Below are 44,421 nucleotides of genomic sequence, written 5' to 3'. Positions count from 1 at the left end.
AGAACAGCAGCTTCACCTTGTCGCGCTGGCGGTTGCCGAACACGAACACGGCCTCCTCGAAGGGGTTGAGCTCCATGGCCTCTTGAACCAGCAAGGCCAGCCCGTCGATCTGCTTGCGCATGTCGACCGGCTCGCGGCACAGATAGACCCGCAGCCCGGTTGCCGGCCGGATCATGACGCCACCTCCACGGCAATGAAGCGTGCCGGCCGATAACGCGGCGGCACCGGCACGCTCTGCACCATCAGGCGTTGCTCCCAGGCCAGCAGCGCTGCCAGCTCCAGCCCTTGCTCCTCGGCATACTCGCTCAGCGCCAATTGTCGGGATGACGCATGAAACAGGTGGCCCAACCAATAAGCCTGCGTCGAGGTCAGATCGGTCATGGTGTCCTCCTTGCTATCGGATGACACCAGTCTGACGGACACTATTCAGCGGCAGAAGATGGGGTTGGTGGACCGGTTACGTACACCAGCGGTACACACACCAGCTTCCTGTGCTATCCTCAACTTTCGCTAACCTACTGATTCCAAAGAACTGTACCTTTCGCTCGATTACGGTTGCTTTTCCTTGCGTGTCAGTAACTTATTGTTTTAAAAGCGAACTCATAATCCCTTGGTCGCTGGTTCGAGTCCAGCTGGGCCCACCATCTTGCGGTATTGTCTCCTTCTGTCCACTGCTGCTGAGCAAGCTTACTGCTCCTGGCCGGTTAGCGCCTGCAACGCAGCCTCGCTGGAAATGGGCTCTCCGGGTTCTTCCCCCCACAGCATGCCGATGGGCACGGCGTAGCAGCCCGGTACCTTCAGCTTCAGGCAGTGGCGGCCGGTGTAGATCAGCATGCCACCCTGGAAATGCTTGCCGGCCTGGTCAGCGAGGCGAGCGAGACCGGCGGCGTCCTTGGCTTGCACGCTCGCGGCACGCTTGATCTCCACTCCCCACAGATCCTGGCCCCGTTCGATGACGAGATCGACCTCCACCTGATCCTTGTCCCGATAGTGGGAGAAGCGCAGCTCCGGATCGACCCAGGAGGCCTGGGCCATCAGCTGCTCGACTACGTGGCTCTCCAGCAGGGCGCCGAAGCGCTCGGCCTGGGTCAACCACTGGTCTGGTGCCAGCCGAGCCAGGGCGGCGGCAAGTCCGGTGTCGACGAGGTGCACCTTGGCGCTCTTGATCAGCCGTTTTGCCTGATTGCGATGCCAGGCGGGCAGCTGCCGCACCAGAAACAGCCGCTCCAGGATGCCGAGGTACTTGACCACTGTGCCGCGCTCCATCCCCAGCTCCTTGCCCAGCGTGCTGACGTTGAGCAGGCTGGCTGTTCGATAGGCCAGCAGCTCCATCAGGCGCTGCATGCCGTCCTCGTCCTGGATGGCGGCGATGTCCCGCACGTCACGCTGGATGATGGCGTTGAGATACTGGCGGTACCACTGTCGTGCCCGGTGGGGAGGGCGGCTGTTGGGTTCTGGGTAGCCGCCCTGGCAGATGATCTCCGGCGTGGGGGGAAGCGGAGCGGTGTCGGCCACCATCCTGGGTGTGAGTCGCCCCTCCAGGAGGCTGGCCAGCAGGGTGGACTGACTGATGTGTTTCTCCTGCTCGGCAAGCGGGTGCAGATAGATGACCTCCATGCGGCCGGCCAGGGAGTCCTGCGCCTTGGGCAGCAGCAGGAGGTTGGCGGAGCCAGTGAGGAGGAAGCGACCCGGCGAGCGGTCTCGATCCACCACCGACTTGATGGCCAGCAGCAGCTCGGGTGCCCGCTGGACCTCATCCAGGATGACGCGCTCCGGCAGGCTCTCGATGAACCCGAGGGGGTCCTGCCGGGCGGCCTCCAGCAGGGTAGGGTCATCCAGGTTCAGGTAGGTGCGCCCGGGCTCGATGCGCTGGGCGAGGGTCGTCTTGCCGACTTGTCGGGGGCCCAGCAGGCAGACCACCGGGGTATCGGCGAGCGACTCCACCACGCGGTCGCGAATCAGGCGTGGCAGATAGGGCGTGGCCATGTCTCGTCTCCGGCATCGTCCAATTGTTGGTTATTATAGCGTCCAATTGCTGGTTTATGAATCGTCCATTTGCTGGGTGAGAGACCGTCCAATTGCGTGTTTATGGCTTAACCGAGAACCGTCACCACCGCCCCATAGGCCGCCACGCCGGCGGCGATCGGCCAGCCGAGCGAGCGTAACCGCCACCACACGGCCAGGGTGGCGAGCACGCCAATGGCCGTGGCGAGCCAGGAGGTGGCATCGACGGTGGTCGGCACCAGGGAGGTGCCCAGCACGGCGGCGATCATCAGCGGGCCGAGGATGCCGAGCCACTGGGGCATGGCATCGAGGCCGTCGTCGCTGTCGGATCTGCCCAGGCGGCGCTGCATCCACAGCAGCGGCAGCATTCGCATCAGCAGGGTACCTAGCGCCGAGGCGAGCACGGCGAGCCAGAGAGCGGTACTCATGTCAGCGTCCTCGCGTTGTCGAGTCGAGCTTCACCAGGTAGAAGCACAGCGCCCCGCAGGCGGCGCCAAGGGGAATGGCGGCGTTGCTCAGGCCGTTCACGGTGAGCAGCAGGGCAATGGCGATGCTGCTGCCCAGCGCCACCGACCAGCGCCGATCGGTGAAGCGCGGGGCCAGCAGTACCAGGAACAGGGCCGGCAGGGCGAAGGGCATGATCTCGCCGAGCAGCGGCCAGCGTCGGGTCAGCTCCTCGCCGGCCACGGCGCCCAGCGCAGTGCCCCCGATCCAGCTGAACCAGGCGAGTAGTGCGGCGCCGGTGAACCAGCCGAGGCGCTGCGACGCCGGCAACTGCGGCAGGCGGGTATGGGCCAGGGCGAAGACCTGATCGGTCAGCCCGTGCATCAGCCAGGGCCAGGCGCGGCTCGCGCTCAGCCAGGGGGCGATGTTGGGGGCGTAGACTACGTGGCGCACGTTGATCAGCAGGGTCATGACGACCACCAGCCATAGCGGCGACCCTGCGGCGATCATGCCCACGAACAGGAACTGCGAGGCCCCGGCATAGACGAGCGTCGAGATGGCCAGCGCTTCCCAGGTGCTGAAGCCGGCCTGGACGGCGATCAGCCCGAAGGAGATGGCCACCGGCACGTAGCCGCCCAACAGCGGAATGGCCTCGCGCAGCCCGGCAAGCCAGGGGCGGGGCAGAGAACGAGTCGCTTGTTGGCTCATGGTGCGTCTCCTTCGTCGGTGTAGACGATGGTGAGCAGCAGGGTGGCCCAGGCGTCATCGGTGCGATAGCGGTGCGGGCGGTCGGCGGCGAAGGTCAGGCTGTCGCCGGGCCGCAGTTCGTGCAGGTCGCCCTCGGGGCCGGCCTCCAGGCGCCCGCTGATCAGGGTGAGCGACTCGCGGGCGCCGGGGGTATGCGGTTCGGCGTGGCGCAGGGTGTGGGGCGCGCAGCGCATCCAGTAGGCGTCGACCTGGGGAGATTCCTTGCCCTGGTCGATCAGCCGAACTTCCACGCCGTGCTCGCCCAGCGGCACGCTGATCGGCGCTACCAGGGTGCCGAAGGGCACGCCCAGCTGCACCGCCAGCCGCCAGATGGTATCCAGGGTGGGGTTGCCGTTGCCCTGTTCCAGCCGCGACAGGTTCGACTTGGCGATGCCGGCGGCGGCGGCCAGCTGCGAGAGCGACCAGCCGCGTTCGAGCCGCAGGGCCTGCAGGTGCTGGCCGAGGGTGCCGAGCGAGAGCGTATCCATGGGGTGCCTCGAAGTGTTCCTTTTAACGAACGTTCTATTAAAGGAACGGAGGCGCGTCAAGGGTGTGGTGAAAAGTGAGTGCCTCCGCGGCGAAGGACTGAGCGGGGCTCGGCGTGGTACTCATCGATCTCTGGAACCCGGGCTGAGTGGCCGGTCCGTCGTTTCCTCCGCTAGGGCATTGCGCGTCTGGTGAATCAGCCACAGCCCGATCAGCGAGACCCCGGCAAGCAGTGCGAAGAGTATGGTGTAGCGGCCGACGAGGCCGTGCAGCGCGGTGATCGCGGGCAGGCCAAGCAGTACGCCACCGTAGGTGAACACCAGGCAGCCGCCGGCGGCGTCGGCGATGCGGCCCGACGGGGCGAGCTGGGTGATCTCGGCCATGAAGACGCCGTTCCAGCCCAGCGAAGAGAGGCTCAGAAGGCACAGCAGGGTGGCGACGAGAAGATCGGGCCAGGCCGGCGTCATGAAGGCCACCAGCAAAGCGCCGGCCGAGGTGGTGAAGGCGATGATGGCGAGCGCCGTGAGGCGGTCGCCGAGTCGATCGCCTACCCAGCCCCAACCGATGCGCCCCACCACCCCGCTGACCTGCACGGCGGACATCACCAGCCCCGCCTCCACCAGGCCGAAGGACAGATCCTCCACCAGCAGGGCCACGGTGAAGGCCGAAACCGAGAGCTGGATCGCCGAGAAGCACAGGCTGAGCAGCGCCACGTTGCGCAGCGAACCCTGGCGCCACACTACGGCCAGCCCGGTGAAGGGCGTGGCCAGCCAGGGCGTGCGCGGGTCGCGCCGGTCGTCCCAGCCGGGGCGGGCGCGTTGCAGGGTGGCGATGCCGAGTGCCGCCAGCGCGGTGAGCGTGAGCAGCCCGGCCTGCCAGCCCACTGCCAGGGCAAGGGCCGGGGCGCTGGCGCCGGCGATCACTCCGCCTAGCGGTACGCCGGCCTGCTTGAGCGAGAAGATCAACCCGCGCCGCTCGGCGGGCGTGAAGCGCACCAGCAGCACCGAAGCGGCGGGGTTGGTCATGCCGTAGCCGAGCCCGGCGATCAGCGAGGCCAGCGCGAAGAGCGGCAGCGAGGGGATGGTCAGCAGCGCGGCGCCGCCGCCCAGCAGGGCGAGGGAGAGTTGGCTGGTACGGCACGGCCCGAGCCGTCGGGTGAGCGGCCCACCCACCAGTGCGGAGAGCATGGCGCCGGCGAAGATCAGACTGACCTGCAGGCCCACCGTGGCCGAGGAGACACCCAGCGCCGCGGCGAGAGCCGGAGCGATGGCCGCCGGGAACAGCGCCACCAGCGAGGAGAAGGCCAGCACCAGGGTGGTGGCCAGCAGAACGATCAGTGGCACCGGCTCAGCTCACTCGGTCGCGGGGCACCTGGCGCAGGTGGCTGGCGGTCTGGCCGCCGGGAAGGGCGGCGATCCGGTCGGCGGCTTCGAGCAGTGTCGGCAGGTCGATGCCGGTTTCCACCCCGCCGCCGTGCAGGGCATAGATGAGGTCCTCGGTGGCGGTGTTGCCGGTGGCGCCGGGCGCGAAGGGGCAGCCACCCAGGCCCGCGCAGGCGCTGTCCACCGCCGTGGCGCCGTGGTGGATGGCGAACAGCGCGTTGGCCACGCCCATGCCGAAGGTGTCGTGGCCGTGGAAGGCCCAGTCGAGCCCCGAGCGGACGTGGCGCTCGCGCAGTCGGGTGAAGTGGTCGGCCACCTGGTAGGGGCTGGCCCGCCCGGTGGTGTCGCACAGGGCCACTTCCAGCGGCAGATCGCCGGCCAGTTCGAGCGCCTTGCCGAGCACGCGGTCGACCGACTGCCAGGCGACGGTGCCCTCGAAGGGGCAGTCGAAGCTGGTACCCAGGTCGAGGCGCAACCGGGTGCCGTCGGTCTGGCGCAGGCGGTCGATCACCCGGCCCAGATCCTCTAGCGATTCGTCAGGGCTGCGCCGCACGTTGCTGCGGTTGTGTGATTCCGACACCGAGACCACGTAGACCACCTCGCGGATGCCGTGGGCGAGTGCCAGTTCGGCGCCCTTGAGGTTGGGTACCAGCGCCGAGAGGCGTACCCCGGGGCGGTCGGCGAAGGCCGCCACCAGATCGCCGGTGTCGGCCATCTGCGGAATCGCCTTGGGGCTGACGAAGGAGCCGATCTCCAGGCGCGTCACGCCGGCATCGAGCAGCGCCTCGATGCAGCGTCGTTTGTCGGCGGTGGGCAGCGGGTCGCGGATGGACTGGAAGCCGTCGCGAGGGGCGACCTCCACGATGGCCACCCGTTCGGGTGGCGTCAGCAGGGTCATCGGTTCATCTCCTCATCGGTGGTGCCTGCCAGTCTCGGGACGGCCGCCAGGGCGTCGATCAGGAACTGCAGGCCGAGCGCGGCGAAGCCGATCGGCAGCAGCGCATAGGGGTAGACCATGGGCGTGCCCAGCGAGCTCGATACGCGCTCGCCATATTCGAACGCTTGCAGGGCCATGATGCCGCCCCGCCACACCAGGATGGTGCAGAACACCACGCCGAGCACACCGGTGGCGAGATCGATGCCGGCGCGCACGCGCGGCGGGAGCCGGTCCTTGAAGTAGGTGATGCGGATATGAGCGTCGTGGCGCTGGGCTTCGGCGGCGCCGATCACGGCCAGGTAGACCAGCAGGAAGGAGTTGATCTCCAGGCTCCAGCTGGTCGGGGCCGAGAAGGCGTAGCGCATGATGGCGTCGTAGCAGATCGACGCCATCATGAACGCCAGCACCGCCATCGACGTCCAGCGCAGGACGGCCAGCAGGCCGTCCCAGCTGCGCATGGCAGTTGCCGTCATGTCGCTCTCCTCATGCCTTGCCCAGGGCCAGGTCGATGGCGCGATTGCCGACCTCTTCGCCGACTTCGCCGAGCCATTCGTTCCAGATGTCCTGAACGCCGGCGTTGAAGGTCTCGACATCCTCCTCGGTGGGTTCGATGATCTCGACGCCTTCCTCTTCCACCTGCGGCCAGTACTCGTTGGGGTAGATGTCGTTGTTGCAGTGGCTGATGAAGTTCTCGTCGTACCAGTCGGCGGCCTGCTGCAGCACGCCACGGACGTCGTCGTCGAGGTTGTCCCAGGTGTCGCGCAGCATGAAGGGCGCCACCGAGAAGCCGGTCAGAGGCAGCTTGTAGCAGTACTTCAGCTGCTCCTGCAGGCTGCGGCCGATGATCGTGGAGATGTTGAAGACCCCGGCATCCACGGTGCCGCGCTGCAGCGCCATGTAGGTCTCCGAGGAGGGAATGCGCGTGGCGCCCACGTCGTAGGCTTCCATGGCCTGGGTGGCTTCGTAGCTGACGATGCGAATCTTCTTGCCGCGCACCTCGTCGAGGCTGCGGATGGGGCTCTCCTCGGTGCTCCAGATGTACTCCGGCTCGAGAATGCCACCGCCGGAGGTGAGCAGGTAGAGGTTCTCCTCGGCCAGCACCTCGTTGATCAGCTCCATCAGCGGGCTGCCCTGACGCAGCCGCTCGGGGTGGCGGTAGAGCTCGCCCACTACGCCGGGCAGGCCGGTGACCCCGAGGATGGGCACCGAGCGGGTGATGTAGGAGAAGGTGTGGAACATGAAGTCGATGCTGCGCGCGCGCAGTGCCGGCAGCTGCTCGTCGGCCTTGAGCAACTGGCCGGAGTCGTGGAAGTCCACTGACAGCACGTCGCCGCCGTTCTCCTGGAGCATCTCGACGAAGCGGCTGGAGCCGTAGGTGAGCGCCTTGTAGGAGGGCGGCAGGTAGGTGACGCCGGTCATGGTGGTGGCGGCGCGGGCGTGTGGCATCAGCAGGCTCTGGGTGCCGAACAGGGTGGCGCCGGCGGTGGCGAAGGTGCCGTACTTGAGAACTTGGCGGCGTGAGAGGGTCATGGTGAATCTCCGTTTGTTGTTGTGACGAATCACGTCATCGACGTTGCAATACCGGGGTCACATCTGCCCCGGCAACCACAGGCTGAGGCTGGGCATGAACACGAACAGCATCAGCACGAGGAACTGCACGGCCACGAAGGGCAGCGCGCTCTTGATGATCTCTTCCACCGAAAGCTCGGGGCACACGCCGCGCAGTGCATAGAGGTTGAGCCCCACCGGTGGGGTGACCACGGCGATCTCCAGGTTGAGCACCATGACGATGCCGAACCACAGCGGGTCGTAGCCCAGGGCCTCGATCAGCGGCAGCAGCACGGGAGTGGTCACCACGATCAGCGACACCGCATCGACGATCATGCCGAGCAGGATCAGCAGCAGCATCACCGCCAGCAGAATCGCCCAGGCGGGCAGGCCGGTGGCGGTCAGCGCCTCGGTGAGCAGCTGCGGCACGCGCACCATGTTGAGGTAGTCGCCGAAGATCTTGGCGCAGCCGATGATCAGCAGAATGGCGCCGCTGATGCGCGCCGTGGTGGCGAGTATCTCGAGGAACTTGCGCCAGCTGAGACTGCGAAACACCAGGGTGGCGATCAGCAGGGCACCGGCGGCGCCGATGCCGGCGGCTTCGCTGGGCGTGGCCAGGCCCGAATAGATCGAGCCCAGCACGGCCACGACCAGCAGGGCGGCATGCCAGATGTTGGCCAGGCTCGCCCAGCGCTGCTTCCAGGTGAAGCGCTCCTCGCTGGCTGGCGCCTCGGCCGGGTTCAGGCTCACGCGAACATAGATGAACAGCGACAGTGCCAGGGCCAGCACGATGCCGGGCACGATGCCGCCGATGAACAGATCGGCCACCGAGACGCTTGAGACCGCGCCATAGATGATGAAGGGCACGCTGGGCGGGATCAGCATGGCCAGCGCACCGGCGCTGACCACGGCACCGGCGGCCAGCGAGCGGCTGTAGCCACGCTGGAGCATCTGCGGCACGGCGATGGAGCCCACGGCGGCGACGCCGGCCAGGCTCACGCCCGAGACGGCGCCGAACATCGCCGAGGCGCCCACCGAGGAGATCGCCAGACTGCCGCGCAGCCAGTTGAGCCAGCGAACCGCGGCGGTGAACAGGCTCGAGCCCACCGGCGTGGCGCCCAGGAAGTTGCCCATCAGGATGAACAGCGGCAGGGCGATCAGCTCGAAGGCGTTGAGCTGACCGAACAGCGAGGAGGGCGCGAAGAAAAAGGCCAGCGAGCCGCGGGCCATGTACAGGCCGAGCAGGCCGGAAAGTCCCAGCGCCAGGAAGATCGGGAAGCCGATGGCGATCAAAGCGATCAGCATGATCAAAACGATGACGGGATCCATGGCAGCCTCCTCAGATCACGCCGTCGGCGCGCAGGGCGTCGATGGCATCGTCGTTGAGGCCGACCCAGCCGGTGAGCACGCTTTCGGTGTGCTCGCCCAGCCGCGGACCCACGTGGCGCACCCGCCCGGGCGTGTCGGAAAGCCGCGGGAAGACGTTCTGCATGGGCAGCGGCCGCCCCTCATGGTCGGGCACCGCGACGATCGATTCGCGAGCCTGGAAGTGCGGGTCGTCGAGCATGTCGGGGGCGCGGTAGACCAGCCCCGCGGGCACCCCGGCCTCGGCGAGGATGTCGACGACGTGCTGAGCGTCGTGCTGGCGCGTCCAGGCGGCGACCAGATCGTCGATGGCCTGCTGGTTCTCGCCGCGGGCGCGGTGGGTGGCATAGTCGGGGTGGTCGGCCAGGCGCGGCTGACCCATCGCTTCGCACAGGCGCCGGAATACGGTGTCCTGGTTGGCACCGATGATCACGTCACGGCCGTCGCGGGCCGGATAGGCGTTGGAGGGGGCGATCTTGGGCAGAAAGCTGCCGCTGCGCTCGCGGATCTTGCCGGCCCGCGCATATTCGGGAATCAGGTTTTCCATCATCGCCAGCACCGACTCGAAGATCGTGCTGTCGACCACCTGGCCGCGACCGCTGCGGTCGCGCTGATGCAGCGCCATCATGGTGCCGAGGGCGGCATGCAGGCCGGCCAGGGTATCGCCGATGGAGATGCCCACCCGCACCGGTGGGCGGTCCGGATAGCCGCTCAGGTAGCGTAGCCCGCCCATGGCCTCGCACACCGAGGCGAAGCCGGCGCGCGAGGCGTAGGGGCCGTCCTGGCCGAAGCCGGTGACGCGTACCATCACCAGACCGGGGTTGTGACGCGACAGCCTGTCGTAGTCCAGCCCCCAGCGCTCCAGGGTGCCGGGGCGGAAGTTCTCGATCACCACGTCGGCCTGGCTGGCCAGCTCGCAAAGCAGCTCCTGGCCGCGCGGCTGGCGCAGGTCGAGTGTGATGGACTGCTTGTTGCGGCCGATGACGTTCCACCACAGCGGCTCGCCGCTGTCGGGATCCGCCTCGCCCCATTGGCGCATGGCGTCGCCCTTGCCGGGCGGTTCGACCTTGATCACCTGGGCGCCGAAGTCGGCCAGCACTTGGCCGCAGTAGGGGCCGGCGATCAACTGGCCGAGCTCGAGGACCCGAATGTCGTCGAGGGGTGTCGGGGATGTGCTGTCGTACGGAGTCATTGTTGTTGTGCTGCCTCTTTTGGATTCGGTCTGGAATTATTCGGAAGACGCCCCCGGGCCGTCGGGGGAATCGGGAAAACGGACGTGCAGGGCCTGGGCGGCCAGCAGGTGGGCGCGCATCACGTTCGCGGCCCATTCGGGGCTGCCCGCGGCGATCGCCTCGAGCATCTCGCGGTGATGGCGCATGCTGCGGCGCAGGTTGGTGAGGTCGTAGTTGCCGAAGTTGCGGCGGATCACCGAGGTGCGCACCACGCTATCGAGCACGGCGACCAGGCGCTGGTTGTCGCTGGCTGTGATCAGTTCGCGGTGGAAGTCGTGATTGAGGAAGGCGATTTCGTTGCGCACGCCGGGCTCGCGCTCGATGCGTTCGACGAGCGCTTCCATGCGGCCGGCCAAGGCTTCGAGATGCGCCAGGCGTGCGTTGTCCATGCGCTCGCTGGCCAGTTTCACGGCCATGGGCTCGAGCACCAGGCGCAGCTCGAAGACCTCGCGGGCGTCCTTCTCCGTCCAGGCCACCACCCGTGCGCCGTGGTGCGGGATCGCCTCCAGCCAGCCCTCGGAGACCAGCTCGCGCAGCGCTTCGCGCACAGGAGTGCGACTCACGTCGAGCTCGCGGGCCACGCTGGCCTCGCGAACGTATTCGTGCGCTCGGTAGTGGCCGTCGAGAATCCGCTGCTTGATCACGTTGTGGACCTCGGCGGTGGCGGTTCTTGCGACGCGAGGCGTCTCGGCGAAGGTGGGGCGATTCATCGTTTCCTCTAGAATTGCATGCAATTTGGACTATAGACGCGGGAATGTGCCGATTATTAGTCGACTTTGGTCTAAAATTGCATGCAACTTTGATTAGGTGACGCTCCCGCCCTCGTCCTGGCGACAATCGGAACCGGCGGGTACGGCCGACATCGCCGCGACGGGCTGTCATGGATGAAACATCGTCGCCGCGCCCTTCCGGACGGAACCGGAAGCCGGCATGCTGAGCCTGATACCGTGAGTGGAAAAGGAGCTTCGTCGTGAGACTCTGGGTCTTGTCGGATCTGCATCTCGAATACTTCGAGGAAGGGCGCGAGCTACCCGAGGTGGCCGCGGATGCCGTGATTCTGGCGGGCGACATCCATCGCCATGCCGAGGGGTTTGCGTGGGCGGTCGAGCGCTTCGGAGGGATGCCGATCCTGTACGTGCCGGGCAATCACGAGTTCTACGGCGCCTCGATGCCGGCGATGCGTCGCGAAATGGCCGAGATGGCGCAGCGCTTGGGCATTCATCTGCTCGACAACCGCTCGCTGACGCTGAATGGCGTGCGCTTTCATGGCACCACGCTGTGGACCGACTTCGCCCTCTACGCCGACGAGCCCGATCATGACCCGCTGGCCACCGAGGCGCAGGCGCGCTGGCTGATGCCCGATTTCCAGATCGTCGAGCAGCCCGAAGGCGAGGTGTTCAGCCCGGCGGAAAGCCGGCGCCTGCATGCCGAGGCCAGGGCCTGGCTCGAAGCCGAGCTGGCCGAGCCGTTCGCGGGGCCCCGAGTGGTCATCAGCCATCATGCGCCCCTGGCGCTGTGCATTCCGCCGCGCTACCGGGGCGATTCGTTGTCGCCGGCCTTTGCCTCGCACCTGCCCGAGCTCATGGGGCGGATGGACCTGTGGATCCATGGTCACGTGCACGAGCCGGTGGACCGCGACGTCGCCGGCACCCGGGTACTGGCCAATCCCGGCGGTTACCCGGACGAGTTCGAACCGCCGCTGTTCGTCGCCGACCGGGTGATCGAGGTGTGAGCCCGGGTTCTGTTCAGCCGGCCGGGCTGAGCAGCCCTACCATACTCACCAGGATCAGCACGCCGCCGAGCACCCGGAAGTAGAGGTTCGTACGGCTGGCGATCATGTAGCGGTGGGCCCGTTCGCCGAGCAGGTGGCCCGCCAGGGCGCACGGCAGCAGCCACAGGTGGTGAACGAGCTGCAGGTCGACGCCGGCGATCAGGAACGACACCATCTTGATCAGCACCAGGATGAACCACAGCACGAACAGCGTGTCGCGCAGCTGGTGGGCGGCCACGTGGGTGGCGAACACGGCGACGATCAGCGGTGCGCCGATCAGCGAGGTACCGCTCACGTAGCCGCCGAGCGCCAGCAGGACGGCGTCCACGTAGCGGTTGTTGCTGCGAAACGGTTTGTCGAGCACGTAGCCGATGGCGTAGACGATCACGATGGCGAAGATGATGCTGGTCATCACGTGGCTGGGCAGCGTCAGCAGCCCGACCACGCCGATCAGCTTGGGCACGATCATCACCTTCATCGCCTTGAGCAGATAGCGCCAGTCGATATTGCTTTCCGTAGGAGCCTGGCCACCGTTGTCTTCCACCAGTTGGCGGTGGCCGCGCCAGGCGATCCAACTGGAGAAGATCAATAGATGCACGGCGATGAGCGGCAGGAACACCAGCGGCCGGTCATGCACCAGCAGCAGAAAGGGCAGCGACAGCACCGCGCCGCCGAAGCCGAGGCTGGTGCGCACGAACCCGCTCCACACGAAGACCAGTCCGATCAGCAGGTACTGCCATAGCTCGAGCCCGCCCATCAGCGCGCCTCCGCGTCGAGTCGGGTGGCCAGGGCGAAGACGTGGTCGTCCTCCACGCCGAGATCGTTCAGGGCAATGGCGAGATTGAGCAGGTAGTCGCGATTGGCGCCGCTGGGCCCGTGGGACGCGGCGATCTGCGCGGCGATGGCGTCGAGCGGCGCTTCACCGAGGAAGGCGGCGTTGTCGGGTCCGGCCAGGTAGACGAGCCCCTCGGCGCTGTCGTTTTCGGCGTCGTCGAAGTGCAGCCGGACGACCTCGCGCAGGTAACCGTTCTTCTCGCGGACGTCGAGGGGGGCAAGCACCTCCGGCGAGATGCGATAGGCCATGCCGTGGCAACGCTCACCCGGCTGGCGCACCAGGGTCACTACCCGGCCCGGCGACTCCGGTGTGCCGCGGTGGTCGTGCGAGCCCTGCCAGAAGCGGCGCACCCAGCCGTGGATATGGGCCGGGCGTCGCTCCCGATAGGGGAAATCGGCTTTCCAGATCAGCGAGCCATAGCCGAACAGCCAGATGGCGTCGTGGTCGGCGAAGGGATTGCGGTGTCGGGTGTCGCGGGTGGTATCGAGCGTCATCGTCGGGGAATCGTTTTACGAGTGTTGGGACTGCGATCTTGCCAGGCCCGCCCCCACGAATGCACCCGGCACGCGTGCGCATAGGGCTGGAACTTGGTGGCAGGTTGCCGGTCACACATGATGAGAGGCAAGAAAAGGCATTGGAAATTAATGCTTTGTCTATATTTCGAGGCAGTAAGCCAGCACGATGAGTATCTTCGTGTTGGTACAGGAGGTGTTCATGAAAGCGATCACTCGCGATGACCTCAAGATCATGAACGAAACCGAGCATGAGGATTTCGTGCTCATCAACGTGTTGCCACGCGAGGCGTTCAACAAGCAGCACATTCGCACGTCGATCAACCTTCCTGCGAAAGACGACAACTTCGTCGAGAAGGTCGAAGAGGTCGTCGGCAGCAAGGAGCGCAAGGTCGTCGTCTACTGCGCCAACTTCGATTGCGACGCTTCCCCCAAGGCGGCCAGGAAGCTGGAAGACGCCGGTTTCACGCAGGTCTACGACTACGAAGGCGGAACCCAGGACTGGTTCGAACAGCGCGAAGCAGCCTGACCGACACAGTGACGGCGACACCCCGACGGGCGGCTCGCATGAGCCGCCCGTTTTCTTGCCGTCGACGCTGCGGCAGGGTGGGGGTATCTTGACGTCGACAGTGTCTTTTCTCGCTAAGGAGGTGCCATGAACGCCAGCAGGATTCTCGATCAGTTGATGCAGCAGGCCGGTGGCAAAGGCAAAGGGGGCGCCGGCGGCGTGGACGTGAAAGGCATGCTCGATGGGCTATCCCGTCAGCTGGGCGGTGGTTCCGGCAGCGGAGATTCGGCCGGCCGGAGCGGGTCGGGCGTGGATGTGAAAAGCCTGCTCGGCGGTGGCGCCCTGGGCTTGCTGGTGGGTTCCAAGCGCGGGCGCAAACTGGGTGGCAAGGCGCTCAAGTACGGTGCCATTGCCGGGGTGGGCGTGCTGGCCTGGAAGGCCTGGCAGAACTACCAGGGCAACGCCGGCGGCGGCAGCCAGGCCCAGGAGGGCGAGCCGGTGGAGCAGCTGGGAGGCGAGGCCCGCGAGCGGCGCAGCCTCGAGCTGTTGCAGGCGATGATCATGGCGGCCCGCGCCGACGGCCACATCGACGCTCAGGAGCGCGAGCTGATCACCCAACAGATCGATGCCCTGGGCGCCGATCAGCAACTCCACGACTGGGTGGCGCAGCAGATGCAGGCTCCTCTCGATGCCCAGGCGCTGGCGCGCCAGGCCGATTCCTCGCAGGCAGCCCGCGAAATCTACCTGGTCAGCGTGGCGGTGATCGACGATCAGAATCCCATGGAGCGTGCCTGGCTCGACCAACTGGGCCAGGCCCTGGCGCTGCCCGAACGCGTGACCGCCGAGCTTGAGCGCCAGGCCGTCGAGGCCGGCTGATGGGCGACCCGCTATTGTGGCTGGCCAGTGGTTTGGGCCTGGGGGACTCGCCCTGGGCGGCCGGCACCGTCGGTTCCCTGCTCGGCGTGCCGCTGGCCTGGTGGCTGCTGGGGCGCTCGTGCCGCCGGCAGTTGGCGATCGTCGGCATCCTGCTGGTGGTGGCGGTGCCGGTTTGCCACCTGGCGGAGCAGCGGCTGGGCGGCAAGGACGATGGGCGTATCGTTCTCGACGAGATCGTTGCCTTTCCAGTGGCCGTACTCGGCCAGGGGGCGGCACGTCATCCGTGGGCCATGGCCGGTGCCTTCGTCGTCTACCGCGCCTTCGATGGCGCCAAGCCGCCGCCGGTCAACCTGACAGAGGCAGTGCCGGGCGGGGCCGGCATCGTGCTCGACGATACCGTGGCTGCGGCCATGACCTGGCTGGTACTGGCCGGCGGTCTGCGACTGTGGCGGCGTCAGGCTTCATTCTGACGGCTGGGCGGGAAGCGCACGTCGAAGCCACGGGCGTCGAGCTGGAGAATCGCGTGGGGGCGGCCCTGTTCGTCGAAATCCACCAGCCCGATGCCGCTGCCGTTCCACAGCCGCTCGCCGGCCTTGGCGCGGTCCGGATCCCGCGGTCGGATCGACATGCGCCGTCGCTTGGTGAACCAATTGAGCGGCGAGCGTGGCGAGTAGAGCCAGCGGTTGGCGCGATCGAACCAGTCCAGCAGGGTATCGGGAAAGGCGTTCTTGATCCCGCTGGAGGTGATCTGCCAAAGCCGTGGGCCCGCACGGCGCTGCCGCACCCGGATATCGTAAGCGAATGAGTAGTGAACGTCGCCGGAGAGGATGACGTAATTGCCCGGCGTGCGCGAGTGGCGAAGGATGTTGAGCATCACGTTGGCCGCGCCGCGATGGGCCATCCAGTTTTCGGCATCCACCAGTAGCGGCTTGCCGGCCACGGTGAAGAGTTTCTGGATACCTTCGATCAGCTTGACGCCGAACATCGGGGCCGGTGAGACGATGATCACCGATGGCATATCGAGCAGCGCCTGCTGGAAATCGCTCAGTGCCTCCCAGTCCATCAACCCGGAAGGACGCTTGGGGTTGCGCTCGCTGCGCCAGCGGCGGGTACGCGTGTCGAGGATGAGCAGCGGCGGGTCTCCCGGCACCTCGACTTCCCACCCCTGGAAGCGCAGCAGCCTGCGTATGACGGCGTCCTGGTCTTCGGATGGCAGCCAACCGTCATTGTCGGCGGCGGTGTCGAGCAAACGTCGGGCATCCGCCAGCAGCGTATGCAGCCGCCGTGGTTCGTTGCCCCATCCCTGACACAGCAGATAGGCCAGCAAGGCATTGCCGATGATGCGTCGTGAGAAGGGGTGGCCGTAGGCGGCTTGCTCCCAGTCGGCGGTGAGGTTCCAGTCATCGGTGACGTCGTGGTCGTCGAATATCATCAGCGTCGGCAGGTGAGCGAGCAGGCGGGCAGCGGCCGGCAAACCCGCGACGAAGCGCTCGATGATCGCTTCTTCATTGCCAAACAGGGCTGCCCGAGTGTCGTCCAGCTTGGGCGTGACAGGCGCGATGAGCTGCCAGGGCGTGGGCGACCAAACCAGCAGGTACATGGCGATGACCTCGGCGAAGGTCATCAGGTGGTTGTGCGCGTTGGCCGAGGTGAATACCGGCTTACGCACGCCGCCGAAGAAACGCTCGCGCAGGGCGGCGCTGCTTTCGATATCGGGTAGGAGCGCCTCGCGGCGATAGTAGGTGGCTTCGGCGACGTAGAGGGCCTGACTGTCGGCGACCGTGGCGCCTTCCAGGCTTTCGTCGAACAGCTCCAGCCGGTGAATCAGGGCGTGGATGGCGGTGAGCATCGGCCCCGCCACGTCGTCGGCGTAGACTTGGTCACCGGTCATCAGCAGCCAGGCGGGTCGCTCCGCCGGTTTGTCGTGGCGTTCGGCCAGCCAGGCGTCGGCGCGTACCAGGCCGTCCGGCCCGTCGTGGTGAGGTTTGCGGCAGGAGCCGTGGAGCAGGCGGTGATGGCGTGCGGCAAGCACGAAGTCGGGATGTGCCGCGCCTTCGTGTAGCAAGTGCGGTGCCCAGTCGGCGATGCCGGGTTCGCCCGGGGCATCGTTGATCTTGAGGTCGTAGGCGATGGGCACGCCGGTGGGCAGGGGCGTGGCAAGGCTGACATCGATCAGGTGCAGCCAGGCGTGGCGGCCCACCGGTAGGCACTGCAGGCGCTCTTCGCCCAGCGCCAGGCGGCGCGGCGGCGCTCCTTCCGGACGTACCATGAGAGTGAGCTCCAGCGATCTCGAACCCACCAGCCACAGCGTCAGGCGATCTGGAGCCAGACGCCGAAGGAGGGGGCCGCAGAGCACGTCGGGTAGGGGCGGTGGGGTCGAAGTCATCAGGCTCCTCGAAGTCAGTGGCTGGCTATCCGGGCTGGCGGCACGTCGATCAACGGACTAGGCTGGCAGCGTTTCGTTCTCGACTGTCCGATGGAGGCGTTGTCCATGCTGGTGATGATTCTGGGGTTGGTGATCTTCTTGGGGGCGCATTCGGTACGCATCGTGGCCGACGATTGGCGTAGCGCACAAATCGCACGACTGGGCGAACTGCCCTGGAAGGGGCTCTATTCGCTGGTGTCGATCGTGGGGCTGGCCATCGCCATCTGGGGCTACGGCCAGATGCGTCTCGACCCCGTTTGGGTGTGGCAGCCGCCGGTGGCGCTGCGCCATCTCGTGGCCCTGCTGATGATCCCGGCTTTCATCCTGCTGGTGGCTGCCTACTTGCCCGGCAATGCGCTCAAGGTCAGGCTTGGCCATCCCATGATCCTGGCCGTGAAGGTCTGGGCCTTCGCCCACCTGCTGGCCAATGGCCGGCTGGGCGACATCGTCTTCTTCGGTGCCTTCCTGCTGTGGGCAGTCTTCGATTTCCGCGCTGCGCGGCGTCGTGGCCGCCCAGAGCGGCCCGCTCCGCGGATGGCTGCGACCATCGCTACGCTGATCGTTGGCGTGCTCGCCTATTACCTCTTCGCCTTCCATCTTCATGTCTGGGTGACCGGCGTGCCAGTGATGTAGGGGGTCATCAGCTCAACGTGGCCTCCGGTCGCGTCGGCAGCCAGACATGGGCGGCCAGACCGCCGAGCGGCGAGACGTCGAGGCGCAGGCGGCCGCCGTAGAGATTCGCCAATTCGTTGACGATGGCCAGGCCAAGGCCGCTCCCGGGGTGCCGTTCGTCGAGACGGGCACCGCGTGCCAGGGCCTGTTGGCGCTCGCTGGCACTCATGCCAGGGCCGTCGTCCTCGATCATTAGCCACACTCCGTCAGCATCGCTGCCGCCGCTCAGCGAGACGCGACGGCGGGCCCAGCGCAGGGCATTCTCCAGCAGGTTGCCGGCCAGTTCCTGCAGATCCTGGGGGTCCATGGGCACGCTCAGGGTGCTGGGCAGTGCGGTGTCGAGGACGATGTTGCGACGTGTCGCCAGCCGGCCGAGCCCCTCGAGTACCGGGGCGAGTGTGTCGGCGACGGCAATGCGGCGATTCAGGCCGCTGGCGCCTGCTGCAGAGGCACGGGCCAGATGGTGGCGAACCGCCTCGTCGATGCGCGAGAGTTCGGCTTTCACGCGGTACCGGGAAGAGGCTTCGAATCCTTCGGCGAGGGTGTTGAGTACGCTTACCGGCGTTTTCAGAGCATGGGCCAGATTGCCGGCGGCGTGGCGGGCGCGCTCCATCAGTCGACGGTCGCGCTTCAACACGCCGTTGATGGCGCCGGCCAGGCGCGCTAGCTCGTCCGGCAGGTCAGTGTCGAGCGTTTCGCGGGTACCGGTTTCTACGGCCTCGAGGTCGCTCTGCAAGCGGCGCAGTGGCGCCAGCCCCCAGTGCACTTGCAGGGCCAGAGTCACGAGCAGCAACGCTCCCACGCCGACGAGGGACACCACCAGGCGTGTCATGAACCCGTCCAGAGTGGCATCCAATTCCTCACGGGAGACGGCCACGCTGATGTGCAGGGGTGTCTCGAGCGGTGCCAACTGGATGTCGCGCTCGATGATACGCAGTGGAATCCCGCGGGGGCCGGTCAGGTTGCGGAAGGCGATGTCGTCGTGAGTGCGGGTGGGTAGACGCTGGTCCCAGAGCGAGCGCGACGTGAGATGGTTATCGTTGCCGTCGCTGATCTGCCAGTACCAGCCTGAAAACACTTGCTCGAAACGCGAGTCGCCAAGCGCCGTGTCGTGTTCCAGACGTTGCGTGGTCTCGTCGTAGCGAAGGCCGGCAATCACGACGTTGAGCAGTGATTCAAGGCGCTCGTCGAAGGCTGCAGTGGCTGACGTGGAAAAGTGATGCGCCAGCCCGGCACCGGCCAGGGGGAGAGTGACGAGCGTGATCAACAGGGCCGCCGCCAGCAGACGGATGGCGATCGGCGCTGTGGCCAGGGATAGACGGCGATGGCTCATGAGGTCGCGTCGACCAGCCGGTAACCCAGGCCGCGCAGCGTTTCGATCCGCGTCGTGCCGAGCTTGCGGCGCAGGCGGCTGATCTGCACGTCGATGACGTTGGAGTCGGGCTCGTGGTCACGGTCGTAGACGTGCTCGGCGAGTTCGCTGCGACTGACCACCCGCGGTGCGGCATGGGCGAGGTAGGCGAGCAGCCGTGACTCCTGGGCGGTCAGGCTGACCGGGCGTCCGGCCAGCGTCACGCTGCCGGTATGGGTGTCGAAGGCCAGCTCGCCGATGCGTAGCACGGGGTGGGCATGACCGTGGCTGCGACGAACGAGTGCATGCAGGCGGAACAGTACTTCGGCCGTCTCGAAGGGCTTGGTAACGTAGTCGTCGGCGCCTGCCGAGAAGCCGGCGGCCTTGTCGTTCCAGCGGGTTCGGGCAGTGAGCACCAGCACCGGCAGCTCGATGGCGTCCTCGCGCCATTCGGCGAGCCAGCGGTTGCCGTCGCCGTCGGGCAGGCCCAGGTCGAGGATCACCGCGTCGTAGCGTTCGGTGCGCACCAGAAAGTCCGCCTCGCCGCCTGTGCCCGCCTGCTCGACCAGCATGCCGGCTTCGCCGAGGGCCGTGCCCAGGGCCTCGGCGAGAGCCGCATCGTCTTCCACCAGCAGCATCTTCATTCGTCGCCCCCTTCGCGCTGCATGGCGTTGATGTTGACGCCCTCCATGCCGATGAGCTCGCCGCTCTCGGCGTCGAACTCGAACTCAACGACCTGCCCCTGAGGGCCGAGCATTTCCACCTCGTAGCGCAACTCGCCATCGTCTCGTTCGAGCTCCACTTCCAGCACCTGCCCGCGGTAATGCGTTTCCAGCCAGTCGAGAATGTCGGGCAGGGCAACCAGGCGTCCTTGACGTACCTCTTCGTGGAGGTCATGCCAGTGTTCGTCGGCAAGCGTAGGCAGGGCCAACGCCAGTGCTGCGGCCAGCAAGGTCAGCGGCAGAGTGAGCGGGCGAAATAAGCGGGCATATCGAGAGTTCATGGTGGGTAGGATGCCAGTTCGAACATGAATACAGCATGAACGGCGCCGTCAGCTCAGGGCAAGGTGGCCGGTGATACAACGGAGCGGCACCCATCAACGGGGCACCAAAAGAACGGAGGTAGTACCCATGACACGCAAGACGATTCTGACCACTTCCCTGGCCACCCTGCTGCTTGCCGCCGGCGCGGCTCATGCTGACGATGACCGACGCCTGCTGGTGGAGCGGTTGGACGGCGTGCTGGAACAGGCCGCGGCTTTCGGCTTCACCCACTACCAGGAGATCGAGGTCAAGCGGGACGAGAGCGTGGAGGTCGAAGGCTGGCTCGACGACGAGTGGCAGGCGGAAGTGCGCCTCTCGCTGGCGAGCGGCGAGAGCCTCGAGGAAGAGCGCAAGCGCCGCGAGGGCGGTGCCTGGGGTATGAGTGAAGCGGACGTACGCCTGGCCATGGAGAGTGCCGTGGCCGAGGGCATGGCCGAGTTCGCGGAGCTCCAGGTCGACCGCGACGGGCGCATCGAGATCGAGGGCTACGATGCTGACGGCCGCGAGATCGAGGTGAAGAGTCGCCAGGGTGAGCGCGCCGTCATCGAGGTGGAGGTCGACTGACCCCCTTTCGCTGGGGCGCGGTCCCGTCGATTCCTTCATCCACGCGGCGGGCCCGGTGCGATAGACTCGTGTCGGGCCCGTTTCATGATGAAGAATTCCCATCAGGCTCGATACGGCTGCTAAGGCCGTCTCAGGCCATGAAATGAAAGCCTGCCAGGGTGATCAGGCTGGCCAGTATCAGGCTGTTGGCCTCCTCCAGCCTCTCCTCATCCCACCAGCATCCATGGTGCAACAGCGCGACCGCCGCGGCTCCGAGGCTGACCAGTCCAAGCGGTAGTTCTATTGGCTCCCAGCCAGCCCCCAGCACGCCCACGGCCAGCAACAGCACGCCGGTCGAGATCAGCAGGGCGACCCAGCCCAGGGGCCTCCTGGAGGATGAAGCCGAGTCGAAGGTGTCGATCGTTGCCATGTTCACAGGGGGGGCTCCTTGTACCGGTCGACGGCAGTATTGCCACTACCTGTGATGCTGGCGGCATTCTCTTAAGGCTTGCTTAAGTGGGGATGACCGCTTGGTGACATTGCCGCTTGGCATCAGCGCCAAGACGCCTTGCTCGCCGACAACCGTATCCACACCCTGCTCATCGAGCCGTACAAGCAGCGGCCTGAGTTCTGACTCCGTCCCTTGGGGCCGCCAGAAGATCTGGCACTGTTCGTGGGATCATCGCGTGGAGAACGAAGCGGGATTCGCCCGGCTGCGGGGCAATGTCGCCTCGACACGTAAGCCGCCGCCGGGTGCTTCGTCCAGGGTGAGCCGGCCGCCATGGCGGTCGATCAGGCGCTCGACGATGGAGAGTCCGAGGCCGGCACCGGCCCCTGGGCCGAGGCGATGGAAGCGTTCCAGGACGCGTTCGCGTTCCGCTGCGGGAATGCCGGGGCCCTGGTCGTCCACGCACAGGGTCAGGCGGATGTCGTCGGCCTTCAGGGTGACCATCACGGCGCCGCCGTCCGGGGTGTAGCGAAGGGCATTGCCGACCAGGTTCTGTATCAGGGTGCCGATGGCGCCTGGCTCGGCCTCGAGGTGCCAGTCGCTTGCTTCATCGGCCTTCAATTCCAGTGTCTGATGGCGTTCGATGGCCAGTGGTGAAAGCTCGACCAGCGCTTCGCGGACTTCGATCAGCAGGCTGGTTTCGGGGAGCTCGGTCGGGCCTTCTTCCTCTTCGGGGTCCAGGCGAGCCAGGGTCAGCAACTGGGAGACCAGCCGGATGGTGCGGGCCACGCCCGAGCGCAGTTCCTCCAGCGCCTCGCGGCGGTCATTGGGGGTTTCGGCGGACAGGGCGTTCTGAGCGTGCAGATCGAGTAACGTCAAAGGCGTACGCAGCTCATGGGCAGCGTCGGCAATGAAGCGCTTCTCGCGCACTCGCAGCCCACGGATGCGTTCCAGAAGGCGGTTCAGCGCGTCGACGATGATGGCCAGTTCGAGGGGCAGAGGGTGTACTTCCAGCGGCTGCAGGTTGTGCGGGGTGCGGTGGCGGATTGCCTCTGCAAGACGCGACAGCGGGCGAAGGCCCCAGCCGGTTGCCCACCACAGCACCATCACCAGCAGTGGCAGACCGATCAGGTCAGGCAGCAGGGTGCGCAGGGCCATGGCGCGGGTCAGCTCACCGCGCACGTCGCTGCGCTCGGCCACCATGACCCGGCGCGACGAGTCGGCGACATCGAGCACGTAGACCCGCCAGTCGCGATCCGCCACTCTGCTGTCGACGTAACCCGGGGGACGGTCAGTAAAGGGCTCCGGCGGGGCGCTGGCCGAGCGCAGCACCAGGCGCCCTTCCTCCCACAGCTGGAAGGCCAGCTTGCTCTCGTAGCGGTGGCCGGCGAAACGTTTGTCCGACTGCTCGGCGCGCAGCAAGGCGCTCTCCAAGCTGGCCAGTAAAGCTTTGCGCTGATCGTCCGGTAGCGGCGCCTGTACCAGGCCCTCCAGCAGGCGTGCGCTCTGGGCCAGGTTGGCGTCGTAGAGCTCCTCTATCTCATGGGCAGCATAGCGATAGCTGACCAGGCCGATGGCCAGCATGCTGACGGTGAAGGCCAGGATCACCCATCCCAGCGTACGGCGGCGGATGGAGCTCATGACGACACGCCTCGCGGTTCCTTGTCCATCACGTAGCCGATGCCCCGCAGGGTGCGGATGAGCTCGGGGAATAGCTTGCGCCGCAGGTGATGGACGTGGACCTCGATGGCGTTGCTCGCCACGTCCTCGTCCCAGCCGTAGACCAGTCGGACCAGGGTGTCGCGGGTCAAGACCCGCCCCGGATGGCTCATGAACTCTTGCAGCAGGGTGAACTCTCGCCGCGACAGCTCGACGGGCTCGTCGAGATAATGCACGTCGTGGGTAGCGGGATCCAGGCGAATGCCGCGGCATGCCAGCACGCTGCTGACTTGTCCCTGGCTACGCCGCAGCAGAGCGCGTAGACGGGCCTTGAGCTCGGCGACTTCGAAGGGTTTGACCATGTAGTCGTCGGCGCCGACATCCAGACCGGCGATGCGGTCGTCGACGGCGTCGCGGGCAGTGAGCACCAGCACGGGCACACGATTTCCACGCTGGCGGATCGCTTCCAGCACCTGCATGCCGTCCAGCCCCGGCAAGCCCAGGTCGAGGACGACCGCGTCGAAAGGCTCGTCCCCCTGCAAGGCGGCCAATGCCGTGTCGCCGTCAGCCAAGTGGTCCACGGTGTAGTGCTCGGGCTTGAGGGCCAGGCGGATGCCCGAGGCCAGGCTCGGATCATCTTCAACCAGCAGAATACGCATGGGGGGTGTCGTTACCTCCTGTCGGATGGGCCGACTCGACTCTTGTCAGGCTTGGCGTGAGGCGGCTGCCGTGGTCACGCACCGAAAGCGGTAGGCCTGGGCTCGGTACGGTGCTGGCCTGCTCGATGACCTCGGCTGGGGTAGGCCGAAAAAGTACCAGATCGTTGGGCCCTTGCGGGGCGAATTTGCGAGACCCCTTAACCTGGAGCAAGGCCAAGATAGGGATCTCCAAGGCGGCGGCCATGTGCATGGGGCCAGTATCCGGAGTGATCAGGCGGCTCAGGTTGGCCAACACAGCCAGAAAGTCTCGCAGCGGCATCCGAGGCAGTACGCGACCGAATTCGCCGCAGGCACTCTTCAGTGGCGTGTGCAGGGCCGCCTCTTCCGGACCCAGCAGCACGAGATGGGGCTGTCGGCGCTGCTCGAGACCTCGCAACAGTTCCAGCCAGAACTCGAGCGGCAGGCGCTTGTCGAGATGGCCACCGACGAAGATGCCGATGGGAGCTTGCTGCCCCGAAAAGCCGGCCAGCCTGGCGGCAGCGCAACGACGTTCCCGCTCGGACACCACCAACCAGGGACGAGAGGCACACGCCAGCCCCAGGCTGGCTGCCAGCGAGCTGGCCAGTTCGTGGGCATGCGGTGGTGACGCATCGCTGACCCAGTCATGGCTCGCTGCCAGGCGGCCGCGCTGCCCCAGGCTCTGCCGTGCGCCGCACAGCTGGATGAGCAGCCAACTCGTCAGTGAACCCTCGCCGATCTGGACAGCCAGGTCGTATTTCCGCCGCCTGAGCCGAATCAGCAGCTGCACCAGTTTCCAAGGACGAACCAGCATGCTTCGACTCAAGGCGTGATAGCGGGCCAGTGGCATGCCGTCGAATAGCTCACGAGTGGTGTCGGTTCCAAGATAGTCTATCTCGATCTCCGGCCGACCCTCGGCGAACGCTTGGATCAATCGGGCCCCGATGACGGCATTGCCGATACGGAAATTGGGGCGTACCAGCAGAACGTGCCTTACACCCGCCAGAGTATCGGGGCTTGCCGGCCGGGGTGGCCGGGAGCGCTTCGGCAACGCTCGGTAGATCCAGGTCTTGAAAGCTCTTTCGAGGCGCCGCCCCAAGCGGCGCATGGCAGTATGCCGGCGCAGGTAAGTGAATGGAAACATGCGAGCCCCCTGTGTGGACGGAGGCTGCACTGTCGCCGAGCTGACTTAAGGCATCCTTATGTCGTGCACTGTCCTGACGATATTGTCCTGGCGCCTGTCCACCGCCGGGTGCTGTACGACCCAGCCGGCGCCAGGACTCGCTCATGCCATACGCTTCAGCGTTCTGTCCGCCAGCAGGAACTGATGAGCGAAGGCGGCGAGTACATGCCCGCCGATTGCCAGCCACAGCAGGTTGGCGAGGACTTCGTGGGTTTCCTCGAAAGCCTCCTCGAGCCATTCGATCTCGGGGCCGGCAGGAACGAGTGATAGCCCGAAGACGTCGATGCCATGGCCGCTTCCCCAGGCGGCGAGCACTCCACTGACCGGAATGAACAGCAGCAGGGCGTAGAGAGCCAGGTGGCCGAGATGGGCGGCGAGGCGCCAGTGGGCCGGTGGCAGTGGGCGGCCGCGGTTGTACCAACGCCAGACCAGCCGGAACGCCAATAGGGCCAGCAGCAGCATGCCGATGCTCTTGTGCAGGTCCATCAGGCTGGCTTTGCCGAGGTGTTCAAGAGCCTCCATCCAGAGGTCGCTGGCCAGCATGACCAGAACTAGCACTGCCATGGACCAGTGCAGTGCGCGGGAGACGAGGCCGTAGCGGTGTTCGGTGTCGAGCCAGTTCATGGGATCACTCCTCGTTGGGTAGGAACGGACGTGATCCTTGTACGACACAGCGACTTGCCGGGGCCTTAACGTGGCGTTCATGCTGGGTTCATGTTGACTACACCAGCTTGCTCTCCCGCAGCCGGGCCACCGGCTCGGGCGGGGCGAAGCTGTCGGCGTTGGCGGCTTCCCAGAAATCGCGGAATACGGGGTGCTGGCCGGCGCCCACCTCGAGCAACTCCCCGGGGGCGAGGAAGTCGTGGAGCTCCGCGAAGCTCTTGATCTCGTGGCGCGACACCCGGTGCAGCACGTGCTCCGGGCCTAGCTGGGCGGGGTGCCCAAGGCCGGCGGCGCCCAGCATTTCGCCGAGTGCCGCGATGGTATTGGCGTGGAAGCGCGCCACGCGTTGCGATTTGTCCGCCACGTCGAGTCGGCTGCCGCGTAGGCGGTCCTGGGTGGCCACGCCGCTGGGGCAGCGGTCGGTGTGACAGGTGCGGGCCTGGATGCAGCCGAGAGCGAACATGAAGCCGCGTGCGGCGTTGCACCAGTCGGCACCCAGCGCCATGGCGCGGGCGATGTCGAAGGCGCTGATCAGCTTGCCGGCAGCCGCGACCTTCACGCGGTCGCGCAGCCCAGCGCCCACCAGGGTGTTGTGCACCAGCAGCAGCGCCTCGGTGAGCGGCATGCCCAGGCGATTGATGAACTCCAGCGGCGCGGCGCCGGTGCCGCCTTCGCCGCCGTCCACCACCACGAAGTCCGGGTGCTCGCCCGTTTCGCGCATCGCCTTGACGATGGCGAACCACTCCCAGGGGTGGCCGATGGCCAGCTTGATGCCCACCGGCTTGCCGCCGGAAAGTTCGCGCAGGCGCACGATGAAATCGATCAGCTCGCGCGGCGTGGTGAAGGCCGAGTGGGCCGCGGGTGAAATCACGTCTTCGTCCGGCGGCACGCCTCGAGTGCTGGCGATCTCGGCGGTGACCTTGGCGGCGGGCAGGATGCCGCCGTGCCCCGGCTTGGCACCCTGGGATAGCTTGATCTCCACCATCTTCACCGCGTCCTGCGTGGCATGGTCGCGGAAGCGATTGGGGTCGAAGCGACCGGCTTCGTCGCGGCAGCCGAAATAGGCGGAGCCGATCTCCCATACCAGGTCGCCGCCATGGCGGTGATAGGGGGAGATCGCCCCTTCGCCGGTATCGTGGTAGAAACCGCCGTCTCTGGCGCCCCGGTTGAGCGCGGCGATGGCATTGGGCGAGAGCGCGCCGAAGCTCATCGCCGAAATGTTGAAGACGCTCGCCGAGTAGGGGCGTTCGCGTTCCGCGCCAACGGTGACGCGAAAATCTTCGGAATCGTTGTGCACGGGCGCCAGCGACGGGCTCATCCACTCGTAGCCCGGTGCGGCCATGTCGTGCAGCGAGCCGAAGGGCTGCTTGTCGCTCACGCCCTTGGCGCGCTGGTAGACCAGGCGGCGCTGTTCGCGGGAGAAGGGCACCGCCTCGGTATCCGGCTGGATGAAGTACTGGCGGATCTCGGGGCCGAACGACTCGAGGTTGTAGCGTAGGTGGGCCAGGATGGGGTAGTTGCGGCTCACCGTGCGCCGCCGCTGGAGCAGATCGTAGCTGCCCAGGGCGGCAAGCAGGCCGAAGCCCAGCACGCCCCAACCCCAGAGGGAACTGGCGGCGAGCCCGGCCAGGCTAACGGCCAGCCCCAGCAGGCTGGCCGCGTAGGCGCTGTAACGCAGTGGCAGGGGATGACGAGGCATGGCGCGCTCCTTGCGATGAAACGAGTTGCCATTGCAGGGCTGCCGGGCGTCCCTGTCAATCGTCGTGGTGCCCCCACACGCTGGCCAGCACCTCCAGGGCTTCGGCGATGACGGGTTCTTCGCTGCGGCTGCGTTGCCATACGAAGCACATCGCACAGGGTAGGCGCACGCCTTCGGCGACGGTCAGGCCGCGCTCCTGGCGTTCGGCCATGGCGAGGGCGTCGCGCGCCAGGCTGAGCCCCACGCCGGCACGCACCAGGTCGAGCATGCAGGCTTCCTGGTCCACCTGGGCGACGCCGTGGGGCGTGAGGCCCAGCGGGTCGAGGGCGCCGTGCAGCAGTCGGTGGTGGGCGGAATCGGCAGGCGTGACGATCCACGGCAGGGCGGCGAGGCGGGGCCAATCGGCGCTACCCAGGCGATGGGTCCAACCCGGTGGGGCGATGACGTGGTAGTCGAAGTGGGTCAGCTCGCGATGCGCGATTTCCGTGCCCGCTTCGCCCGGCCCCTCGCCGGGCGGTGCCAGGTAGAAGCCTACATCGAGCTCATTGCGATGCAGACGTTCGAGAACGCTGCCACTCATGCCGTGGGAGAGCTCGGTCTCGAGCTGCGGTGCGCGAGCCACCAGGCCGCGCAGAAAGGCGCCCAGTCGGATGAATTCAGGATCGACGATGGTACCGATGCGCAGGCGCCCGCGCAGGGTACGGTGCAAGGCCCGGGCATTGGACTCGAATGCCGCCACAGCAGCCAGCGCCTTCTCGGCGGCGGGCAGCAGGGCCAGACCGTCGGAGGTGAGTGCGAGCCCCTGAGGACGGCGGCGAAACAGTGCCAACCCCAGGTTTCCCTGCAGCTGCTTGAGCTTGAGGCTGACCGCCGGCTGGGTCAGGTGCAGGCGTTCAGCGGCGCGGGAGACGCTACCTTCGTGGGCGACGGTGACGAAAGCGCGCAGGGTTTGCAGATCGTGCATGGGGATGACTGGTCGGTAAGGATGGGATAGCGCATGATGCCATGTGATATCAGTAAATTTTATATCGTGATTTTGGATTTCTCAATTGCTTCGACGTCCGAGCACGCTAGGCTAGGGCGATAACGTCAAGTCTTCCCATGACGAGCGATACAGGAAACCAACAGTGAACACGATTTCTCATTATATCAACGGCCAGCCCGCCGCCGGTGAATCCGGTCGCACACAAGACGTCTTCAACCCCGCCACCGGGAGCGTTTCCGGCCGGGTGGCGCTCGCCTCGCGCGGCGATGTCGATACCGCCGTGGCGGCAGCAAAGGCTGCCTTTCCGGCCTGGGCCAATACCCCGCCGATTCGCCGTGCCCGGGTGCTGTTCAAGTTCCTGGAGCTCCTCAATTCCCACAAGGACGAACTGGCCGAGGCGATTACCCGCGAGCACGGCAAGGTGTTCACCGACGCTCAGGGCGAGGTGGCACGCGGCATCGACATCGTCGAGTTCGCCTGCGGCGTGCCCCAACTGCTCAAGGGCGACTACACCGAGCAGGTGAGCAGCGGCATCGACAACTGGACGATGCGCCAGCCGCTCGGCGTGGTGGCCGGCATCACGCCCTTCAACTTCCCGGCCATGGTGCCGATGTGGATGTTCCCCGTGGCCATCGCCACCGGCAACACCTTCATCCTCAAGCCGAGCCCCATCGACCCCAGCGCCTCGCTGCTGATCGCCGAATTGCTCGAGCGAGCCGGGCTGCCGGAAGGCGTGTTCAACGTGGTGCAGGGCGACAAGGAGAGCGTCGAGGCACTGATAGAGCATCCCGACGTCCAGGCGCTCTCGTTCGTCGGTTCCACGCCCATCGCCAATCTCATCTATGAGCGCGGGGCGCATCACGGCAAGCGCGTTCAGGCCCTCGGCGGCGCCAAGAACCACATGGTGGTGATGCCCGATGCCAATCTCGACAAGGCCGTGGATGCCCTGGTCGGCGCCGCCTACGGCAGTGCCGGCGAGCGTTGCATGGCGATCAGCGTGGCGGTGCTGGTGGGCGACGTGGCCGACGAGCTCGTGCCGCGGCTGGCCGAGCGTGCCCGTACGCTGAAGGTCAAGAATGGCATGGAGCTCGACGCCGAGATGGGCCCCATCGTCACCGCCCAGGCGCACCAGCGTATCACCGGCTACATCGACAAGGGCGTGGCAGAGGGCGCCGAGCTGGTGGTCGACGGCCGCGACTTCGACGCCGCCACCACCGGCGAGGGCTGCGCCGAGGGCTTCTGGATGGGCGGCACCCTGTTCGACCACGTCACCCCGGAGATGACCGTCTATAAAGAGGAGATCTTCGGTCCAGTGCTGGTCTGCGTGCGGGTACCCGACGTGGTCACCGCCATCGAGCTGATCAACGATCACGAGTTCGGCAACGGCGTGAGCTGCTTCACCGAGAGCGGCAGCGTGGCTCGCGAGTTCGGGCGCCGCATTCAGGTGGGCATGGTGGGCATCAACGTGCCGATTCCGGTGCCCATGGCTTGGCACGGCTTCGGCGGCTGGAAGCGCTCGCTGTTCGGCGACACCCATGCCTACGGTGAGGAGGGCGTGCGCTTCTACACCAAGCAGAAGTCGATCATGCAGCGCTGGTCCGACTTGATCCACGCCGGCGCCGAGTTCGCCATGCCGACCCACAAGTAGGAAAAACCACTTTGCTGCGAGAGGCGCCGGGGACAGCTTGTAGAGGGGGCCGATGCCAGGGATGGCATCGGTAGCGCCCAGGGAAGGGTTCACAGCGCCCCCTCGGAAAGCTGTCGACGGAATCGCCTCGAGCGTAGCTGTCACCGAGAGCACGCCATGGCCGACAAGACACAAGAATTCGACTACATCATCGTGGGCGCCGGCACCGCCGGCTGCCTGCTGGCCAACCGCCTGAGCGCCGATCCCGCCAACCGGGTGCTGTTGATCGAGGCCGGCGGTCGCGACAACTACCACTGGATCCACATTCCGGTGGGCTATCTCTACTGCATCGACAACCCGCGCACCGACTGGCGCTTTCGCACCGAGCCGGATGTCGGCCTCAACGGCCGCTCGTTGATCTACCCCCGCGGCAAGACCCTGGGCGGCTGCTCGAGCATCAACGGCATGCTCTACATTCGCGGCCAGGCCCGCGACTACGACCACTGGGCCGAACTCACCGGCGAGCCCGCCTGGCGCTGGGAGAACTGTCTGCCCGACTTCATGAAGCACGAAGACCACCAGCGTCTGGACGACGGCGGCGATGCCGACGCTGCCCACCGCGACTATCACGGCCACGGCGGCGAGTGGCGAGTGGAGAAGCAGCGCCTCAAGTGGCAGGTGCTCGACGACTTCGCCACCGCCGCCGTGGAAGCGGGCATTCCGCGCACCCGCGACTTCAACCGCGGCGACAACGAGGGCGTCGACTACTTCGAGGTCAACCAGCGCGCGGGCTGGCGCTGGAACACCTCTAAGGCCTTTCTGCGCGGGGTCGAAGCGCGCGGCAATCTCTCCCTGTGGCATTCCACCCAGGTCGAGACGCTCACCTTCGAGACAGGACCGGGAGGCGAGCCGAGATGTACGGGCGTGAAGGTCACGCGCGCCGGCGAGAGCGGGGTGGCCGCCCGAGCCTCCCGTGAGGTGGTCCTTTCCGCCGGGGCCATCGGCTCGCCGCAGCTGTTGCAGCTCTCCGGCATCGGGCCGGCCGAGCTGCTGGCCGAGCACGACATCCCACTGGTCGCGGAGCTTGCCGGCGTCGGCGAGAATCTGCAGGACCACCTGCAGATCCGCTCGGTGTACAAGGTCAAGGGGGCCAAGACGCTCAACACCCTGGCCAACTCGCTGGTCGGCAAGGCCAAGATCGGCCTGGAATACGCGCTGAAGCGTTCAGGGCCGATGAGCATGGCGCCTTCCCAACTGTGCGCCTTCACCCGCAGCAGCGAGGCGTTCGAGCATCCCAACATCGAGTACCACGTCCAGCCGCTGAGCCTGCCGGCCTTCGGTCAGCCGCTGCACGACTTCCCGGCGATCACCGCCAGCGTGTGCAACCTCAACCCCACCAGCCGCGGCACGGTGCGCATCAAGAGTCGCGACCCGCGCCAGGCGCCGGCCATCGTGCCCAACTACCTGAGTACTCCCGAGGACCGCCAGGTGGCGGCGGATTCGCTGCGTGTCACCCGGCGCATTGCCGAGCAGCCCGCCTTCGCCAGGTACCAACCGGAGGAGTTCAAGCCGGGCCTCGAGTACCAGACGGACGACGAGCTGGTACGGCTGGCCGGCGACATCGGCACCACCATCTTTCATCCGGTGGGTACGACGAAGATGGGGCGCGACGACGATCCGCTGGCGGTGGTCGACCCGCACCTGCGGGTGCGGGGCGTGGCCGGGCTGCGTGTGGTGGACGCCGGCGTCATGCCCACCATCACCAGCGGCAACACCAATTCGCCGACGCTGATGATCGCCGAGAAGGCGGGGGGCTGGATCCTGGCCGGCGAATGAGTGCGCGCATCGGCCGGTGGCGTCATTATTTCGTCATCGGATGAAATTAGTGTTTGACCTGTGCCCGTCAAGGGCGCATGCTGCGCGCAGTTGGTTGGCAAGTGGAACATCGCAAGTGGTCATCGAAACGCTCATGGCGTCGATTTCCCGGTGAAAGTTTCTTGTTTTACCCACTGCAACTCGGGTATTTCCCGGCAAATCAAACGCTATTCGAGGAATTCGATCATGGCTACCGGTACCGTCAAGTGGTTCAACGACACTAAAGGCTTTGGCTTCATCTCTCCGGACGAGAGCGGCGACGACCTGTTCGCGCACTTCTCCGAGATTCAGGCCGAAGGCTTCAAGTCCCTGCAGGACGGCCAGAAGGTCTCCTTCGACGTCACCCAGGGCAAGAAAGGCCTGCAGGCGTCCAACATCAAGGTCATCGGCTGAACGCCCTTTGATCTGATGCGACTGCCTCGGCAGTCGGAAAAAGGCCCGCGTAAGCGGGCCTTTTTGCGTTTGGAGGGCGGAGCCACGCATGGCATGGTCGCCGCGTTCGGACGATTGCGGTAGGGTGACGGCTTTCCCGCGACTGCGAGACGTCATCATGAGCCAACCCGATGAGCTGATCATCGAACCCCGGAACGGCGAACCTGCCGACGCCTGCGTATTCATTCTTCACGGACTGGGCGCCGACGGCCACGACTTCGAACCGCTGGTACCGGCTCTCGAGCTGCCCCGCGACGCCAGCGTGCGCTTCATCCTGCCTCATGCACAGCGCCTGCCTGTGACCATCAACGGCGGCATGGTCATGCCGGCGTGGTACGACATTCTCGAAATGAGCCTCGACCGCCGCGTCGACGAGCCGCAGCTGCGCGAATCCGTCGCGCGTATCCAGGCGCTGGTGCGCGAGCAGATATCCCACGGCATCGACGGCCGGCGCATCATCCTGGCCGGCTTCTCCCAAGGTGGCGCGGTGGCCTACGAGGCGGCGCTCTCCTTCGAGGAGCCGCTGGGCGGCCTGCTGGCCATGTCCACCTACTTCGCTACCGCCGATTCCATCCAGCTCGCCGCAGCCAACCGTGGGCTGCCCATCGAGGTGCACCACGGCAGCTTCGACCCGGTGGTGCCCGAGGCCCTGGGCAAGGCCGGCTACGAGCAGGTGAAGGCGCTGGGGCATCCGGCTACCTATCGCCAGTATCCCATGGCCCATGCCGTCTGCCCGCAGCAGGTGGCCGACATCGGGCGGTGGCTCTCCGAACGCTTGGAACGCTAGGGCAGTGGCCCGTTGGTTGGCGGGGCGTCACCTGGTCGCCTGCTGGCGCTGCGCGCGTCCGCCTTTCCTGTTGCTGGCGCCGCTGTGCGTTGGCCTGGCGGTGACCGCGGCCTGGGTCGATGGGTACGCCCCGGCTGCCGTGGACATCGGCTGGGTGCTGCTGGCCGCCGTGCTGGCTCATGCGGCGGTGAATCTCTTCAACGAGCACCATGACTTCGCGAGCGGTCTGGACCGACAGACCCAGCGTACGCCCTTCTCCGGCGGCAGCGGTACGCTGATCGAGCGGCCCGAGGCCGCCAATGCCGTGCTTCTGGCGGCACGCCTCTGCCTGGCAGCGGTGGTGGCCATCGGTAGCTGGTTCGTATGGCACGCCGGGCCGGCACTGCTGCTGTATGGCCTGTTCGGGGTGGGGTTGGTGCTGGCCTATACTGGCTGGCTGACCCGCCGCCCCTGGCTCTGCCTGCTGGCGCCCGGCGTCGGTTTCGGTACCCTGATGGTGGTGGGCGCTTACCAGGCGCTGACCGGTGGCGTCTCGGCCACGGCGCTGGCCGCCTCCCAGGCGCCCACCCTGTTGGCCAGTGCCTTGCTGCTGGCCAATCAACTGCCGGACATCGAGGCGGACCGCAGCGTCGGGCGCTACCATCTGGCCATCGCCTTGGGTATCACTCGCGCGGCACGCTGGGTGGCGGTCCTGGTGCTGGCCGCCTTTTTGTCGATCCCGCCGTTCGTCGCCGCCGGATGGCTGCCGGTCGAAACCTGGCTGATGTGGCTCGTGCTGCCCGCCGCGCTGTGGCTGGCATGGCGGCTATGGCGGTTGCCGTCGCTCACCCGGACAAGCGACGTCTCGCGGCTCGCTCCGCTGCTGGGCCTCAATGTGGCCGTGTTGCTGACGAGTCTGGCGCTGCTCAATCTGGGACTCTGGCTCGCCTCCTGAACGCGTCCAAGGTCGTCTCGACAGCGACGCGGTGGCGGGGCAGGATATCGGAACCCATTTTTTCACCTATCGCCTGTCAGGATCGCCAACATGAGTGAGTCGCCCTTTGCCAACCTGCCCGATGCCCAGGGGTTCTTCGGTCGTTTCGGGGGCCAGCACATTCCGCCCGAGCTCAAGCGGATCATGGACGAGATCGATGCCGCCTACGAGGAGATCCGCGTCCGCGAGGATTTCCAGACCGAGCTGGCCGATCTGTTCGCCGATTACGTGGGCCGGCCCAGCCCGATCTTCCACGCCCGGCGGCTTTCCGAAAAGCTCGGCGGCGCGCAGATCCACCTCAAGCGCGAAGACCTCAATCACACCGGGGCGCACAAGATAAACCACTGCCTGGGCGAGGCGCTGCTCGCCAAGTTCATGGGCAAGACCAAGGTGATCGCCGAGACCGGAGCGGGCCAGCACGGCGTGGCGCTGGCCACCGCCTGCGCCCTGGTCGGCATTCCCTGCGAGATTCACATGGGGCAGGTGGACATCGAGAAAGAGCATCCCAACGTCACCAAGATGAAAATTCTGGGGGCGACGCTCATTCCGGTGACCCGCGGCACCGCCACCCTCAAGGACGCCGTGGACAGCGCCTTCGAGGAGTACCTGAAGGATCCGCAGCACTTCATCTACGCCATCGGCTCGGTGGTGGGCCCGCACCCCTTTCCCAAGATGGTGCGCGACTTCCAGTCGATCATCGGCCGCGAAGCGCGCAGTCAGTTCCTCGAACGCCACGGCCGGCTGCCCGACCACGTGACCGCCTGCGTGGGCGGCGGCTCCAATGCCATCGGTATGTTCACCGCCTTTCTCGACGATGCGGACGTGCACCTGGTCGGCGTGGAGCCGGCCGGCGAGGGGCTCGACACGCCGCGCCATTCGGCGACCCTGACGCTGGGCAAACCCGGCGAGATCCACGGCATGGCGTGCTACGTGCTGGAAGACGAGGCCGGCAACCCGATGGCGGTGCACTCCATCGCCTCGGGGCTCGATTACCCCGGCGTGGGGCCGCAGCACAGCTACCTCAAGGAGAGTGGGCGGGTCGACTACCAGACGGCCACCGACGACGAGTGTCTGGACGCCTTTCTGACGCTCTCCCGCGTGGAGGGCATCATTCCTGCCCTGGAAAGCGCCCACGCCGTGGCCTGGGCGATGCGCGTGGCGCCGAGCCTGCCGGCTGACCAGCACATTCTGGTCAATCTCTCCGGGCGCGGCGACAAGGATGCCGATTACGTCGCCGACAAGCTGGGACTTTGAGCCGAGGATGGGGGCGCGACGTCGTGGCCTTGAGTCCGTTGTCGGGCACCCCAAGGTCTAACCTTGTCGATTCATTCGCCGCACGAGGAGAGAGTGACCATGAACGATCTGTCCGAGGAGTTGCGTCTGCCGGTGGCATGCCCGAGCTGCGGCAGCCATCTGTTTCGCGCCTCGCAGGTGCACAACCCCGACGACAAGGTGTTCTGCGCCTCCTGCAAGCGCTATCTGTGCCTCTACTCCGAAGCCAAGGAACTGCTGCGGCTGGGGCCGGGTGACGAGCGCGAAGCGCTGATCGAGCACGTCGTCAACCGCCCGGCGAAGTGACGAGGCGCCTTCCCGGGCGACGGAGCCGCCCGGGAGCGGCTTTTACAGCAGTTCCTCGCCGGCCAGTGCCAGCCGCGAGCGCTCGACGCTTCTCAGCGTGACGTGGCCGGCGTGGGGCCAGTCGCGGAAGCGCTGGACCACCGCGGCCATGCCGCAGGTGTTGGCGGTGAGATAGGGCGTGTCGATCTGCCCCACGTTGCCTAGGCAGACGATCTTGGTGTTGCGGCCGGCGCGGGTCACCAGCGACTTGATCTGCTTGGGCGTGAAGTTCTGCACCTCGTCGATGATCAGGAAGGTGTCGTTGAGGGTGCGTCCGCGCATGAAGCCGGGGGCGCGGATCTGCACCCGCGAGCCGAGCAGCTGACGCGTGGCACCGTTGTCCCAGCTGGTTTCGCCGCTCTCGTCGCGCAGCAGGTTGTCCATGTTGTCGTGGAAGGCGCCCATCCACGGCGACATCTTCTCCTCCTCCGTGCCCGGCAGATAGCCGATGTCTTCGCCCATGGAGATCGGTGCCCGAGTGAAGACGATGCGCTCGAAGCGCTTGCTGTCGAGGGTCTGCTGGAAGGCCGCGGCCAGCGTCATGAAGGTCTTGCCGGTGCCGGCGCTGCCGGCGATGGTCACCAGGTCGATGTCGTCGTCCATCAGCAGGTTGAGGGCGAAGTTCTGGCGGCTGTCGTGAGCGTGCACGCCCCACACCCCGGCCTTGTGGCGATAGTTGGTGAGCAGCTCGAGGCGCGCTCGCTGCGGCTCCACCTCGCGCACGATGGCCTCGAAGCTTGCGCCGTTCTCGCTGTCCGACACCAGCATGCCCAGATGCCAGTCGGCGGGAATGGGGCCCTCCAACTGATAGAAGGTGTGATGCTCGACGCGCTCCACGGCGACGTCGACGTCGAGCTCGGCCCAGGGACCGTCGCCACCGGCCGACGATGGAGTGGCGATGTGCACGCCGTCGGGCATGGCGTCGCTGTCGCTGAAGGCGCGGTCAGTGAGGTAGTCCTCCACCGGCACGCGCAGCGCGGCGGCCTTGACGCGCAGGTTGATGTCCTTGGAGACCAGGATCACCGAGGCATCGGGGCGTTCCTCGCGCAGCCGGCAGGTCTCGGCGAGCAGGCGGTTGTCGGGGCTCTCCTCTAGGTGTTCCAGGGGCTTGAGTTCGGGATAGCAGAGAAAGCGCAGGCGGCCCTGGGTGGTGCCGCCGGCACGAGGAATGGGAATGCCTTGCTGGATCTCGTCGAAGGAGACCTCGTTGGTCAGGTCGGAGAGGGTACGGCTGACCTGGCGCGCGGTGCGGGCGATCTCGCGCAGGCCGTTCTTGTGCTTGTCGAGTTCCTCGAGAACGGTCATCGGAATGACCACCTCGTGTTCCTCGAACTGGTAGAGGGCAGCGGGGTCGTGGATCAGGACGTTGGTGTCCAGCACGTAGAGCCGCTTGGCTTTCTTGTCGAGTCGTACCATCGAATCGTGCTCCCAGGTTGACGGCACCTTCGACACTGGCACTGACACCTTACCGTCATATGACAGCCCGGCTTGCCGGCCAGTGTCACTTGCTTACGACGATTCCCTCCCATCGGCGTCGTGGTCACATTCGTTATGACAGCATCATGTCGCTTGCGCTGCGTTATTTCCGTCCAAGGCTTCAACGCTGGAGGGCGCTCAGTGCAGGTAGACGCTCTCCACGTCCAACGTCGAGCGGTTTTGCAGGTCATCGAAGTGCGCTTCGAGCCACGCCTCGGCCGACTCGCGGCCGCGGTCGCGCAGGTGGCACAGGAAGGGCCATTCGGCGTTGAGCTTGCTCGATACCGAGAGATCGGCCAGCGCTTCGTCGGCGCTGATGCGATGAAAGAGCGCATCGCGATAGCCGGGCAGAGGGATGTCGTGTTCCTCCGCCAGCTTCTGCAGCATGGCCACCAGCCGCACTTCCTTGATCAGCGAGGCATTGAAGGTGATCTCGTTCAAGCGGTTGAGGATGTCCGAGGCGGTGGTGGGCAGCTCGCGACGCATGAGCGGGTTGATCTGCACCAGCACGATGTCGCGGGCGCTGCACGCTTCCATGAGCGGGAGCAGTGCCGGGTTGCCCATGTAGCCGCCGTCCCAGTAGGGCTCGCCTTCGATCTCCACGGCCTGGAACACGAAGGGCAGGCAGGCCGAGGCCATCACGGCATCCACGCTCATCTCCTCGCGGGAGAAGACGCGCTGCTTGCCGCTGTGCACGTTGGTGGCGGTGACGAACAGCTTCAACGACCGGCAGGCGCGTACCCGTTCGAAATCGACATGGTCGGCCACCACCTGGCGCAGCGGATTCACGTTGAGCGGGTTGAACTGATAGGGCGACACCAGCCGGCTCATCAGATCCAGAGCGATATAGCCCGGCGAATGGTCGAGGCTCCAGTTGCCGAGCCACACGTCCAGCGGGCTGCGGCGAATGGGGCTGGCCATGCCGGCACGGCTCACTGCGGCCCAGAAATCGTGCAGTGCCGAGCGTGCCGTGGTCTCGTCGCCGCGCACCAGCGCATCGGCGATCACCACGGCGTTCATCGCCCCGGCGCTGGTGCCGCTGATGCCCTCGATCTCGATGCGCGGCTCTTCCAGCAGCCGGTCCAGCACGCCCCAGGTGAAGGCCCCATGGGCGCCGCCGCCCTGCAGGGCCAGGTCGATGCGCTTGGTGTCGGTCATCGTCGAGGCGTTCTCCCGGTGCTGTTGTGCGATGCAGTAGGCCCGAGCATAGCGCAGCTCAACGCGTTCTGGCCAAGAGGATGCGCTAGACGCCTAACGGCAAGCGCGTCTCGAACTTGTTGCGCTTGCGGGAGATCAGCGTGCGGAACTTGTGCACGGCGTCTCCGGCATAGAGCACGCTGTCGCAGAAGCGGTCATAGCTCTGCATGTCGGCTACGTTCACGATCAGCACGAAATCGACTTCCCCCGTGACCTGGTAGCATTGGGTGACTTCGGGCGCCGCTTCCACCCGCCGGATGAAATCGCGATAGAGGGGCTTGTCGTCTCGCACCATGGTGACTTCCACCACCATGTGCAGGCTCGCCCCCAACGCATCGGCCGCCACGAGCGCCACCTCGCGCTGAATGACGCCGCTTTCCTTCAAGCGGCGCACACGCTTGAGGCATGCCGACGGGGAGAGCCCGACCCGTGCTGCCAGATCCTGGTTGGTCAGGCTGGCATCGTTCTGTAGCTGGTCGAGGATCCTCAGGTCGAGTCTGTCCATGGTGCAGGAAATTTCCCCCAGGTCGTGCAAAAGAGCTCATTCTTCACGTTCAGCCTCGAGAACGCCATCGCCTTGTTCGGTACATGCGTAAAGTAAGGCTTTCTTTCCCCATCTTCGCACGAGGACCCGTCATGGCAGATTATCTTCGCGAGCGCATCATGTGGCCGGCAATGCGGCTGGGCCGCCAAGCCTGGGCCGTCTACCTGACCCTGCTCAAGGTGATGGTGCCGGCGCTGCTGGTCGTCAAGGCGCTCGAGATGTTGGGCATGACCGAGTTGCTGGGCCAGTGGCTGTCGCCATTGATGACCCCTTTGGGATTGCCCGAACCGCTGAGCGTGGTGTGGGCCGCCACGCTGATGACCAACATCTATACCGGCCTGGTGATCTTCTTCGACGTCACGCGGGAAACGCCGCTGACCGTGGCCCAGGTCACGGTGCTGGGAGCGCTGATGGCGGTGGGACATTCACTGCCGGTGGAGGGTGCGGTGGCGCGCCTAGCCGGCGTGCCCTGGTGGCTGACCGTGCTGCTGCGCGTCGGCGGGGCCTGGCTGCTTGGCTGGCTGCTGCATCTGAGCTACTCGCTGGGTGGCTGGTTTCAGCACGCCAATCATGTGGTTTGGAAGCCTTCGGCCCAGGAAGCGACGCTGGTAGCCTGGCTGCAGGGGCAGGCGGTGACGCTTGCGACCATCTTCGTGGTGATACTGGCGCTGATGACACTGCTCAAGCTGCTGCACTGGCTGGGCGTCGAACGGCTGATTCACAAGCTGCTCTATCCCTTGTTGCGCTTGCTGGGCATCGGTCCGGCAGGCGCCAACATCACCGTGATCGGCATGACTCTGGGGCTCACCTTCGGCGCCGGTTTGCTGCTCCGCGAGGCGCACTCGGGTCGCCTGACCCCGCGCGACATCGTGCTCACGCTCTGCTTTCTCGGCCTGTGCCACAGCCTGATCGAGGATACCCTGCTGATCCTGCTGATGGGGGCGGATCTCTCCGGCCTACTGTGGGCCCGGCTGGGCTTCGCGCTGGCCGTCATCGCCTTGCTGGCCAGGCTGCCTTGGCTGCGTCGTGCGCAGATGCCGGCGTGGATGTTCGCCTCGCGGGCGGTGACGGGCAGCCATTCGCGCAGCGAAGGGTAGGGGCAACGTCCCGCCGTCCATGAATCGGGTGCTGTCGGGTAGGTGAACGCTGACTGGGGCGGCGAACAGCGCGGTAACGGGCTGGGGAAGACCCAGCGCATCCACGCGCAATCACTAGCGTGATAACCTTTTCACCCATGCACTTGTCCTGGCTGCCTGATCCTCCGGACGGCACGAGCGGACACACCTTCCTGAGCCGAATGGAGCGGGCATGAAGCTGTTACGTGGTTTTCTGTGGCTGCTAGTCTTCCAACTGCTCGGTCACGTTGCGGTCGAACTGCTCGCACTGCCGGTTTCCCACTCCATGGCGGGGCTGCTGTTGCTGCTAGCCTGGCTGCTGGTAAAACGGCACTTGGACGAGAGCGTGGCCACGGCGAGCCAGGCGCTGATACCGCTGCTCGCCATGCTGATCATGCCCGGGGTGGTGGGCGTGTTCTTCGTGGCCGACGAGTTCGCCGGGCACTGGACGGCGATCGTGCTGGCCCTGGTGCTGGGCACCTTCCTCAGCGTGTTGACTACGTTATGGTTGATGCGGCGTTTCATGCCCAGCGACGCCGCTGCTGGGGCCGAGGAAGGGAATCGTCAGGCATGAACGAACTCCACGCTTCCTTGTTGAACACCCCGGTACTCGCCGTTGCGCTGACCCTGGCGGCCTACCTTGGCGGCATGCACCTGTTCGAACGGCTCGGCCGGCCAAGCTGGTGCCCGGCGGTGCTGATCGGCGCCGTGCTGACGGCGGCAAGCCTGTGGCTGCTGCGCTTCGATTATGCCGACTATCAGCGCAACGTGGCCTGGCTGACTTTCCTGCTGGGCCCCGCGACCGTGGCGCTGGCGGTACCGCTCTACCAGCAGCGTCAGCACATCTTCGCCCTGTGGAAGCCGATCCTGTGCTGCCTGCCGCTGGCCGCCATGCTGGCCGCGTTCTACGCCGTCTTGATCGCCTGGTTGCTGGGGGCGCCACCGGTGGTGTTTGCCTCGCTGGCGCCGAAATCGGTCACCGCGCCCCTGGCCATGGGCATTCAGGAGCAGATTGGCGGTTCCCTTTCGCTGATGCTGGGCGGGCTGCTCATGACCGGTGTGCTGACCACCATTTGCGTCTCGCTGCTGGCCCGCGTGCTCAAGGTCACCGATCCGCGCATTCTCGGTTTCGCACTGGGCGTGAACGGCCACGCCATCGGCATCATTCGTGCCTTCGAGCTTGGCCCCACCGCCGGCGCCTTCGCTTCGCTGGGCATGAGCCTGACCGGCGTGTTCAGCGCAGCGTTCCTGCCGTTGGCATGGCGGCTGATGGGTTTGTGAGCGCTCGCTGGTATCAGCGCGATGCATTGCTATCCGGGGGCGCTGAGCTTCCATCGCCATTGCCATCGGTCAGGAAGTGCTTTGCCACCTGGCCACACACCCAGAAAATTGCGGCCAGAATGATGAAGAACAGGCTGCCCGAGGCCAGATCCCAAGTGAAAGCCTCCTCTCGGGTCACGATCAGATAGACCAAGCCGGCCACCAGAGCAAAAATCATGACGATGGCCCCTCCGGAAAAGAGGAAGTACAGTGCTATAGCAAGCTTATTCCGCATAACCCTCTCCTTGACTGCTTGGAGGCATTCCTCAGCATAGCTCATGCCGCTAAACCACGCGGGGTATGAGCCCGATGGGCATCTTCAATGGCGTGTTTCTGTCGATGGACTGGCGGCTGCGGGGTTGGTGAGCACTTGCACTTCGGTATGTGTATCGAGCTCGAGTGCTACAGTGCCTTTGTCATCGGGTTGGGAGGCATGCTGGTCTTGCCCAACCGCTAGTGATGAGCGATTCGTCGTGGCGGACGGTACGGCGATCGCCGAAAGCGCCATGTAAGTCATGGCTTACATCGTGTCAGCCTGTGCCTACGCTGGCACGACCAAGGTCAAAATTCAGGCTCGTTACGTAGATTTACAGGAATTAAGGCGTTAGCGTTGGGCCAAGCGGGCTGAATCAATGGCCCTGCGCCCGACAAGAGCGAGATGCGCCTTGGAGTACACTTCGATCATTTTTGACGCCGTTCGCCCGCTGTGGTGGGTACTCCCCATCATCGTGCTTCTCGGCATCTTCAAGTCTCGCTGGTTCAAGGGCCTGTTCGGCGAAGCCTTCGTCAAGCTGATCGCCAGGCTGCGGCTGCCGGCGAATGAGTACCGTGCCATTCACAACGTCACGCTTGCCGTACCCGACGGCACCACCCAGATCGACCACGTGCTGGTCTCCCGCTACGGCATTTGAGAATGCCGGCAACCGACTCTGGGGATGCTCGGCCTATCCCAAGTGCCGGGAGGTGCAGGATGCGGCGTAGGGCTGGATATCGGGCTCAAGATGCCGCTGCACGTGCCGATGGTTTATTTGGCAAGCCTAATGTGAATCAGTGCTTTGGGTCGGATTTTAACATCGTTCGGTGAAGGCATGCCGGCGGCCTGTAACCGTCATGTAGGGGGCCGGTGAACGGCATCCCCTGGCGGTAGCGTGCCTGAACACCAAGGCGTTCCTTTTCCCGGAGGGCTACGCACGCCGGCAAAGCCCTTGCCCACACATGCTTATAGATCTGAGTGGTTTCCACGCTCTTGTGCCCCAGCAATTCCTGAACGGTGCGGATATCCGTTCCCTGGCTCAGCACACCCATCACTTCCTCGTGGGATAGCCCCACTGGCAACCGGCGTGGGCGCTTGGCGCGTGAGAATTCACCGATCTCTCCCAAGGGCTGCTCGAGAACATGGCGATAGAGGAAGGCGATAGCATTCAGCGCCTGGTTCTGCGTGGCGGCTGCCACTTGGCGTTCCACCGCAAGGTACTCCAGGAAGGCACGCACCTCGGAGCTTCCCATGCTGGCAGGATGGCGCACGCCATGGAAGCGAATGAAGTAGCGTATCCAGTAGCAGTAGGTTTTCTCGGTACGCGGGCTGTAGCGCTTCACCCGCATGGTAGCCTTCACACGGTCCATCAGCTTTGGCGGTCTGGTGCGCGTATCCATACGGCAGCTCCCTCTTGATATGGATATGCATACAGTATTATTGGTTCCGGCAAAACGCGCAAGCGCGCGAATTCTGCATAGGTGGCCGAGCTATAATTAGGTTCTAGAGAAATCAATGAGTTGGAGGAAATGAAGCGCGTCGGATAATATTGTTGAACGCGCAGGATGTTCATTCAATATCAGGACGCACAGTCCAATCACTGTTGAACTAAACCGCTTCGCGGTAGCTGTCGTCGAATCCTGTCTTTTGCGTCATCGAACCACACTGTTCATTGACCTACGTGGGTCAGAGACCAGGAGTGACGACGATGACTGCCTTACGACAGACGATGATCGAGGCCATGCGGCAGCATGGTTTCGCACCACGCACCCTCACTACGTACCTGGCGGTGATCACCGACCTGGCGCGCTATTTCCACCGCCCGCCGGATACCTTGAGCAGCGACGATCTGCAACGCTTCTTCCATCATCTGGTCCAGGAGCGCGGCTTGTCCGCCGCCAGCTGCCGCGTCTACTTGCACGGCGTGCGGTTTCTCTATTTGCAGGTGTTGCACTGGCCGTCGGTGGACGTATCGCCGGTGGTGCCGAAGACGCCGCAGCGGATTCCGGAACTGCTGACGCGCGACGAGGTGAGGCGGATTCTGGCGGCGTGCCACAACGCCAAGCATCGCATGATGCTCGAACTGTGCTATGGCTGCGGACTGCGCGTGAGCGAAGTCTGCCACCTGCGGGTCAGCGACATCGACAGCCAGCGCGGCCAGCTGCGTGTCGCGCAGGGCAAGGGTGCCAAAGACCGTATGGTGCTGTTAACGGCGACCCTGCTCGATCGCTTGCGCGATTACTGGCGCGCCTATCGACCGCGAACCTGGCTGTTTCCGAGCGCCCAATTCCCGGAGCGTGCGCTGCATCTGAGTGCGCCACAGAGGGCCTTTACCCGGGCCAAGCGCCTGGCCGGTGTCGAGCGGGTCGGTGGCATCCACAGCCTGCGCCATGCCTACGCCACGCATGCCCTGGAACAGGGCCTGCCCGTGCATCAGCTCCAGCGGCTGCTGGGCCATCGCAGCCTCCAGTCGACGATGCGTTATCTGCACTGGTTGCCGGGCCAGCAGGGGGCGCTTCAGGGCCCTATCGATCTGGTGGCCGGCTTGGAGGTGGGGCATGCCTGAGACCGCCACCCTCCAACAGGCCCTGGGGCGCTTTCTTGATCCGGCCGGCCTGGATCGCCAGCGCCGACGGGTATGCCACCACCTGCTGGCGTGTCGTACCGAGGCGATGGGCGGGATGCTCCTGCAGTGTACGGACTGCGACCACACCCAGCCGCACTACTTCGGCTGTCGTGATCGCCATTGCCCGCAGTGCCAGGGCCGCGCCATGCACCAGTGGGCCGAGCGGCAACAGGCGACCCTTCTGCCGGTGCGCTATTACCATGTCGTGTTCACGCTGCCCCACCGCCTCAACGGCTGGGTTCAGCTGCATCCCGAGGTGATCCACCGACTGCTGTTCCAGAGCGCCTGGCAGGCGCTGCGTGCCTTCGGTCGCGATCCCAAACGCCTCGGCGGCAACATGGGCATGAGTGCCGTGCTCCATACCTGGGGCCAGACTCTGAGCCAGCATGTGCACCTGCACTGTCTGGTTCCCGGTGGCGCGCTGGACGACGATGGTCGCTGGCATGGGGCGCGTGGCCACTACCTGTTCCCGGTGCGGGCCCTGTCGCGCCACTATCGTGGGTATATGGTCAGTGCTCTGCGCCAGGCCGCCACTGCGGGTGAACTCCACCGGGTCACTCGGCCCGGTGACGTCGATGACCAGC

Annotated in this window: 50 protein-coding genes; 19 read left to right on the top strand and 31 right to left on the bottom strand. The window is 65.8% G+C overall.

The genetic code is table 11. The features are described from left to right. From tnpB to GFD32_RS09260, 13 genes are all read right to left on the bottom strand, one after another. A partial coding sequence (tnpB, locus tag GFD32_RS20125) for an IS66 family insertion sequence element accessory protein TnpB (RefSeq protein WP_163576284.1) occupies positions 1-175 on the bottom strand: 175 nt, incomplete at its 3' end. Continuing rightward, positions 172-381, bottom strand: coding sequence for a hypothetical protein (locus GFD32_RS09315; protein WP_163576283.1), 210 nt, complete (start codon positions 379-381; stop codon positions 172-174). The genes GFD32_RS09315 and tnpB, both read right to left, overlap by 4 nt. 306 nt (positions 382-687) lie before the next feature. After that, positions 688-1,986: an ATP-binding protein gene (locus tag GFD32_RS09310; RefSeq protein WP_163576282.1), complete on the bottom strand. Its 1,299-nt coding sequence runs from the start codon at positions 1,984-1,986 to the stop codon at positions 688-690. Between the two features lie 107 nt (positions 1,987-2,093). Then, the gene (locus GFD32_RS09305; RefSeq protein WP_163576281.1) at positions 2,094-2,432 is read right to left on the bottom strand and encodes an AzlD domain-containing protein; all 339 of its coding nucleotides are present in this window, start codon (positions 2,430-2,432) and stop codon (positions 2,094-2,096) included. A 1-nt stretch (position 2,433) separates the two neighbouring features. Next, complete coding sequence (locus GFD32_RS09300) at positions 2,434-3,156, bottom strand: AzlC family ABC transporter permease (protein ID WP_163576280.1); 723 nt, start codon at positions 3,154-3,156, stop codon at positions 2,434-2,436. Next, the gene (locus tag GFD32_RS09295) at positions 3,153-3,683 is read right to left on the bottom strand and encodes a helix-turn-helix domain-containing protein (RefSeq protein WP_163576279.1); all 531 of its coding nucleotides are present in this window, start codon (positions 3,681-3,683) and stop codon (positions 3,153-3,155) included. Before GFD32_RS09295 ends, GFD32_RS09300 begins: the two co-directional genes overlap by 4 nt. Positions 3,684-3,803: 120 nt before the next feature. Then, positions 3,804-5,024 (bottom strand): MFS transporter, encoded by a 1,221-nt coding sequence (locus GFD32_RS09290; protein ID WP_163576278.1) that lies wholly within the window; start codon positions 5,022-5,024, stop codon positions 3,804-3,806. A gap of 4 nt (positions 5,025-5,028) precedes the next feature. Continuing rightward, on the bottom strand, positions 5,029-5,961 hold the full coding sequence (locus tag GFD32_RS09285; protein WP_163576277.1) for a hydroxymethylglutaryl-CoA lyase: 933 nt from the start codon (positions 5,959-5,961) through the stop codon (positions 5,029-5,031). Then, positions 5,958-6,473, bottom strand: coding sequence for a TRAP transporter small permease (locus GFD32_RS09280; RefSeq protein ID WP_163576276.1), 516 nt, complete (start codon positions 6,471-6,473; stop codon positions 5,958-5,960). Before GFD32_RS09280 ends, GFD32_RS09285 begins: the two co-directional genes overlap by 4 nt. A gap of 10 nt (positions 6,474-6,483) precedes the next feature. Further along, a complete protein-coding gene (locus GFD32_RS09275; RefSeq protein WP_089688980.1) occupies positions 6,484-7,530 on the bottom strand; it encodes a TRAP transporter substrate-binding protein in 1,047 nt (348 codons plus the stop codon). A gap of 57 nt (positions 7,531-7,587) precedes the next feature. Continuing rightward, positions 7,588-8,877 carry a TRAP transporter large permease gene (locus GFD32_RS09270; RefSeq protein ID WP_163576275.1) on the bottom strand — a complete coding sequence of 430 codons (1,290 nt, stop codon included), beginning with the start codon at positions 8,875-8,877 and terminating at the stop codon, positions 7,588-7,590. Positions 8,878-8,887: 10 nt separating this feature from the next. Next, a complete protein-coding gene (locus GFD32_RS09265) occupies positions 8,888-10,105 on the bottom strand; it encodes a CaiB/BaiF CoA transferase family protein (RefSeq protein WP_163576274.1) in 1,218 nt (405 codons plus the stop codon). A gap of 36 nt (positions 10,106-10,141) precedes the next feature. Further along, on the bottom strand, positions 10,142-10,855 hold the full coding sequence (locus GFD32_RS09260) for a GntR family transcriptional regulator (protein ID WP_163576273.1): 714 nt from the start codon (positions 10,853-10,855) through the stop codon (positions 10,142-10,144). 260 nt (positions 10,856-11,115) lie between these two features. Here GFD32_RS09260 and GFD32_RS09255 point away from each other — a divergent pair, with 260 nt between their 5' ends. After that, the gene (locus GFD32_RS09255) at positions 11,116-11,877 is read left to right on the top strand and encodes a metallophosphoesterase (RefSeq protein WP_163576272.1); all 762 of its coding nucleotides are present in this window, start codon (positions 11,116-11,118) and stop codon (positions 11,875-11,877) included. A gap of 13 nt (positions 11,878-11,890) precedes the next feature. Here the strand turns inward: GFD32_RS09255 and GFD32_RS09250 are convergent, their stop codons facing one another. Both GFD32_RS09250 and GFD32_RS09245 read right to left on the bottom strand, forming a co-directional pair. Further along, a complete protein-coding gene (locus tag GFD32_RS09250) occupies positions 11,891-12,673 on the bottom strand; it encodes a sulfite exporter TauE/SafE family protein (RefSeq protein ID WP_163576271.1) in 783 nt (260 codons plus the stop codon). Continuing rightward, on the bottom strand, positions 12,673-13,245 hold the full coding sequence (locus GFD32_RS09245) for a gamma-glutamylcyclotransferase (RefSeq protein WP_163576270.1): 573 nt from the start codon (positions 13,243-13,245) through the stop codon (positions 12,673-12,675). The genes GFD32_RS09250 and GFD32_RS09245 overlap by 1 nt, the downstream gene beginning before the upstream one ends. A 220-nt stretch (positions 13,246-13,465) precedes the next feature. On the opposite strand from GFD32_RS09245, the gene GFD32_RS09240 reads away from it, so the two are divergent. From GFD32_RS09240 to GFD32_RS09230, 3 genes are all read left to right on the top strand, one after another. After that, the gene (locus tag GFD32_RS09240; protein WP_163576269.1) at positions 13,466-13,792 is read left to right on the top strand and encodes a rhodanese-like domain-containing protein; all 327 of its coding nucleotides are present in this window, start codon (positions 13,466-13,468) and stop codon (positions 13,790-13,792) included. Between the two features lie 126 nt (positions 13,793-13,918). After that, positions 13,919-14,647: a tellurite resistance TerB family protein gene (locus GFD32_RS09235; RefSeq protein ID WP_163576268.1), complete on the top strand. Its 729-nt coding sequence runs from the start codon at positions 13,919-13,921 to the stop codon at positions 14,645-14,647. Next, positions 14,647-15,117, top strand: coding sequence for a phosphatidylglycerophosphatase A family protein (locus GFD32_RS09230; RefSeq protein WP_163576267.1), 471 nt, complete (start codon positions 14,647-14,649; stop codon positions 15,115-15,117). The genes GFD32_RS09235 and GFD32_RS09230 overlap by 1 nt, the downstream gene beginning before the upstream one ends. Here GFD32_RS09230 and GFD32_RS09225 read toward each other — a convergent pair. Further along, positions 15,102-17,033 (bottom strand): alkaline phosphatase D family protein, encoded by a 1,932-nt coding sequence (locus GFD32_RS09225; RefSeq protein WP_163576266.1) that lies wholly within the window; start codon positions 17,031-17,033, stop codon positions 15,102-15,104. The genes GFD32_RS09230 and GFD32_RS09225 overlap by 16 nt on opposite strands. Positions 17,034-17,138: 105 nt before the next feature. Here GFD32_RS09225 and GFD32_RS09220 point away from each other — a divergent pair, with 105 nt between their 5' ends. After that, on the top strand, positions 17,139-17,705 hold the full coding sequence (locus GFD32_RS09220) for an NnrU family protein (protein ID WP_163576265.1): 567 nt from the start codon (positions 17,139-17,141) through the stop codon (positions 17,703-17,705). A gap of 7 nt (positions 17,706-17,712) precedes the next feature. Here GFD32_RS09220 and GFD32_RS09215 read toward each other — a convergent pair whose 3' ends face one another. The 3 genes from GFD32_RS09215 to GFD32_RS09205 are packed head-to-tail and all read right to left on the bottom strand — an operon-like array spanning position 17,713 to position 20,098. Continuing rightward, complete coding sequence (locus tag GFD32_RS09215; protein WP_163576264.1) at positions 17,713-19,077, bottom strand: sensor histidine kinase; 1,365 nt, start codon at positions 19,075-19,077, stop codon at positions 17,713-17,715. Beyond that, entirely contained in the window at positions 19,074-19,739 is a 666-nt protein-coding gene (locus GFD32_RS09210; protein WP_163576263.1) for a response regulator transcription factor, read from the bottom strand. The genes GFD32_RS09215 and GFD32_RS09210 overlap by 4 nt, the downstream gene beginning before the upstream one ends. Beyond that, complete coding sequence (locus tag GFD32_RS09205) at positions 19,736-20,098, bottom strand: PepSY domain-containing protein (RefSeq protein WP_163576262.1); 363 nt, start codon at positions 20,096-20,098, stop codon at positions 19,736-19,738. Before GFD32_RS09205 ends, GFD32_RS09210 begins: the two co-directional genes overlap by 4 nt. Positions 20,099-20,225: 127 nt before the next feature. Here GFD32_RS09205 and GFD32_RS09200 point away from each other — a divergent pair, with 127 nt between their 5' ends. Then, a complete protein-coding gene (locus GFD32_RS09200; RefSeq protein WP_163576261.1) occupies positions 20,226-20,702 on the top strand; it encodes a PepSY domain-containing protein in 477 nt (158 codons plus the stop codon). 130 nt (positions 20,703-20,832) lie between these two features. On the opposite strand, the gene GFD32_RS09195 is transcribed toward GFD32_RS09200, so the two are convergent. The 7 genes from GFD32_RS09195 to GFD32_RS09165 form a co-directional block, all read right to left on the bottom strand. Beyond that, a complete protein-coding gene (locus GFD32_RS09195) occupies positions 20,833-21,111 on the bottom strand; it encodes a hypothetical protein (protein ID WP_163576260.1) in 279 nt (92 codons plus the stop codon). Positions 21,112-21,360: 249 nt separating this feature from the next. Next, complete coding sequence (locus tag GFD32_RS09190) at positions 21,361-22,770, bottom strand: ATP-binding protein (RefSeq protein WP_163576259.1); 1,410 nt, start codon at positions 22,768-22,770, stop codon at positions 21,361-21,363. Then, positions 22,767-23,447 (bottom strand): response regulator transcription factor, encoded by a 681-nt coding sequence (locus tag GFD32_RS09185; RefSeq protein WP_163576258.1) that lies wholly within the window; start codon positions 23,445-23,447, stop codon positions 22,767-22,769. Before GFD32_RS09185 ends, GFD32_RS09190 begins: the two co-directional genes overlap by 4 nt. Continuing rightward, positions 23,428-24,609 carry a glycosyltransferase family 9 protein gene (locus tag GFD32_RS09180; protein WP_163576257.1) on the bottom strand — a complete coding sequence of 394 codons (1,182 nt, stop codon included), beginning with the start codon at positions 24,607-24,609 and terminating at the stop codon, positions 23,428-23,430. Before GFD32_RS09180 ends, GFD32_RS09185 begins: the two co-directional genes overlap by 20 nt. Before the next feature lie 141 nt (positions 24,610-24,750). Then, the gene (locus GFD32_RS09175) at positions 24,751-25,272 is read right to left on the bottom strand and encodes a cytochrome b (RefSeq protein ID WP_163576256.1); all 522 of its coding nucleotides are present in this window, start codon (positions 25,270-25,272) and stop codon (positions 24,751-24,753) included. A 97-nt stretch (positions 25,273-25,369) separates the two neighbouring features. After that, complete coding sequence (locus GFD32_RS09170) at positions 25,370-27,010, bottom strand: FMN-binding glutamate synthase family protein (RefSeq protein WP_163576255.1); 1,641 nt, start codon at positions 27,008-27,010, stop codon at positions 25,370-25,372. Between the two features lie 55 nt (positions 27,011-27,065). Then, positions 27,066-27,974: a LysR family transcriptional regulator gene (locus GFD32_RS09165; protein ID WP_163576254.1), complete on the bottom strand. Its 909-nt coding sequence runs from the start codon at positions 27,972-27,974 to the stop codon at positions 27,066-27,068. A gap of 163 nt (positions 27,975-28,137) precedes the next feature. Here GFD32_RS09165 and GFD32_RS09160 point away from each other — a divergent pair, with 163 nt between their 5' ends. The 7 genes from GFD32_RS09160 to GFD32_RS09130 all read left to right on the top strand — a co-directional run bounded on the left by GFD32_RS09160 (position 28,138) and on the right by GFD32_RS09130 (position 35,267). Then, the gene (locus tag GFD32_RS09160) at positions 28,138-29,643 is read left to right on the top strand and encodes a CoA-acylating methylmalonate-semialdehyde dehydrogenase (protein ID WP_163576253.1); all 1,506 of its coding nucleotides are present in this window, start codon (positions 28,138-28,140) and stop codon (positions 29,641-29,643) included. Between the two features lie 156 nt (positions 29,644-29,799). After that, entirely contained in the window at positions 29,800-31,458 is a 1,659-nt protein-coding gene (locus GFD32_RS09155) for a GMC family oxidoreductase (RefSeq protein WP_163576252.1), read from the top strand. Positions 31,459-31,683: 225 nt separating this feature from the next. Then, on the top strand, positions 31,684-31,890 hold the full coding sequence (locus GFD32_RS09150; RefSeq protein WP_089689005.1) for a cold-shock protein: 207 nt from the start codon (positions 31,684-31,686) through the stop codon (positions 31,888-31,890). Between the two features lie 157 nt (positions 31,891-32,047). Beyond that, positions 32,048-32,716, top strand: coding sequence for an alpha/beta hydrolase (locus GFD32_RS09145; protein WP_163576251.1), 669 nt, complete (start codon positions 32,048-32,050; stop codon positions 32,714-32,716). Positions 32,717-32,720: 4 nt separating this feature from the next. After that, a complete protein-coding gene (locus tag GFD32_RS09140) occupies positions 32,721-33,650 on the top strand; it encodes a prenyltransferase (RefSeq protein WP_240455592.1) in 930 nt (309 codons plus the stop codon). A 90-nt stretch (positions 33,651-33,740) separates the two neighbouring features. Beyond that, positions 33,741-34,943 carry a tryptophan synthase subunit beta gene (gene trpB / locus GFD32_RS09135; RefSeq protein WP_163576249.1) on the top strand — a complete coding sequence of 401 codons (1,203 nt, stop codon included), beginning with the start codon at positions 33,741-33,743 and terminating at the stop codon, positions 34,941-34,943. A gap of 99 nt (positions 34,944-35,042) precedes the next feature. Then, positions 35,043-35,267: a hypothetical protein gene (locus GFD32_RS09130; RefSeq protein WP_089689008.1), complete on the top strand. Its 225-nt coding sequence runs from the start codon at positions 35,043-35,045 to the stop codon at positions 35,265-35,267. 42 nt (positions 35,268-35,309) lie between these two features. On the opposite strand, the gene GFD32_RS09125 is transcribed toward GFD32_RS09130, so the two are convergent. From GFD32_RS09125 to GFD32_RS09115, 3 genes are all read right to left on the bottom strand, one after another. Beyond that, on the bottom strand, positions 35,310-36,722 hold the full coding sequence (locus tag GFD32_RS09125; RefSeq protein ID WP_163576248.1) for a PhoH family protein: 1,413 nt from the start codon (positions 36,720-36,722) through the stop codon (positions 35,310-35,312). A gap of 198 nt (positions 36,723-36,920) precedes the next feature. Continuing rightward, positions 36,921-37,940 carry a patatin-like phospholipase family protein gene (locus tag GFD32_RS09120; RefSeq protein ID WP_163576247.1) on the bottom strand — a complete coding sequence of 340 codons (1,020 nt, stop codon included), beginning with the start codon at positions 37,938-37,940 and terminating at the stop codon, positions 36,921-36,923. A gap of 85 nt (positions 37,941-38,025) precedes the next feature. Beyond that, positions 38,026-38,484, bottom strand: a complete 459-nt coding sequence (locus GFD32_RS09115) for an Lrp/AsnC family transcriptional regulator (RefSeq protein ID WP_163576246.1) — start codon at positions 38,482-38,484, stop codon at positions 38,026-38,028. 131 nt (positions 38,485-38,615) lie between these two features. On the opposite strand from GFD32_RS09115, the gene GFD32_RS09110 reads away from it, so the two are divergent. The 3 genes from GFD32_RS09110 (at position 38,616) to GFD32_RS09100 (ending at position 40,919) form a co-directional block, all read left to right on the top strand. Continuing rightward, positions 38,616-39,620, top strand: a complete 1,005-nt coding sequence (locus tag GFD32_RS09110) for a nucleoside recognition domain-containing protein (protein ID WP_276208798.1) — start codon at positions 38,616-38,618, stop codon at positions 39,618-39,620. A 211-nt stretch (positions 39,621-39,831) separates the two neighbouring features. Then, entirely contained in the window at positions 39,832-40,212 is a 381-nt protein-coding gene (locus GFD32_RS09105) for a CidA/LrgA family protein (protein ID WP_163576245.1), read from the top strand. Next, the gene (locus tag GFD32_RS09100) at positions 40,209-40,919 is read left to right on the top strand and encodes an LrgB family protein (RefSeq protein ID WP_163576244.1); all 711 of its coding nucleotides are present in this window, start codon (positions 40,209-40,211) and stop codon (positions 40,917-40,919) included. The genes GFD32_RS09105 and GFD32_RS09100 overlap by 4 nt, the downstream gene beginning before the upstream one ends. Positions 40,920-40,932: 13 nt before the next feature. On the opposite strand, the gene GFD32_RS09095 is transcribed toward GFD32_RS09100, so the two are convergent. Next, a complete protein-coding gene (locus GFD32_RS09095) occupies positions 40,933-41,193 on the bottom strand; it encodes a hypothetical protein (protein WP_163576243.1) in 261 nt (86 codons plus the stop codon). A 430-nt stretch (positions 41,194-41,623) separates the two neighbouring features. Between GFD32_RS09095 and GFD32_RS09090 the strand changes: the two genes are divergently transcribed. Next, positions 41,624-41,869, top strand: coding sequence for a nuclease-related domain-containing protein (locus GFD32_RS09090; protein WP_205599080.1), 246 nt, complete (start codon positions 41,624-41,626; stop codon positions 41,867-41,869). Positions 41,870-42,005: 136 nt separating this feature from the next. Here GFD32_RS09090 and GFD32_RS09085 read toward each other — a convergent pair whose 3' ends face one another. Further along, a complete protein-coding gene (locus tag GFD32_RS09085) occupies positions 42,006-42,611 on the bottom strand; it encodes a phage integrase N-terminal SAM-like domain-containing protein (protein WP_163576241.1) in 606 nt (201 codons plus the stop codon). Between the two features lie 308 nt (positions 42,612-42,919). On the opposite strand from GFD32_RS09085, the gene GFD32_RS09080 reads away from it, so the two are divergent. Next, positions 42,920-43,777, top strand: coding sequence for a tyrosine-type recombinase/integrase (locus GFD32_RS09080; protein ID WP_163576240.1), 858 nt, complete (start codon positions 42,920-42,922; stop codon positions 43,775-43,777). Then, on the top strand, positions 43,770-44,421 hold a 652-nt coding region (locus GFD32_RS09075; RefSeq protein WP_163576239.1), incomplete at its 3' end, for an IS91 family transposase. The genes GFD32_RS09080 and GFD32_RS09075, both read left to right, overlap by 8 nt.

The sequence above is a fragment of the Halomonas faecis genome (assembly GCF_010993975.1).
In the GTDB taxonomy this organism is placed as follows: Bacteria; Pseudomonadota; Gammaproteobacteria; order Pseudomonadales; family Halomonadaceae; genus Halomonas; species Halomonas faecis.
This window is presented reverse-complemented; position numbering and strand designations above follow the sequence as displayed.

Excerpts from the sequence above, each read along its gene's own strand:
- GFD32_RS09210 (WP_163576263.1), bottom strand. The coding sequence starts at position 19,739 with ATGAAGATGCTGCTGGTGGAAGACGATGCGGCTCTCGCCGAGGCCCTG.
- GFD32_RS09225 (WP_163576266.1), bottom strand. The coding sequence starts at position 17,033 with ATGACTTCGACCCCACCGCCCCTACCCGACGTGCTCTGCGGCCCCCTC.
- GFD32_RS09195 (WP_163576260.1), bottom strand. The coding sequence starts at position 21,111 with ATGGCAACGATCGACACCTTCGACTCGGCTTCATCCTCCAGGAGGCCC.
- GFD32_RS09250 (WP_163576271.1), bottom strand. The coding sequence starts at position 12,673 with ATGGGCGGGCTCGAGCTATGGCAGTACCTGCTGATCGGACTGGTCTTC.
- GFD32_RS09295 (WP_163576279.1), bottom strand. The coding sequence starts at position 3,683 with ATGGATACGCTCTCGCTCGGCACCCTCGGCCAGCACCTGCAGGCCCTG.
- GFD32_RS09125 (WP_163576248.1), bottom strand. The coding sequence starts at position 36,722 with ATGGTACGACTCGACAAGAAAGCCAAGCGGCTCTACGTGCTGGACACC.
- GFD32_RS09110 (WP_276208798.1), top strand. The coding sequence starts at position 38,616 with ATGGCAGATTATCTTCGCGAGCGCATCATGTGGCCGGCAATGCGGCTG.
- GFD32_RS09115 (WP_163576246.1), bottom strand. The coding sequence starts at position 38,484 with ATGGACAGACTCGACCTGAGGATCCTCGACCAGCTACAGAACGATGCC.
- GFD32_RS09185 (WP_163576258.1), bottom strand. The coding sequence starts at position 23,447 with ATGCGTATTCTGCTGGTTGAAGATGATCCGAGCCTGGCCTCGGGCATC.
- GFD32_RS09220 (WP_163576265.1), top strand. The coding sequence starts at position 17,139 with ATGCTGGTGATGATTCTGGGGTTGGTGATCTTCTTGGGGGCGCATTCG.
- GFD32_RS09315 (WP_163576283.1), bottom strand. The coding sequence starts at position 381 with ATGACCGATCTGACCTCGACGCAGGCTTATTGGTTGGGCCACCTGTTT.
- GFD32_RS09270 (WP_163576275.1), bottom strand. The coding sequence starts at position 8,877 with ATGGATCCCGTCATCGTTTTGATCATGCTGATCGCTTTGATCGCCATC.
- GFD32_RS09105 (WP_163576245.1), top strand. The coding sequence starts at position 39,832 with ATGAAGCTGTTACGTGGTTTTCTGTGGCTGCTAGTCTTCCAACTGCTC.
- GFD32_RS09155 (WP_163576252.1), top strand. The coding sequence starts at position 29,800 with ATGGCCGACAAGACACAAGAATTCGACTACATCATCGTGGGCGCCGGC.
- GFD32_RS09205 (WP_163576262.1), bottom strand. The coding sequence starts at position 20,098 with ATGAACTCTCGATATGCCCGCTTATTTCGCCCGCTCACTCTGCCGCTG.
- GFD32_RS09275 (WP_089688980.1), bottom strand. The coding sequence starts at position 7,530 with ATGACCCTCTCACGCCGCCAAGTTCTCAAGTACGGCACCTTCGCCACC.
- GFD32_RS09150 (WP_089689005.1), top strand. The coding sequence starts at position 31,684 with ATGGCTACCGGTACCGTCAAGTGGTTCAACGACACTAAAGGCTTTGGC.
- GFD32_RS09190 (WP_163576259.1), bottom strand. The coding sequence starts at position 22,770 with ATGAGCTCCATCCGCCGCCGTACGCTGGGATGGGTGATCCTGGCCTTC.
- GFD32_RS09120 (WP_163576247.1), bottom strand. The coding sequence starts at position 37,940 with ATGACCGACACCAAGCGCATCGACCTGGCCCTGCAGGGCGGCGGCGCC.
- GFD32_RS09085 (WP_163576241.1), bottom strand. The coding sequence starts at position 42,611 with ATGGATACGCGCACCAGACCGCCAAAGCTGATGGACCGTGTGAAGGCT.
- GFD32_RS09230 (WP_163576267.1), top strand. The coding sequence starts at position 14,647 with ATGGGCGACCCGCTATTGTGGCTGGCCAGTGGTTTGGGCCTGGGGGAC.
- GFD32_RS09240 (WP_163576269.1), top strand. The coding sequence starts at position 13,466 with ATGAAAGCGATCACTCGCGATGACCTCAAGATCATGAACGAAACCGAG.
- trpB (WP_163576249.1), top strand. The coding sequence starts at position 33,741 with ATGAGTGAGTCGCCCTTTGCCAACCTGCCCGATGCCCAGGGGTTCTTC.
- GFD32_RS09200 (WP_163576261.1), top strand. The coding sequence starts at position 20,226 with ATGACACGCAAGACGATTCTGACCACTTCCCTGGCCACCCTGCTGCTT.
- GFD32_RS09265 (WP_163576274.1), bottom strand. The coding sequence starts at position 10,105 with ATGACTCCGTACGACAGCACATCCCCGACACCCCTCGACGACATTCGG.
- GFD32_RS09180 (WP_163576257.1), bottom strand. The coding sequence starts at position 24,609 with ATGTTTCCATTCACTTACCTGCGCCGGCATACTGCCATGCGCCGCTTG.
- GFD32_RS09100 (WP_163576244.1), top strand. The coding sequence starts at position 40,209 with ATGAACGAACTCCACGCTTCCTTGTTGAACACCCCGGTACTCGCCGTT.
- GFD32_RS09300 (WP_163576280.1), bottom strand. The coding sequence starts at position 3,156 with ATGAGCCAACAAGCGACTCGTTCTCTGCCCCGCCCCTGGCTTGCCGGG.
- GFD32_RS09280 (WP_163576276.1), bottom strand. The coding sequence starts at position 6,473 with ATGACGGCAACTGCCATGCGCAGCTGGGACGGCCTGCTGGCCGTCCTG.
- GFD32_RS09165 (WP_163576254.1), bottom strand. The coding sequence starts at position 27,974 with ATGCACGATCTGCAAACCCTGCGCGCTTTCGTCACCGTCGCCCACGAA.
- GFD32_RS09310 (WP_163576282.1), bottom strand. The coding sequence starts at position 1,986 with ATGGCCACGCCCTATCTGCCACGCCTGATTCGCGACCGCGTGGTGGAG.
- GFD32_RS09175 (WP_163576256.1), bottom strand. The coding sequence starts at position 25,272 with ATGAACTGGCTCGACACCGAACACCGCTACGGCCTCGTCTCCCGCGCA.
- GFD32_RS09285 (WP_163576277.1), bottom strand. The coding sequence starts at position 5,961 with ATGACCCTGCTGACGCCACCCGAACGGGTGGCCATCGTGGAGGTCGCC.
- GFD32_RS09080 (WP_163576240.1), top strand. The coding sequence starts at position 42,920 with ATGACTGCCTTACGACAGACGATGATCGAGGCCATGCGGCAGCATGGT.
- GFD32_RS09095 (WP_163576243.1), bottom strand. The coding sequence starts at position 41,193 with ATGCGGAATAAGCTTGCTATAGCACTGTACTTCCTCTTTTCCGGAGGG.
- GFD32_RS09305 (WP_163576281.1), bottom strand. The coding sequence starts at position 2,432 with ATGAGTACCGCTCTCTGGCTCGCCGTGCTCGCCTCGGCGCTAGGTACC.
- GFD32_RS09235 (WP_163576268.1), top strand. The coding sequence starts at position 13,919 with ATGAACGCCAGCAGGATTCTCGATCAGTTGATGCAGCAGGCCGGTGGC.
- GFD32_RS09130 (WP_089689008.1), top strand. The coding sequence starts at position 35,043 with ATGAACGATCTGTCCGAGGAGTTGCGTCTGCCGGTGGCATGCCCGAGC.
- GFD32_RS09215 (WP_163576264.1), bottom strand. The coding sequence starts at position 19,077 with ATGAGCCATCGCCGTCTATCCCTGGCCACAGCGCCGATCGCCATCCGT.
- GFD32_RS09145 (WP_163576251.1), top strand. The coding sequence starts at position 32,048 with ATGAGCCAACCCGATGAGCTGATCATCGAACCCCGGAACGGCGAACCT.
- GFD32_RS09170 (WP_163576255.1), bottom strand. The coding sequence starts at position 27,010 with ATGCCTCGTCATCCCCTGCCACTGCGTTACAGCGCCTACGCGGCCAGC.
- GFD32_RS09260 (WP_163576273.1), bottom strand. The coding sequence starts at position 10,855 with ATGAATCGCCCCACCTTCGCCGAGACGCCTCGCGTCGCAAGAACCGCC.
- GFD32_RS09245 (WP_163576270.1), bottom strand. The coding sequence starts at position 13,245 with ATGACGCTCGATACCACCCGCGACACCCGACACCGCAATCCCTTCGCC.